Raw genomic sequence first — 46,707 nt, forward strand, 5'->3', positions numbered from 1 at the left:
CCGTCGGCGGTGTCACCCGGCTGCACTCCGCCGGCAGGACGCCGGGTCCACCGGCACTGTCCGCCGGTGCACCGTCGAGAAAGGCGTCGACCACGGTACGGGTCATCGGGGAGGGAGCGACGAATCCGGCCCTGAGGTCGGGCAGGGTGGCGTCCTCCACCTTCCGCTTACCGAACGGGGCAGGCACCGAAGGGGAGAACATGAGGTCCACGGCATCGCGGCTGCGCAGGTCCCCGGGGGAACCGACGTGGACGTAGGTGAAGACGTTGCCGGGGCGGCCGGAGGCGTCCTGACCGGCGGGGGAGGAAGCGAAGAAGACGCCGCGGGACTCCTGCGGCGCAGGAAGCCAGGCGAACCGGCGGAGGCGACGCGCGAGGTCGGACCGGTCGGGGAACGCGGACAGGGCCACCGGATCGGAGATCTGGGTGGGGATCAACGGGATGAGCTCATCGATGAGCCGCAGACCGACCTCGCCGGAGATCCGGCCCACCCCCCATCCGCCGGGATGTCCGTCGCGGGGGGCGAAGGAGGCGTAGCTGAAGGAACCGGTCACTGCAGGGACCTCCCTGCAGCCCGGCGGTCAGGCACCCGCAGTCGGGCGACGACCTCACTCTCGAGGATGACGGCCGGGGTACCGGTGGCCGACCAGGGCTGGCGGTTGTCGACGCCGGGCGCGGCGTCGTGGGCTGGCCCTGCGGTGTCCGGCGGTGTGGCAGGTCCGGTGCCGAAGGCGGCGGCGTCGAACCCGGAGGGGCCGGTGTACCGGTCGGCCGCGGTGCTCCCGGCGCCCTCAGCGGTCTCCGTGGCCGTGACCTGCGGGTCACGGGCGTCCGGGTCGATGAACAGACGTAGGTAGCCACCCGGGAGCAGACGGGTGTTGTCGATCTGCCAGACCGCCGGTCCTGCCTGTCCCGGACCGCGGTCCCGGGTGGGAAGCGCCCGCTGGTACAGGTCCGTGTCGTCCCGGGACCGCGTACGGGGGCTCGCGTCGGACTGTGCGCAGGGCACCGGGGATCCGTCGCCGATGTACAGCGGAAGACGGGCAGGGTTGTGGACCAGCCGGAAGTGCGGGGCGTTGGAGTCCGGGAAGTCCACCGACCAGACCGCGATCTGCGGCAGGCCGGAGTCCGGGAAGTCCAGGTCGTAGGAGTACTTCCGCAGGCCCGGATAGTCGACGACGGTCGGGGAGTCCGACTGCTTGTCCCGGCCCGCGTAGACAGCGACCGGAGTGAGTGTGACCCGTTCGCCGGTGCTCTCCAGATGCAGCCGGATGCCGCCCTGCCGGTCATAGGCGGCACGGTCCAGTTGATGATGGCCGGCGGCGGACCGGATGTCGATGAAGTCGGCACCGTCGGGCCAGTCGAGGGTGATGAGTTCGCCGGCGACCCGCTCGATGATCCGGTACTCCGTGATCGGGCTGACCCGCTGCAGGACGGTGCTCTCCCCGACCCAGGCACGGTCACCCACGACGTTCACCGGGGTGACGTACACCCGGTGCCAGCCGGTCGGCCACACCATCGTCCGGTCGACGTACTGACCGGGCGGGGCCGTTTCTTCGGTCATCCACTCCGTGGAACCGAGTGCGTCATCCTCGTCGAGGTACTCCCGGTCCACCTGGGCCATCGGAAGCTCCGGGTTCGGTGGCGTGGCGGTGAGGAAGATCTTCACCGACCCGGTCGGCGGGGCGAGCCACTCGATCCGGATGTGGTCTTCATGGTCGTCCTCCGTCCGGGTCACCGAGATCAGTTCCACCTGTTCGATCTCTGCGCTGACCTCCACCGACTGCACCGGCGTCGGGGCGCCGGACCGGGTCCGTCCCCGGAAGGTCACCACGGGTACCGCGGTGTAGTCGTAGGTCAGGCCACGGACCTCGACCCGGTGGGTGAAACCGGACTGGTCGACAGTCCCGTCGACCAGCTCGTTCTTCGGGACATTGAGCTTCCCGTAGTAGCCGGCCCGGGCCTGGTAGATCTGCACCTCGTTGTGCCCGCTCCGGGCCTCCCAGGTACCGCTGACGGTTCCGCCGGACTCCGCGAGCCGGATGTTGCGCGGCGGGAAGATCGCCACGTCCTCGCCCAGGAACAGCGGGGTCATCTCGAGCAGTTCATCCACGTCGGCCCCGGTGTACGCCCACACCTGGTAGTGCCGGAACCCGGTCTTCGGCGGACGGGTGTCCCGGAATGCGGTCCCGTGGGTGACCACCAGACGACTGCCGGCACCGGGGGCCTGCACGACCTCCTCGTCCGCGACGGTGACCCGGTAGAGGGTCGTCGCGTTCGGCGCGCCGGGCAGCGGCGGCCAGGTGATGAGAACGGTCTCCGTGGGGTCTGCGTTCTCCTCGACGGGTGCGGTGTATTCGTAGGTCACCCGGGGTGCGCCGGGGGAGACGAAACCCTCCGGCATGGAGTAGTCGTAGGTCGCGTCGCTGTCGGCGAAGAGTTCGTCGAAGTAGGGGTCGTGCTCGAAGTCCTTTTCGTCGATGACGACTCGGGCGAGGTTCTCGCCCTTCTTCTTCCGGAGCAGGTTTGCCAGGGGGGACGCCGCGGGCTGCGCTGCCGGGGTGGCCAGGGTGGACGAGGCTGCAGCCTGCCTCCGGCCCTTCCTGCCCGACTTCTTCTTCGGGGAACCGGCGGGCTTCCCGGGGCCGGGGTTCTTTCCGGCGGCAGGGGTCTCCGCCACTGCCGTGGCGGGTTCGGGGGCAGGTGCCGGTTCAGGTGCTTCACCACGGAACATGCCGGTCAGCGTGACGGCTGCGGCGTCCCGGTCCGGCTGCGCGGACGGCAGGAGACGGCGGACCTCCGATTCCGTCGGATCGGTGAGCGCGGCGATCTCCGCGAGGGTGCCCAGCGGGACCTCCGGGGTACCGGGGGCGGTGGGGTTGTTCTGAGTCCAGGTCATCGTGGGTTCTCCTAGAACAGGGAGTCCCAGTCCGGGTTGTCCAGGGGGGACACCGGGGGCCGGAACGCAGGCTGGTCGAACGGGGTGGTCACCGCGGTGCCGGAGACACCGACGTCGGCGGGAAGGTCGAAGTCCGGCAGCGCGGGCGCCGGACGTTCGGCGTCGCTGCTGCGGCCTGCCCCGAGGTTGTCCAGCCGGGTCACCCGCCCGAACTGGACGAGGGTCACCGAACGGGTCAGGGACTCCCGACCGGAGCCCGGCGTTGTACCCCGGTCACCGGACCGGTCGAGTAGGCACAGGTCGGGGTCCATGAGGCAGGCACCGTTGGTGACGGCGACCTCGGACAGGGCGTCCTGGAGGAAAGATCCGGACGCCGGGTTCTCCCCGGTCAGCGTCGAGAGGAAACGGTCCGTGGAGACGGTGACGGGGCGGCCGTCGATGGCGAACTCGACAGTGCTGACCCGGCGGGCCGGGTCACGGGTGAAATCGGTGGAGGAGATGACCTCCGACCAGTTCCGACGGGTGTGGTCCCGGTCCTCCATCTCCGGACCGACGGACCAGCGGGCGAGCCGGTCGAGCGGCGTCCCGGAGCCGTCACCGGCCTGCTCCGTCAGATACGACAGGGACTGGATGTGGTCGTTCTCCAGATGCTCCCGGCTGGCTGCGGCATCAGCCAGCAGCCGGTCGAGTGCCTCACCGGCCCAGTTCACCTGGAAGATCCGGGTGCGGACCGCGTTGACCAGCGGTCGGAAATCCTCCTCCGGGACAGCGGCCCGGCCGATCCCGGTGGACAGCGGCAGTCCGGCGGTGGGGACCGCCAGGACGGAGGGGGTGGTGGAGTCCCGGCCCAGCGGCCGGGAGATCGCACGGCCGAGCAGGGTTGACCAGCTCAGTAGCTGACGGTAGGCGCGGACCTGACGGTCGCAGTTGTCCACGGCGAGATCCACGTTCCTGGCGGCGGTGCGGGCGTTCTGATTGAGGAGGGTCATGTCCTGGGTGTGCTTCTCCAGTCCACGCCGTGCGGCCGAGAACACGGACATGTGGAATCCCAGGAGGACGACCGTCCCGAGGATCTCCCAGGCTGTGGCCCAGGGCCAGTCGAGACCGGTGAAGAAGGACGTCTGCCAGTCCTCCTTCAGCCGGATGACGACCGCGAGAACCATGATGACGGTGAGGGTGGCCCAGAGTGCACCGATGAACCGGGTCTTCCTCCGGTATGCGCGGAGCCGTGCCTCGGAGTCCCAGTCCTCGACCGCCTTCAGCGCAGCCAGGTTACGGTCGAGCCGGGCCGTCTGCGTCCGGACGTTCCCGCGGGACTCGGTGATCATCTTCTGCAGGCCTTCGGCGGTGTTCCAGGCGAAGCTGCGGGAGACGGTGGCCTTCCACTCGTCGAAGGACCGGCGTAGGGAACGGATGTCCCTGTTCCGGGTCTGGCCGGCGACGGCGGACAGACCGGTCTCGTAGTCGGCGGCCTTCTGCGGGTCGAACGGCGGGATGTCGGTGTCTTCGGGAGCCATCCGCAGCTGCTGGTTGAGCAGCGGGTCGAAACCGTGGAAGGAACCGTCGACATCGGGTACCGACTGCCATCCCTGCAGGACGATCTTGCGGTTGCCGTAGGCGTCCGCGGGGACGTCGAGGACGCCCTCCTGACGACGTGCACCGTCGACCAGGGTCAGTGCGACATCCCGGTAGCCGGTCCACATGTCGTTGAGCTGTGGTTCCTCGCCGATCCGGATACCCCGCTGCTGACGGTCCAGCCGGTGCCGGGTGGTGGCCTCGGAGATGATGCCGAGCGTGCCGCCCCGGCCGCCGGTGACTGTCGGGTCGGAGATGATCCGGACCGGGGAATCCTCACCGTAGAGGGACTTCTGGACGTTGCGGTCCATGGCGCCTCGGACACTGTTCCGGGCGGTGGCGAACCATCGCCCGGGGGATCCGATGCCGCGGACGACGTAGGTCCGGAGGAAGTCCGTGACCGCCCGGAACCACGACCGGTGTGACTGGGAGGGGACGGCCTCCGGGACCATCGGGGTGGCCAGGGAATCCCGGTACTTCTCGAGCAACCGGTACGCCATCTGCTGCGGGGTGAAGTCGTTCTCCCCGAGGTGATCGAACTGGCGTCCCTCACGAGTGACGGGCTGGGGCAGCTGGTCCCGGATGTCGGTGGCGGCACGGCGCAGCCGGTCCTCCACCTCGGAGGCGTCGACGGTGCGGTGGTACGCACGGACCATCCGGACGGAGAACTGGTCCCCGGTGGAGATCAGCGCACCGGTGTCGTCGAAGAGGGCACAGGCGTCGGACCCGGCCCACAGGCCGGTGAGACCGCAGAGTACCGGGGCGGTGACGGCGGCGGTCGCGGTCGGGTCACCGGTGCGCAGGACGGGGGACAGCGGGGCGTCGGGGGCCTCGGAGTCCTCCGGCGCGACGGCCACGGTGACGGTCCAGGAGAGGTCCGGTCGAGGGGGCCGTCCGTTGCGGGGAAGCCGGGGGACGAGGACGCGGACCTGGTGGGGGAGGCTGCCGGTGGACAGCCGGCTCACCATGCGGCTGATCCACCGGTCGGTCTGCCGCAGGTCCAGTCCGTCGCACCGGTCGTCCTCGACGTCGAGGGCGATGAGCAGCGGGGAACCGTGGACGGAGCGAAGGACGCGGTCGAGTCCGGTGTTCCGGGACCCCTCGGCGGAGATGTGCCGGACGGTGGAGCCGGCGGGGTCCAGGTACGGGTCGATCCAGCTGAAGCTGTCGGTGAGGCCGAGGACGGCGAGATCGGTGAGGGTACGACGGATCTGGTCGGCGACCGGTCCGTGACCGAAGAAGATGACGTCGGGGGTGTTGCCGGTCATCAGAAGAGATCACTTCCGAAGTCGGGCATGACCGGGGTGTCCGGGGCCGCCGGCTGCGGGGCGGCGGCGTTGGCGCCGGAGAACAGGTCGGTCACCGGGTGCTCCGCGAGGTGCAGAGCGGCGGCCAGGCGGTCCCGCAGATCGCGGGTCATGACGTCGACGTCCGCGGCGAGGTCCCGGTACAGCGGCATCTCAGAGGCGACGGCCCGGGAGGTCACCCGGGACAGGGTCTCGTCCTGGGCCCGGAACCCGGGCAGGCCGGCCCGGCCGGGCAGGAAGTAGGTGGCGTTCTTCGCCGCGTGGTCCAGCTGTGCCTGGAAGAGGGCGTGGCGGTCCCGGATCCCGGCACCGACCGGGTCCTGACCGGGACGCTCACCGGAGGTGAGGAAGTCGGCGATCCGGGCGGCGGCCGGGTGGTCGGTGGCGCCGCGGGTCGGGCTCTCCGGATGGTTGTCGTAGAGCTCGCGGAGCAGCCGGTAGGGGCGCAGCGAGCCGCCGAGCTGGCCGCGGGCGTCCCGTTCCTGGATATCGGCGTAGGCGATGAGCACGGACTCGATGACCGCCGGCATCCAGTCGATCTTTGCACGCATCTCCTGCGGCGGAGTGAGCAGCGGATGCGGGAAGGCCACCCATTCCCGGGCGGTGTCGTCCCAGATGTGGACGCGGGCCTCGGGGCTGCCCTCGTCCTGGATGTAGATCCGGCCGGTGAAGGTACCGATCAGCCAGCCGGCGACCATGGCCTGCCGCTCGGCCTGTGTGAGCGGGACGGTCGCCGCGACCGGGCGGGACCGGCGCAGGTTCCAGTAGCCGTCGAAGTTCGGCCGGGAGTCCCGGTCTTTGGCGATCGCCGGGAACAGGGAGCTGAAGACCACCGGGGAGTAGTTCGGGTAGGAGCCGAAGACGTCGATGTGCCGGACCTTGTCGCTCTGCGTCAGGGCGTCGTCGAAGGACTTGCCGGTCGAGTCGTCGAGGCCGGTCTTCTGGTTGAGAACGGAGTCCAGGACGTCGGAGGCGGCCTTGCCCTTGAGCGGGATCTCAGAGAAGTTGAAGTGGTATTCCATCGACTTGTTGTGCACCAGGCGGACCATCTCGTTGTCCACCGCGGCGAGCGGTCGGGCCTGGTCGATGGCGCGGCTGAAGGCGGACCGCAGGCGCTGGACGCGGACGTCGAAGGTCGAGTCGTTCGTCGTCTCGTCCTGGGTCATGTAGCTGCGCAGGTCGGTGTCGATGAACCGGGAGAAGTGGTACTCCGGGCGGCGGATCCACATCCGGGACCGCTCCAGCAGCTGGGCGGGGTGGATCTTCGCGGAGAAGGCACCGGGGCGGGGTTCGCGGTCGTCGCCGGACCCGCGGCCGGAGGAGAGGTGGGTGGAGACCCAGCCTGCCCGGTTGCCGACGAGACGTGCCGCCGGTGCGAGCGTGTCATTCGGGCAGACTGCGGAACCGCTGGACTGCCACCGGCCGAGGGTGATGTCCCGGGCGGCGAAGTGGGCGGCGGCCCGGGCATCCATGACCTCGGGGTGCTCGACCTGGACGTCCTGGACGAGATGGGTGACGTAGTCACGGGGGAACTGGTCGACGTCGGTGATGAGGATCTCGTTGGCGGAACCGCGGAACCGGTCGTTGACCGTCTCGTCCCGGTCCTTCGGCCAGGCCACGGGGTCGTCGGTGGCGGTGTCGGCGAGGTTGAGGCTCACGGACTTCGCCCGGGCGGAATGCTCGAGGTCGGCGTGGGCGTCCCGGAGTTCCCGGGAGAGCCGGCCCAGTGCGTCGTTGAGGAAGTCCTCTAGGACCGGGGCGAGGTAGTCGGCGACGCGGACGCAGAAGAACTGGTGGAACTGGGGACGGTACTTCTCGACGAGGGAGGTGAGGGTCTGACCGGAGTTGGTGACCGCACCGTTGCCGGCGAACTGCTCGAGCTGACTGTCTACTGTCGTGGGGACCGTCGTGAACCGCATACTGCGGGCACTGTCGGCCAGCGCCGCCATCGGGCTGATGAGGTTCTGGCGGATGTTCCCGGCCAGCTTGTCGACGACCTTCTCCACGAACGGGAGGCTGACGGAGGCCAAGTACTCCTCGCAGACGGCGGTGACCATGTCACAGAACCGGTCGGCGAAGTCCCGCACAGCGGCGTACGCGGTGTCGTCGAGCTGAGCACGGATCTCCGCCTCGGCCGCGGCGTCAGTCAGCCGCACCCGGACGGTGGCGCTCCAGTCGCCGGCCTTCTGGCCATCGGCCGCGGAAGGGAGACGCTGACGCAGCAGTCCGCAGGCGGTACCCACGGCAGGGTCGGCCGCGGACTGCAGCGCCCAGCCGATCCACTGACCGATGGAGGACTGGTCGATCGACTGGATACCGGTGAGACCGATCTTCCCGAGGACCTCCGGGTAGCGGTCATTGAGCTGCTTCTGCAGCTGCTCCTCGCCGGTGTCCTTGCTCTGCGGGTCGAGGTGGCCGTGAAGGATACGGTCGAAGGAGGTCCGGGCCATCCGCTGTGCGGAGTATTCGGCGTACCGGTCACGGCCCATCGACAACTGGGCGTAGCCCATGGATCCCCAGGGCAGGGCGTCCCAGCGCACCTGGTCGGGGTCCGCCCAACCGAGGTAGTCGCGGTTGGCGGCGAGTCCGCCGGAGTTCGCCAGGGAGTAGGAAACGAAGGAGTCCGCGGACTTCTCCGAGGAGACCATGGCGGCCAGGGCACGGCCCAGGCCACGGTAGATGGTGTTGGGGCTGCCGTCGCCGAATCGGGCTCCGGTTGCACCCATCCGACCGCCGACGGGGAAGAGGCGGGCGAAAGTGTTGGATGAGCTGGTGGCGTTGATGCCGAGGGCCTCGAAGAGGGCGGCGTCTGAGTCGGTGGCGGCACCGGTCTGGGTGGCGACGGCTTCGCCGAACATGGCGAGGGCGTTCGGCCAGGCACCGACCATGGAGTCCGCCGGGAGAGTCTCGAAGACCTCCGGGGTGAACATGAAGACGCCGGTGTTCTCCGGGCTGGCGTTCGGGATGGTCGACAGGATCCGGCAGACGTCGAGGAACATCGAGGCACCGGCACCGCCGGCCATCGAGGAGATGACGAAGATGACCGGTAGTGGTTCCGCCTCGTTCTCGGATGCCCGCCCGGTGACCCGGAAGTTCAGGTTGTTGAGCTCGTCGATGGTCCCGGACTCCTGCAGGACATCCATGGCGGACCGGAGTTCGTCGCGGATCCGGGTGATCGACTGGAGGGTGAGCATGCGGCCCAGGCCACGGTACTGGCCGGCGCCGGCGTGGACCGGAGTGTTGATCGACTCGGGGCGGCGCGGGGCCCAGGTGGCGATCTCGCCGAGCGCGCCGCGGGTACCGAGCGTGGTGGACAGACCGGCGTCAAAGGTCCGGTACTGGGTCTTGGAACCGATACCGACGTAGCGGCCGCCGTTGGCCTGGACGTTGCTGAGCCCGTCGGGGCCCTTCTCTGGGGCGACGGGGACGTCGATGCTGACGAACTGCCACGCCTTCGGCAGGGAGGTGATGGTCGGGTCGATGCCCCGGAGATAGGCCTTGAGCTGGTCGATCATGTAGGCCTGGGTCTTGGCGCCGGAACCGCCGCAACCGACGACGAGGAACTTCTTCACGTGCTCTCCTTAGAAGGCGTGGATGGCGCTGACAGCGCCGGGGATGCTGAGAATGGTGATGCTGGGGCGGGGTGGTCGGTGCGGGGTCAGCGACCGAAGGGGGACGACCCGCCGAACGGGGAAGAACCACCGAAGGGGTTGTCGTCGTCCGCAGGGGCGGAGGGGGAGCTGCCGAACGGGGACGGTCCGGAGGTGGAGCCGCCGAACGGTGAGGAGCCGGTGGAACCGCCGAAGGGCGACGGGGCGGTGGGGGCGCCGAACCCGGGGATCTGCTGCGGCTCCGTGGTGGTCTCCGCAGGGGCGTCCCCGGAGGAACGCTTCGCCGTGCGCTTCGTCCGGGACTTCTTCCCCTGGCCGGAGCCGGTGGGCGTGGACGGGGTCTCGACCGGCGTGTCCCCGAGCTGCCGCAGCATCTCCGGTGCCCGTGCCGTGATCTGGTCGACCAGACCGCTGACCGTCGACTCCACGGCCTGCTCGCTCACCGCGAGTACGATCTCGCCGGTGTACGGGTCTCCCTGGGTGCCGGCGACGATCCAGTGGTTGTGGACCGCCAGCGGCAGCAGAGCGGAGTTCCCGGACTGCTTCCCGTCGTCGGCGACCGAGGGCTCGTGGTTCTTCACCACGGCGGAAGCGGACTTCCAGGGGGCACCGAGCTTCCGCTCGACAAGGATCCCGGCGAGGGTGATCTTCCGGCCACCGTCGGCTGTCGACCGGGCACCGTCCATGATCTCGGAGTAGGTGATCCGGAAGTCTCCGCCGGTGTCGGTCCGCAGCAGCCTGCCGTTGTCGACCGTCACTGGCACGCGCACGGCACGCGCGGCCGCGGACGGGATCCGGCTGGTGAACAGCTTCATGATGTACAGCACCAGCAGCGGGATACCGAAGGCCAGGAGGATCGCGAGGATGACCGCGATGACGAGGACGCCGGTGTTCACCGGGGCGGTCATGGACCCTGACATCGGCAGGTCGACGTCGGATTCGGTGCCGCCGTCGTCGGAGACGAGGTGCACCTGCGGGGTGACGGACACCGGTCCGTCCGCGAAACTGCTGCTGCTCACCGTGACGGGGAGGACGCCCTGTTCTCCCTCGCCCAGTTCCAGCGCCGAGGCGGCGTCGGAGTGGGCGGAGGAGAGCGTCACGGAATCCACGCCGCCGGGCAGCGCGACGCCGGGGTCACCGGCGTTGAGGGTGACCGGGTCGAGCCAGACCTTGCCGGGACCGGTGACCGGGATGTCGACGGTGGTGTCCTTGTCATCGACACTGAGGTCGGTGGTGCCGAGGACCGGCATATCCACCGGGGAGACAGAGGCCCGGTAGCTGCTGGTGACCGGGGACAGGGCGGTGCCCTCACCGCCGCTCGGGTTCTTCGTGGTGATGTTCGTGGCGAAGACGAACTCGCCGGACTGCGGTTCGGTGATCCGGTCGAGCGGGACGGTGATCTCCGTGCCGGTGCCGGCCGGCTGTGGGTCGCCGAGAACGACCGGTTCCCCGTCGGAGGGGATGAAGGTCGCGGTCATCGTCGCGGTGCCGTCGAGTTTCTGCAGTTCACCGGAGGAGTTCACCAGAGTGGCGTGCAGTGGTTCGCTGGAACGCAGGGCGGGGGTTCCGCCTTCGGCGAACTCCTTGACCTGCATGGACAGGCCGGGGAGCAGGGTGATATTCACTTTGTACCGGTCGGCCGCGGCGGTGGGTGCGTCATAGCCGAAAGTCCAGTCGCCGGCCCAGTCCCCGTCGTCGCTCTTCACGAGGTCCGCGTTGACCATGCCGGGGACGAGTTCGTTGCCGCCCGGGGTGACGGTGATCTCGGCGTCCCCGAGGGAGAAGGTGCCGTTGTCGGCCGCGTCCGCGGTCAGTTCGTGCTTCTCGCCGTCAGGGGAGGTGAGGACGGGGACCACGGTGCCGTCGATGGTGCTTGTGGGTTGTGCGGAGAGCCGGACCGAGTCGATCGAGTTGTCGAGGACCAAGTGCTGGGGTTCGTTCATCGCCAGGGTGCCGCCGACGCTGTTCGACTTCGGGAGGAAGTCGGCGAAGGCGGCGATGAGCGCTGCGGCGTCTTGACCGGCGTTGAAGAAAGTGCCGTTGGCCGGGGTACCGGAGCAGTCCGTACCTTCGGCCAGGTCGGTGAGCAGCTCCTGCGGCTCCTGCGGGTTGTACTTCGGCAGCAGACCGACGGTGAACAGCCGGATGCCGGAGTTCCGCAGCATGGACAGGGTGCCTCCCGGCCGGCAGATGTCGGCGACGAGGTCGGGGGTATCTCCGGCGTCGCTGGTGATCATGCCGTCCGTGAAGAACAGGACGGCCTGGCAGTCGCTGGCCTTCCCGTCCCGGGTCGGTGCATCCGCGAACTCGCCGAGTGCACCGGAGAGGGCGTCGCCGTACTTCGTCCATCCGTCGCTGCTGCGGTCACTGATGCCGCTGAGTTGCCGGTCCAGACCGTAGGCGTCCTCCCGGACGTTGGTCCAGCCGCCGTAGGTCCCGCTGTCGGCCCGGTAGCCGTCGCCGAAGCCGGCGAGCTTGACGTTGATGTCCGCGTTGAGGTCCTCCGCATGCCTGCCCAGCAGTGTGACCAGGTTCTTCGCGGCGTCCTCCCGGATGTTCCGCGGGTCGGTGGCGGGGCCGCCCTCGGTCTCCTCCTTCAGGGACGCGGACTCGTCCATGATGACGAGGATGTCCGCGGACTTCGATCCGCTGAGGCAGGCGCCGAGGTCGTTGATGCTCTTCTGCCCGGTGGCGCTCAGCCCGGTGCCGGCGTCCGCAGGCTGTGCGGCGGCGGGGACGCCGAGGAAGGTGGTGCCGGCCAGCAGGGCTGCGGTGCTGAGGGCTGCGGCGAAACGTGTGGTGGTGCTCATGGTTCTCCTACGCTCCGACGGTCTTGCTGATCCACAGGGCGATCTCCACTGCGGTGATGAGGATGCCGATGACGGCGGCGATTCCGGCGGTCCGGAAGACCGTGGTCTGCCGGGGTGTCCCGATGTAGAGGTTCTCGGCCCGGCGCCGGTTGTCCTCTCCGGAGTGCAGTCCCAGCAGAATGACCGTCGCCAGACCGGCGAGGACCCAGCCGGCGATGGCGAGGATGTGGAAGGACCCGTCGGTCGGGGATCCCGTGAGCGGGGCGGCGATTCCGAGGATGATCCCGATGACGGCCGTCGTCAGGGCGAGGTTCACGTACACCCAGGGGCCGCTGACCGGTGAAGACATGGGGGCGTCGGCAGTTTCACCGTGCAGCGGGGCTGCGATGTTCGACGGTGCAGGACCGCCGGTTCCGAACGGGGAACTACCGGGAAAGGGACCGTCGAACGGTGACCTGCCGGAGTCGGCGCTGCTGTTGCTGAACGGATTAGTCACAGGGACCTCCTTGACCGGACGACAGAGATTACGCCGGCCGAGGCCTTCAGATCCGTACGTCTCAACGTGTTCTGATTCGCTGAGGAGGAAATGAGGACTGTGCTGATGCTGCTTTGTCGGTATGTGGGGTGATAGTCAGGTAAGTTTGGCTGACAATTTGAAGATAGCAGAGCCTGCGGAAAGCAACCACAGCGAATCGAACAGGATATCCCGTTGGGGGTACCGCCTCGTCAGAATCTGTGTATCCCGGGCGCTGTGTATACCTGGTTGATGCGGGTGATACTCCGACCTGTCCCTCTGAATTGGGGGGAGTGAACCAGTTGAACTTCCGGTCCGACCGCTGTCACCCGGCCGCGCCCCGCACACAGGGTTACGCTCGGAGAGGTACCAGTTCAGGTTCAGACCACCAGTTCCGGAGGACAGCACTGTGAGCCAGACGCCCACCACCGACCAGCCCATTCTCTACCCGGCCGCCCCGACCGGTGCCTATGCCACTCTGGCAGGGAAGGTCGCGAAACGGGTCTGTGACCGGGCTGCGGCGATGTGCGGGATCACGGTGGGGGAGAGGGAGGACGCCGACCTGGTGCTTCACCGCCCCGAGGACTTCTACCGGCGGCTCGGCGTCCAGGGGCTCGTCGGTTTCGGGGAGTCCTATGTCGCCGGGGACTGGGACGCCGCCGACCTGGCGGGGACGCTGACGAAACTGTGCCGGAAGATCACCGCGCTGCTTCCCGCCTGGCTGCAGAAGCTCGGTGGGCTGTACACCTCGCGGCGTCCTCTCCGGCAGAAGAACACGGTGGCCGGCGCGAAACGCAACATCAGCGCCCACTACGACCTCTCCAACGACTTCTTCGCGACCTTCCTCGACGAGGGCCTCAGCTACTCCTCGGCCCTGTTCGACAGGCACCCGGAGTACGATCTCGCCACCGCGCAGGACGCCAAGGTCGAGCGGGCGCTGGACTGCGCCGGGGTGGGTGAGGGCAGCCGCGTCCTCGAGATCGGTACCGGCTGGGGAGAGCTGTCGCTGCATGCGGCACGGCGCGGTGCGCAGGTCACCTCGGTGACGCTGTCGACCGAGCAGGCGGACCTGGCGCGCGAGCGTATCGCGGCCGAGGGGCTGTCCGACCTGGTGGATGTGCAGCTGCGCGACTACCGCGAGGCCACCGGCACCTATGACGCGATCGTCTCCATCGAGATGATCGAGGCCGTGGGTGCGGAGTACTGGGACGAGTACATGCAGGTCGTCCATGACCGGCTGGCCGACGGCGGGCGCGCGGTCATCCAGGCGATCACCATGGACCATGCTCAGATGCTCGCCACGAAGGACGCCGCGACGTGGATCACCACCTACATCTTCCCCGGTGGGGTGATCCCGAGCGTGCGGGCGCTCAATGAGTCGGCATCGCGTGCCGGGCTGTCACTCGGGACGCGGCGGAGTTTCGGCCACGACTACGCGAGGACGCTGGGGGAGTGGGATGCGGCATTCCTGGCCGCCGCCTCCGCCGGGGAGGTCGACGCTCTCGGCTTCGGCCCGGACTTCCAGCGGCTGTGGCATTTCTACCTGGCCTACTGCCAGGCCGGCTTCGCCTGCGGCTACATCGACGTGGGGCAGCTGGAGTACGTGCGGTAGGGGGCCGTTCGCCCGACCTACAGCCGGCCGAGGTCCCGCAGGACGTTGCGGACGTGTTCCTGCGCACCGGGCCCCTCGTAGGCGCCGACGATCTCGTCGACCGGCCCGCAGGCCTTGATCTCGCCGTGGTTGACCCACAGGGCCGAATCGCACAGCTGAGCCAGGAACTCATTGGAGTGGGAGGCGAAGACCAGGATGCCGGACTTCGCGACCAGGGCGGACAGCCGTTCACGGGCCTTGGCCATGAACGCGGCATCCACCGCGCCGATACCCTCGTCGAGCAGCAGGATCTCCGGCTCGATCGAGGTCACCACGCCCAGGGCCAGGCGCACACGCATGCCGGAGGAGTAGGTGCGCAACGGCATGGAGAGGTAGTCGCCCAGCTCGGAGAATTCGGCGATGTCGTCCATCTTCTTCTGCATGGACCGCTTCGACTCACCGAGGAAGAGTCCGCGGATGATGATGTTCTCCCACCCGGAGATCTCCGGGTCCATACCCACACCGAGGTCGAAGACCGGGGCGACGCGGCCCTTGACCACCGCGGAGCCCCGGGTCGGCTCGTAGATGCCGGAGAGTAGCCGCAGCAGGGTCGACTTGCCGGCACCGTTGTGACCGACCAGCCCGATCCGGTCGCCCTCCTTGAGGTGCAGGTTCACGTCGCGCAGTGCCTCGACGACGACGGTGTTGTCGGAGTTGCGGCCGATCGCACCGCCGGCGGCGCCGAGGAAGGCCTTCTTCAGGGAACGGGTCTTGGCGTCGAAGATCGGGAAGTCGACGCAGGCGTTGTAGGTGTCGATGGAAACCATGGGATAACTCCTGTACTCGATTAAACCCAGTAGCTGACGCGGGAGCGCCACTGGCGCATGAAGATCATGGCGAAGAGGGTGCCGAGGACAGTGAGGACGCAGACGATCAGCCAGGACCGCCATTCCACCGGCTCGTTGATCATCGGTCCACGGACGATGGCCATGTAGTGGTACAGCGGGTTGATCTCCGCGAGGTAGGCCTTGTTGCCGAGGTCACCGATACGGTCCTTCAGGGTGGAGTCCATCCACACGATCGGCGTCATGTAGAACAGCAGCTGCACCAGGGACTCCAGCAGCGGGGCGACATCCCGGAAGCGGGTCGCGATGATGCCGAAGAACATCGTCACCCACACACCGTTGGCGACGAGCAGGGCCAGGCCGGGTACGGCGAGGATGACCTCCCAGCCGACCGGGATCTGGAACACGGCCAGCAGGATCAGCCAGATCGCCAGGTTGTGCAGCAGGAAGAGGAACTGCTTCCACACCAGGCGGTAGACGTGCACGCTCAACGCACTGGGCAGCTGTTTGATCAGTCCTTCGTTGGCGATGAAGACCTGTGAGCCCTCGTTGATGCAGCCCGCGATGAATCCCCAGAGGATGAGGCCGACCGCGACGTGCGGCAGGAAGGTCTTGATGTCGATGTCGAAGAGCAGTGAGTACAGCAGGCCCAGGGCGGTGGCCATCACGCCGGTGGCGATGGTGATCCACAGTGGGCCCAGGACGGAGCGGCGGTAGCGCTGCTTGATGTCCTGCCAGCCCAGGGTGAGCCACAGTTCGCGCTGGGCGAAGCCGCGCTTGAGATCGTCCCAGGAGGCCCCGAAGGTCTGCGAGGTGGACGCCGGGATCCTGTCGTCGTCGACCCGGGCGACGTAGCGGTCGAACTCCGGGGTCAGCGCGACCGACGTGGCGGTGCTGCTCTCGTTCTCTGAATCTGACACCCGACAAAGGTACCCCGGGCGCCCTCCCCCGGGGCAAAGACGCGGCGGAGGCACAGTGGAGACACAGCAAAGGAACGGGAGAGACGCACACGAACGGGGACCTTTCCCGGTCCCTCCCTGGGGGTCGAACCGGGGCTTGCGGTGCTGTCAGCCCGGCGCTGTAGGATCGTGCAGACGAGTGACAGTCATAGATTAGAGGTGCGTACAGGCGTGTTCGATTCCGCGAGGGTCCGAGGGCTCTATGTCTCCCAGTCCGACGGGTGGACCTACCTCAACGGCGGAGCGCGTGCCCAGGTGCCGGAGAAGGTGAGCTCAGCGGTGACGCGGGCTTTCCGCACCGCGCCGCTGCAGGCGGACCCGGGTGCAGGCAACGGCACCCGCGGGGACGCCTACATCGACGCTGCCCGCGAGGCCGTCGCCGACCTGGTCGGCGGTACGCCGGAGTGTGTGGTTCTGGGCCCCAGCCGTGCCGTTCTGCTCAACACGCTGGCGGCGTCTGTCCCGGCGAAGCTGCGGATGGGGCGCGAGGTCGTGCTGTCCCGTGTCGACGACCCGGTGAGCAACGCTCCCTGGGAACTGGCCGCCGACCTCTACGGTGCGTCCCTGCGCTGGGCGGAGGCCGAGCTGACCACGGGTTCCCTGCCGACGTGGCAGTTCAGTGAGCTCATCGGCACGTCCACGTCCATCGTCGCGGTCGCCGCAGCGAATGAGCACATAGGCACGGTGACGGATGTCCGGGCGATCGCGGATCTGCTGCACGCGAAGTCCAACGGTTGGCTCGTGGTGGACGCGGCGTCCTACGCGCCCTACCGCTACATCGACATGGCCGAATGGGGTGCGGACGTCGTCGCCCTGGATCTCGCGCCGCTCGGTGGTCCGGAGGTCGGGGCGCTGGTGTTCCGTGACCCGGCGATGCTCGCCGAGCTCCGCCTGGCTGAGGTGAAGACCGGCCGGCACTCCACCCCTGACCTGCTGTCCCTGGCGAAGCGACGGGTCGCGGCCCTGGAGCGTGGCGGGCTGGCTCCCGGTCTGCTCGGCGCGGTCCCGGCGACCGTCGACTTCCTCGCCGGTCTCGACGAGGACGCCACGGGTGACCGTCATGAGCGGCTGCAGACGTCGCTGCCGGCGGCGGAGGCCTACATGCACACCCTGGCCCGTCACCTGGTCGACGGGCTGCGGGACTTCGGCGTGGTGCACGTCATCGGCGTGACCGGTGAGGACGACAGCTACGGTCAGGCCGGCAGTCACGGGGCCGCCGGGTCCTTCGGCGGCTTCGGCAGCGGCGACAGCAGTGGATACAACTCGGTGGACCGCGTACCCCGGGTGAGCTTCCTGGTGCCTGGCGTCCCGGCGTCCAGCGTGGTGGAGCGACTGCTCGACAACGGTGTGGTCGCCGAGGTCGTGGGTCTGGAAGACAGTGCCCTGTTCGACCAGATGGGGGTCGCGGAGATGGGCGGCGCGGTGTGCGTCGGCTTTGCACCGCACAACACCCGCTACGACGTGGATCAGCTGGTCCGTGTCGTCGGCGGGATGGTCTAGCCGAAGCGTCGCCACCGGCCGGCGGGGTACGGTGTGCGGGGCAGGTTTCGCCGGTGTGGGGGACAGGCCTGAAGACAGGAGAAGGTCATGACGGCGTCACAGCCACCGTTGGCAGCGGGAACCGGGGGACCAGCAGTTTCAGTGGATGATCTGTGGAGCGTCCGGGTGGGGGACATCATCGAACTGGCTGATGTCGACCGGCGGTCGGTCGTCGTCGCCGACCGGGCCATTCCGCTGGTCTACCGCTCCGACGCGCAGGACGCCCCCGATGTTTCCGGCCACCCCGTCACAGTTCCGGGACGCCAGATCAGCGACCACGACCGGAAACGTGTCGCTGGCCTTGTGGAGTACCTGCGGGTCCGCCCCGACAAGGTCCGGGTCGCGGTGCTGCGGCAGGCGGACTGGCCGGTGGCCGTGGTCCGTGACCGCGGACTGGTCTGCGGTGCCCTCGTCGTCGACCTGGCGGCGTCGCGGACATCAGCCCAGGCAGCGACTCAGTCGGCGGGGCCCACCACGACTCTGGCGGAACTGACCGTCACCCCGGTCGGCACGGAGGTCGAACTCCGGCAGCGCTACCGTGCCTTGGCGCAGCTCTGCGTCCTGCTCGACACCTTCCGCTCGAACGGCCGGGACCTCGTCGGACTCACCGAGGACGCGGTCCGGGTCGGTGAACGTGGACGGAATGTCGTCCTCACCGGTGCCGCCGATCTGGAGGTGGGGGCCCTGTTAGTCACCCTGCCCGAGGAGCACACCTTCCTCAACGACGCCTCAGCCTTCGCCGCGCTGGTCGTCCGGGTTCTGGTGGGACGCCGCGATGTCACCGTCGGTGACCTGGAGGATCTTCCCCCGGACGTCAGGACGCTGGTGCGTCACTCTCTGGAGGCTGCCGGCCCGTCCGGTGGCGGGATCCCGGACTTCCTCAGCTGGTGGTCCGTGTTGAAGACGGTGGCGACCGGTGTGATCCGGGGTCCCCGGCCGGTTCCACTTCCGGAACCGGTCCCGGTGGTTCCGGTGCAGGTGAAGCCTGCACCGCCCGCCCCGCACCGGGCGCCGGTCAGGGACATGCTGCCGGGGATCGTCACGGTGCTGGGGATGCTGCTGCTCCTGGTCGGTGCGCTGGGTCTGCTCGCCGGTGCCCCGGTCTGGGCGTGGGCACTTGCCGTCACAGGTGCTGTGGCAGCCGTCGGTGGTCTGGTCACCGGTGTCCGGGCGATGCGGCGACGGGAGGAGCGTCAGCTCACTCCGCCTTCTGCGCCCCCGTCTACTCCACCGCCAGCACGATCTTCCCGGTGATGTCCCCGGCGAGCAGTGCCTGGTGCGCGCCCGCGGCGTCCTGAACCGGGACGACGCGGTCGATGTGGTGGCGGATCGTCCCGTTCTCCAGCAGTGGCCAGACGTGCTCCACGGTCGCGGCGACGATGCGGGCCTTGTCTGCCCGGTCGCGGTACCGCAGTCCGGTCGCGGAGATGTTGCCCCGCTTGCTCAGCAGCTTGCCGATGTTCAGCTCGCCCTTCACACCGCCCTGCATGCCGATGATGACGATATGCCCGTCTTTCGCCAGGGCGGAGACGTTCTTGTCCAGGTATTTCGCGCCGATGATGTCGAGGATGACGTCCGCCCCACCCTCCTCCTTCACGGCCTCCACGAAGTCGTCCCCGCGGTAGTTGATGAGCACGTCGGCACCGTAGTTGCGGCACACCTCGAGCTTCTCCTCACTGCCGGCGGTCACCGCCACCTGCGCACCGAGGGCCCTCGCCACCTGGATGGCGAACAGACCCACGCCGCCGCCACCACCGTGGATGAGCACGAGGTCGTCCTTCTCGATCTCGGCGGTCATCATGAGGTTCGACCAGACCGTGCAGGCGACTTCGACGACGCTCGCGGTGTCCGTCAGGCTGTACCCGGAGGGCACGGGCAGCAGCTGACCTGCGGGGACGGCGACGTATTCGGCGTAGCCACCGCCGGAGAGCAGTGCGCCGACCTCGTCGCCGGCGTACCAGGGGGTGCCGTCCGGGCGGACGCAGCCGTTGGCGTCCTCGATGATGCCGGACGCCTCGAGTCCGATGATGTCGGTGTCTCCCTTCGGCGGCGGGTAGTGGCCCTGGGCCTGGAGGGTGTCGGCCCGGTTGACGCCGGCCGCGGTGATCCGAAGCAGGACCTCGCCGTCGGCGGGGGTCGGAGTGGGGGTGTCCTGCCAGGTCAGGGAGGTGGGGTCACTGGGGTCTGTCTGGATGATCGCCTTCATGCCTCTCCAGCGTAACTGCGCCTGCTCCGGGCGGGGTGGGAGTCTTTCCGCGGGGACGCGGTGCGCTACACTTGTCCCGCTGTGTCGGCGGCCCCTGCAGGACCGTCCGGCGCACGTGGAGATGTGGCAGAGCGGCCGAATGCACTGGTCTTGAAAACCAGCGACGAGAAATCGTCCGGGGGTTCAAATCCCCCCGTCTCCGCCGTTCAGCAAGAGAAATCTGCCACCCCTCAGGTCGCCGGATCGCCCGGAAAACGACCTGAAGGGTGGCAGATTCTGTATGTGACCGACGCGGGACTCCTACGCCACCACGTCGACGTAGTCGCCGACCTGCAGGGTGTTGAAGAAGGCCACGGCGTCGTCATGGTTCAGGTGGATGCACCCGTGGGACATCACAGCCGGGGATCCCTCGTGGAAGGCGATACCGATGTCGCCCGGATAAGCGGTTCCGGCCGAGAAGTACACCGAGTACGGCATCGGCGCATCCCAGGCGTTCGACCACTCGTCGATGATCTTGCGCGTCACCCTGGTCAGTCCGGCCGGGGTCTCGTAGCCCGCGCGTCCGGAGCTCATCGGCACCGGGCCGCGGGTGATCACGCCATCGGACTGCAGCCATGCGGTCTGGTTGGTGAGGTTGATGCAGGCCTTCGCCTGGGCGGAGCAGCCGGTCGACGGCCGCGGCGCAGGCTGAGGCGCGGGTGCCGGTGCAGGCGCCGGACTGACGCCCGGGATGTCCGGCAGGTATCCGAGGGCATCGGCGACGGCGCCGTTGACAGCGCTCTGCGCGTCGGAGAGTGCGTCCCCCGCCATGCCCTGGAGGTCGGACGAGGACGGCACTGACGGCATTGCCGGAGCGGGGCCGGTCTGGGCGTTCGCGGTCGGTGTGATGGCGAGCGAGCCGGCGACGAGGATGCCGAATGCGGTGAGAATCGTGCGCATGAACTTCATGATCGAAAACCTCCTGAGTCCCTTCCCAACCTACCTGCCGGCATGCACCCCCGCCCGGCAGTCGCGCCCGGCTATTCCAGCACGGTGATCCGCCGCAGTTCCGGCAGTTCCCTCACCTCGCCGCCGTCGAGTGCGATCCGCAGCGGTGCTCCGACGGTGCAGTCCAGCAGCCGTGCCCAGGTCAGGCGTTCGCGGTGCAGGTCCCGGCGACCGGTGGTGAACAACCAGGCGGTCCGGTCGAGCAGCAGTGAAGCGTCCTCCAGCTCCAGGAGGTACACGCCGTCCAGGGTCCGTCTGCGCAGCCCGTCGAGTGAGGTCACCGGGGCGTCCTCCCCGGGTGCGGCGATGACCCGGATCGAGGAGACGAGCCCCATCCGGTGCGCGATCCCCTCCGTGTCCGTGATGACCAGGGGAGCGGCGACGTGGCAGCTGCGCACCCCGGAATGCTCCCACACGACAGGCTGCGGCAGGTCATGCACGGCATCGGTGCGGGACGCCGGGATCTGCCGCACGGCCACCCGGTCCGCCCCCACGGTCACCAGCTGGGTGGCGACACCTGCGGAGTTCTCGGTCGTGACGAGGTAGCGTCCCGTCGGATCGTCGAGTCGGGCCGGTGTCTCCTCGGCCAGTCGGCGCAGTACGGCGAGCGTCTCCTCGTCGGTCGCGTTCCAGTCGGCGCCGTGGGTCTCGAGGAGTCCGAGGAGCCGGGTGAGGGTGAGGTCGGGGCGGGCTTCCCAGAGACGGGTGAGGGCGTCCGTCATCACCGGGATGCGTCGGGGATCTTTCACGCCGCCATCGTACGACCCGTGCCGGGGCCGCCCGAGGGGAAACCCCGGTGAAACTGTCGCGAAACTCCCCTGTAACACAATATCCATAGAATAAGACTCTCAGTATCACGAAGTGGGACACAACAGATAGTGGGGCATGGACACCGGTGGGGGCTAAGATACATACACAACTTCATGTGGAGACCGCACCCGCGTTCACCTCAGAGATGTGGCATCCGTCACATCATGGACCGTGCACCTGCGGGGGTGAGGAAACCCTGATTTTGCGGCCCCCGACGACGGCCGTATCTGTGAGGGAAACCCACCGGTCCGATGACGGTCCGCCGGCAGGGACGCACCACCAACGCGTCCCGCCCGGATCTCATGCCCCACCACGACTACCCGGAGGCTGACGACCCCATGACTGACGAACAGACGAGTTCCAACTACCCCGCACCGCAGGGCCTGTACCACCCTGCCTACGAGCACGACGCCTGTGGCGTCGCCTTCGTCGCGGACATCCACGGCCGAGCCACCCACGACATCGTGAAGAAGGGCATCCAGGCCCTGGTGAACCTCGACCACCGTGGTGCCGCCGGTGCGGAGAAGAACACCGGCGACGGCGCGGGCATCCTGCTGCAGGTCCCCGACCGGTTCCTGCGCGAGGAGATGGCCACCGAGGGCGTTGACCTGCCCGCCCCCGGCGCCTACGCCACCGGTATCGCCTTCCTCCCGGCGTCCCGCATGGCCGCCCTGGACGCCATGCGTGCCGTCGAGGACATCATCGCCGAGGAGCAGCTCGACCTGCTCGCCTGGCGCAAGGTGCCCGTCGACGACTCCTCCCTCGGTGCCATGGCCCGCGACGCCGAGCCGATCTTCTACCAGCTCTTCCTCGCCGGTAAAGACGGGGAAGGACGCCAGCTCGAAGGCATCGAGCTCGACCGTCGCGCCTGGTTCGTGCGTAAGCGTGCCGAGCGGGAACTCGGCTCCAAGGGCGCCGGCGCCGGCAACGGAGCGGACACCGTCTACTTCCCGTCGCTGTCCGCCCGCACCATCGTCTACAAGGGCATGCTGACCACCCCGCAGCTGCGGGAGTTCTACCTCGACCTGCAGGACGAGCGGATGGAGTCCGCCCTGGCGGTCGTCCACTCCCGGTTCTCCACGAACACCTTCCCCTCCTGGCCACTGGCCCACCCGTTCCGCCTGCTCGCCCACAACGGTGAGATCAACACCGTCCGCGGCAACGAGAACTGGATGCGGGCACGCGAGTCCCAGATCCGCAGCGAGATCATGGGCGACATCGACCGCGCCCTGCCGGTCTGCGACCCCGACGGCTCCGACACCGGACGCTTCGACGAGGCCCTGGAGCTGCTCCACCTCGCCGGACGCCCTCTCGCGCACGCCGTGATGATGATGGTCCCGCAGGCCTGGGAGCGGAACCCGCACATCGACCCGGACGTCAAGGCGTTCTACGAGTACCACTCCTCGATGATGGAGGCCTGGGACGGCCCCGCCGCCCTCGTCTTCACCGACGGCACCGTGCTCGGCTCCGTCCTCGACCGCAACGGTCTGCGTCCCGGACGCATCTGGGTCACGAAGGACGGCCTGGTCATCGGTGGTTCCGAGGCCGGCCTGCTGCCCGTCGACCCGGCCGACGTCATCGACCGACGCCGCATCGAGCCCGGCAAGATGTTCCTCGTGGACACGGCCCAGGGCCGGATCATCCCCGACGAGGAGATCAAGGCGATCATCGCCGACAAGCCCTACCGTCAGTGGGTCGACGACAACATCGTCCGCTTCTCCGACCTGCCCCCGGTGCACTACGAGCCGATGACGCACGAGCGCGTCGTGCTGCGTCAGCGCGTCTTCGGCTTCACCGAGGAGGATATCGACCTCTTCATCCAGCCGATGGCCGCCGCGGGCCACGAGCCGCTCGGCTCCATGGGCACCGACACCCCGGTCGCCGCCCTGTCCGACAGGCCGCGCATGCTCTTCGACTTCTTCGCCCAGCGCTTCGCGCAGGTCACCAACCCGCCGCTGGACTCCATCCGCGAGAAGATGGTCACCAGCCTGTTCACCCAGCTCGGTGCGCAGCTCGACATCACCTCCGAGGTACCGGAGGCCGCCCACCGCATCCAGCTGGGCAAGCCGCTGCTGCTGAACTCCACCCTGGCCACCCTGCGTGAGGCCGGTGAGCACGAGGGCTTCGGGGCCTTCCGCTCCGCCGTCATCTCCGGGCTCTACCCGGTCGCCCACGGTGGCCGCGGCATGCGTCAGGCCATCGAGCGGGTCCGCCGCGAGGTTTCCGCCGCCATCAACGACGGTGCGACGCTGATCATCCTCTCCGACCGGGAATCCAACGGCCGGCTCGCCCCGATCCCGTCCCTGTTGCTCGTCTCCGCCGTGCACCAGCACCTGGTCAAGGAGAAGACCCGCACCCGCGCATCGCTGATCGTCGAGGCCGGTGACGCCCGCGAGGTCCACCACTTCGCGATGATGCTCACCTTCGGCGCGGACGCGATCAATCCCTACATGGCGATGGAGACCATCGACGAGCTCGGCAAGGACGGACGCCTCGGCGGCCTCGACGTCGAGACCGCCTGCCGTAACTACATCGACGGATCCTGCGCCAGCGTGCAGAAGATCATGTCGAAGATGGGCATCGCGACCGTGGCGTCCTACCGCGGTGCGCAGCTCGCCGACGTCACCGGCCTGTCCCAGGCCTTCCTCGACGAGTACTTCACCGGTGCGGTCAGCCCGATCTCCGGTATCGGCCTCGACGAGATCGCCGACGACGTCGCCGTGCGCCACCGTTTCGCCTTCCTGCCCCGGCCGGAGGAGGCCGCCCACCGCGAACTCGAGATCGGCGGTGAGTACAAGTGGCGCCGCGAGGGTGAGTACCACCTGTTCAACCCGGAGACGATCTTCAAGCTCCAGCACGCCACCCGCACCGGCACCTACCGGATCTTCAAGGAGTACACGGAGAAGGTCGACAACCAGGCGAAGAACCTCGCCACCCTGCGTGGCCTCTTCGAGCTGCACTCCGACCGCCCGTCCATCCCGGTCGACGAGGTCGAACCGGTCAGCGAGATCGTCAAGCGGTTCTCCACCGGCGCGATGAGCTACGGCTCCATCTCCGCCGAGGCCCACGAGACCCTCGCCATCGCCATGAACCGGCTGCACGGCAAATCGAACTCCGGTGAGGGCGGCGAGGACCCGAAGCGCTTCGAGCCGGAGGCCGACGGTACCTGGCGCCGCTCCGCGATCAAGCAGGTCGCGTCCGGACGCTTCGGTGTGACCAGCCACTACCTCAACAACTGCACGGACATCCAGATCAAGATGGCCCAGGGTGCCAAGCCCGGTGAGGGCGGCCAGCTGCCGCCGCACAAGGTCTACCCCTGGATCGCCGAGGTGCGCGTCACGACCCCGGGCGTGGGACTGATCTCCCCGCCGCCGCACCACGACATCTACTCCATCGAGGACCTCGCCCAGCTCATCTACGACCTGAAGAGCGCGAACCCGGACGCCCGGATCCACGTGAAGCTCGTCGCCGAGCAGGGTGTGGGCACCGTCGCCGCCGGTGTCTCCAAGGCCCATGCGGACGTGGTACTCATCTCCGGTCACGACGGCGGTACCGGTGCGTCCCCGCTGAACTCACTCAAGCACGCCGGCGGTCCGTGGGAGCTCGGCCTCGCCGAGACCCAGCAGACCCTGCTGATGAACGGTCTGCGCGACCGCATCACCGTCCAGTGCGACGGCCAGCTCAAGACCGGCCGCGACGTCATCATCGCCGCGCTGCTCGGCGCCGAGGAGTTCGGTTTCGCGACCGCCCCGCTGGTCGTCGAGGGCTGCATCATGATGCGCGTCTGCCACCTGGACACCTGCCCGGTGGGCGTGGCCACCCAGAACCCGGAGCTGCGAAAGCGCTTCACCGGCCAGGCCGACCACGTGGTGAACTTCTTCACCTTCATCGCCCAGGAGGTCCGCGAGTACCTCGCCGAGCTCGGCTTCCGCACCGTGCAGGAGGCCGTCGGCCACGCCGAATGCCTGCGCAAGGGTGAGGTCGACCCGAAGCACAAGACCGCCGCGGCGCTGGATCTCGACCCGATCTTCGCGATCCCGGACAGCCCCTTCATGCACCAGGACCGCTACCGCACCAAGGCCCAGGAACACGGTCTGGAGAAGGCGCTGGACAACCGCATCCGCACGGACGCGGAGGAGACCATCCGCCGCGCCGCCGCCGGTGTCACCGGCGACGACGCCACCATCGACCTGGCCTACCCGATCTCCAACGTCGACCGCTCCGTCGGCACGATGACCGGATCGATGGTCAGCCGGATCGCCGGACGCGACGGCCTACCGGAGAACACCGTCAACCTGACCTTCACCGGCTCGGCCGGCAACTCCTTCGGCGCCTTCGTGCCCAAGGGCATGACGCTGACCCTGGTCGGCGACGCCAACGACTATGTCGGTAAGGGTCTGTCCGGCGGCACCATCGCCATCCGGCCGGACGCCCGCGACGGTGCGGTCGGCCCGCACCAGACCATCGCCGGCAACGTGCTCGGCTTCGGCGGCGTCTCCGGTGAGATGTTCATCGCAGGAAGCGTCGGCGAGCGGTTCTGCGTCCGCAACTCGGGCCTGACCGCCGTCGTCGAGGGCGTGGGCAACCACGGCTGTGAGTACATGACCGGTGGACGCGTCATCGTCCTCGGCCCGGTCGGCGAGAACTTCGGCGCCGGTATGTCCGGTGGCATCGCCTACCTGCTCGACACGGGCGAGGACGGTTACCGCGAGGAGGTCAAGGGCAGGGTCAACCCCGAGCTGGTGGACGTCGAGGACGTCACCGATGCCGAGGAGATCGACTGGCTCATCGAGACCATCAGCAAGCACCGGCGCCTCACGGGTTCGACCGTCAACGTCGACCCGGCCGCGCTCATCAAGGTCATGCCGCGGGACTACCGCCGCGTGACCCTCACCATCGAGGCCGCGCGTGCCGCCGGACTCGACGACGACGGCGTTGCCGCCGCGATCATGGAGGAAGTGAAGTAGCAATGGCTGATCCGCAGGGTTTTCTGAAGTTCCGCCGCGAAGAGGCGACCCACCGTCCCGTGCCGCTGCGTCTGCTCGACTGGCGCGAGGTCTACGACGAGTTCCCCGACGGCAAGGTGCAGACCCAGGCCGCCCGCTGCATGGACTGCGGCGTCCCGTTCTGCCATGACGGATGCCCGCTGGGCAACATCATCCCGGAGTGGAACGACCTGGTCCGTCAGGGTCGCTGGCGTGAGGCCTACGACCGGCTGCACGCCACCAACAACTTCCCCGAGTTCACCGGACGCGTCTGCCCTGCCCCCTGTGAGGGCGCCTGCGTCCTCGGTATCGGGGATGACCCGGTGTCCATCAAGTCCGTCGAGCTGCAGATCGTCGAGCACGCCTTCGCTCACGGCTGGGTGACGCCGGTGAAGGCGTCCTTCTCCACCGGTCAGTCCGTGGCCGTCGTCGGTTCCGGCCCCGCCGGTCTCGCCGCCGCCCAGCAGCTCACCCGTGCCGGCCATGACGTGACCGTCTTCGAGCGGGCCGACCGGATCGGTGGCCTGATGCGCTACGGCGTGCCGAACTACAAGCTCGAGAAGAAGTGGCTCGACCGTCGCATCGCGCAGATGGAGGCCGAGGGTACGACCTTCCGCACCAACACCTCGCCGTCTGCCGCTGACCTCGCCCGGTTCGACGCCGTCGTCCTGGCCCTGGGCTCCACCATCGGCCGTGACGTGCCGGTGCCGGGCCGCGACCTCGACGGCGTCCACCAGGCGATGGACTACCTGCCGCTGGCCACCAAGGTCCAGGAGGGCGACTTCGAGGTCTCCCCGATCGACGCGAAGGGCAAGAAGGTCGTCATCATCGGCGGCGGCGACACCGGCACCGACTGCTTCGGTACCGCGCTGCGCCAGGGTGCCGTGTCTGTGCACCAGTTCGACATCAACCCCGCCCCGACCAAGGACCGCCCGGCCGAGACCCCGTGGCCGACCTGGCCGCGGATCTGGCGGGTCGCCTCCGCGCACGAGGAGGGCGAGTACACCGTCACCGGCAACGAGTCCGCCGACGAGATCGAGGCCCTGGGTCTGGCGTCCCGCGTGGCCGGGGACGCCCTGGGCGAGCGCGACTTCAAGATCAACACCGTCGAGCTCACCGGTGAGAACGGGCACGTCACCGGCCTGAAGGCGGCGCGCTGTGAGCGCACCGACCACGGCCTGGCGAACATCGCCGGCTCCGAGATCGAGATGGACGCCGACCTGGTGCTCCTGGCCGTCGGTTTCGCCTCGGTCGACTCGAAGGGCATCGTCGACGAGCTCGGCCTGCGCATCGACGGCCGTAGCCGCGTGGTCCGGGACGATTCCTACCGCGCCCGTTGGATCGAGACCCCCGCCGTGCAGGACGCCGGCTTCGACGCCCCGGTCTTCGTCGCCGGTGATGCGGGTCGTGGTCAGTCGCTCATCGTGTGGGGTATCGCGGAGGGACGCGCCTGCGCCGCCGCCGTGGACCGCCAGCTCATGGGCGAGACCGCCCTGCCGACCCCGGTCGCTCCGACGGACGTGCCGCTGCGGGCGTAGCTTTTCGCCGGTCACTAGAATCCCTCAGGTGACCACCGGTGCCCTCCTCAGTATCCTCGTGGCGTGGCTCCTCGCCATCGCCTCCCCCGGCCCCGACCTCGTGCAGCTGCTGCGCGTCGGGGCCGTCCGCCGTAACGGCGTGGCCTGTGCCCTCGGCATCATGAGCGGCAACCTGCTGTGGATCGTGGCCTCCATGCTGGGCCTCTCCGCCCTGGTGGACAACGTCTCCGGCATCCTCACCGCCCTGTTCCTTGTGGGTGGCTGCGTCCTCGCATGGATGGGCCAGGGCGCGCTGCGCGGCGGTCTCGCCGCCCGGAAGCAGGACGCCGTGCTGTCCGACGCGGCGTCCTCCCTGCTCACCACCCAGATGACCACGGTCCAGTCATGGCGGCTGGGTCTCGTGACGAACCTGTCGAACCCGAAGGCGCTGGTGTTCTTCGGCGCGGTCTTCGCCGGCTTCGTGCCGCCGGACACCTCCTGGGCGATGCGTGCCGTGGTGCTGGTGATGATGATGGTGACCGGTGTGGCGTGGTTCGTCTTCGTGGCGGTCGCGGTGTCTGTCCCCGCGCTGTCGAAACGGCTGCAGGCGGCCGGGGCGTGGATCGACATCGTCGCCGGAACGGTCTTCCTTGTCCTTGCTGCGGTGCTGGTCATCGAGGGTATTGCACGACTGCTCTGACCTGCGCTGTAACACTCCGGTCACGATGTGCACTGTCAGTTAGTTAACGCGCGGCACTGGGCATAGGATGGTCCGCATGCACATTCAGGACGTCCCTGTCCGCGGTGACGACATCCGTCTCGGCCAGTTCATCAAGCTCGCGAACCTCGTTGAGTCCGGTGGCACCGCCAAGGAAGTTATCGCTGCAGGTCAGGTGGCGGTCAACGGTGAGGTCGACACCCGCCGTGGCCGCCATCTCCACGTCGGTGACGTGGTGAGCCTGCGTGACCCCGAGGCCGGTGACACCGGCACTGCAGCACGTGTCGCAGCTCCCGTGGACGACGAAGACGACTTCTTCGACGAAGCCACCGCTGACGACGATTTTGACCCGGAAAAGTGGAGGAACCTCTGATGCCCGCTCTCGTTGCCGAACCCGGCATGCCGATCTGGATTGATCTGGCGACGACGGACCTTGAGTCGGCGAAGGACTTCTACGCCGAAGTCCTCGGCTGGGAGTACGACGACCCGTGCGGTGGCTACACCATCGCCAAGAAGCAGGGGATGCCCGTCGCCGGCCTCGGCGAGGTCCCGGACGACAAGTCCTCCCTCTGGGGCATGCTGCTGTACACCCCGGACATCGACGCCGCCCACGAGGACGCCGTGAAGGCCGGTGCCACCTCGGTGCTCTCCCCGCGCGACGTGGGCAAGCGCGGCAAGATGGCTGTGCTGGTCGATCCCTCGGGTGCGACCGTCGGCCTGAAGCAGCCGAAGGAGAACGAGCCCTTCTTCGCCGCCGGTGAGCCGGGGACCCCGGTCTGGCACGAGCTGCTGGTCGGCGGCCATTTCGACGAGACCACCGAGTTCTACCATGAGCTTGCCGGCTGGGACATCCGCGTCCACAACAACACGGACCGTTTCCGCTACGCCACCGGCGAGTATGACGGCGCCCCGCTGGTCGGGTTGTGGGACACCTCCGAGCTTGACGAGAACCCCTCGATGTGGACCCTGTACCTGGGCTGCGTTGACGTGGATGCTGCAGCGAAGAAGGTCAAGGCCGCCGGTGGACGCCTGGTGCGTCAGCCCTGGGACTCGGAGTTGGGCCGGATGGTCACCATCGTCGACCCGACCGGTGCGCTGGTGAATCTCTGTGAGATCGCGGAGCCGGAGCCGGAGACCCTGGCTGACTGGCACGAGCCGGACCTGCTGGACCCGGAGAACATGCCCCAGGAGCTCAAGGACGCCATGGATGCCGCCCGTACCGCCGGTGAGACCGCTGCAGAGCAGATGAAGCGTGGCGCCGACTGCGAGTAGGCGCGCAGTCGCGCAGTAGCCGGGTACCCACCCGTCGTACGAGTAGCCGTCCGTCGGCTTACCCGGCGGCTCACCCGTCGTACACAGAAATCCCCACCATCTGAGGCCCGCCCGGAAAGCCGGACCGTACCTCAGGTAGTGGGGATTTCTCTGTCTGCGTTCTGTCTACGTTCCGCCTGGGCCTACTGGGCGGGGACGACCTCGGGTGCAGGGGCCTCCGCCTCGGGCAGGGGGACCTCAGCCGGGGCCTCGGCCGGAGCCTCAGCAGCGCCCTCGACCGGGGCGACCTTGTCAGCGCCGTCTACGCCGGCTGCGCCGTCGGCGATGAGCTGGGCGATGTAGTCCTGCGCACCGAAGGCGTTGAGCAGGTCCAGGACACCCTGGAGGGTGATCTTGCCGGAGCCGTCGCCGAGAACGCCGGACACCAGCTGCGAGATCTCGGACTCTGGCAGGGTGACGTCGGAGTCACGGGCCTCGGTGCCGGCGGAGGTGATCGCCTGGGAGGTCTCGGCGTCGAAGCCGGCATCGGTGGCGGAGCCGAACACGGCCTCCGGTCCGACCTCGCCGGCGACCAGACCGAGCAGGTTGACCAGCATGTCGGTGGTCAGGGGGATGTCGGGGATCGGGATGCCGAGTGCGGAGGCACCGTGCTCCACGGTGTTGGTCAGGCCGGCCTCGGCGACCGCGGCGTCCCGGATCGGGCGCAGTGCGTCGGAGGCGTTGCCCACGGCAGTGCCCGCGGAGGCGGAGCCGGCCAGGGCCTGCAGCTCGGCGTCGGAACCGTAGTAGGTGTTCAGGTCGACGTCGGTGATGACGCCGTCGACCTGGCCACTGCCGCTGTACTGCCAGAAGGTCGGGGCGTCCCAGCCGCCGGGGATCTCGTCGGGCAGCTGCTCGTTGTAGTACGCCAGCCACAGCGGGTACTCGGAGAACTCGGTGGTGTTGCCCATCGAGCCGATCCAGAAGGAGTAGTAGGTGTAGATGATCGGATCGCGACCGGTGAGGGTCTTGATCTCGTCGATCCAGTCACGCACCCAGTTCTGCAGCTGCTCCGGGCCCAGGCCGCCGGTCTCCTCGAGGTCGAGGGTCGGCGGGAGGGACGGGTTGACGCCGGTGGAGAGGACCGAGGCGTAGTAGCGGGCCTGGGAGCGGGCGTCGTACTCGGGCTTCGCGTAGTGGTAGCTGCCCGGGGTGACGCCGGCGGCGGAGGCCTTGGCGGAGTCCGAGGAGAAGTACGGGTTGGTGTAGCCGGTGCCCTCGGTCGCCTTGATGAAGGCGAAGGACTGGCCGGAGTCGGCGACAGTCTGCCAGTCGATGGCGGAGCCGCCCGGGTGCTGGTGGCCGGCGACGTCGATGCCGTCGAGGTCAGCCCAGGAGGGGGAGGGCAGGACGTCCGTGGCGACAAGCGCGGCGACGGTCGCTGCCGAGCCGAAGAGGACGGTGGCGGTGAGTCGGGCGGGAGTGGTGGTGCGCGCGTGGCGGCGCCAGGGAAGAGAACGCATGAGCCACACCATACACACAAATCACGCTAGTCACATCAGTAACATCGGCGTGTCGCGACCATCATCACACCAGGTCATTGAATGACAACAGTGTGATTTGTTTACCGGGGCGCAGTAAATGCCCTGCGCCCGGACAGGTCCGGGACATGAGAGAGCCCGGCCCACCGCAGTGAAGCGGTGGATCGGGCGGGGTGGAAAGTTTTTCCGGGGGGACTGACCTGATCAGACGGCGGCGGCGAGGGTGTTCGCTGCCCAGACCACGTCGATACCGGCGGCCTGGGCGGCGCCGAGGGCGGCACCCGGGTTGGCCAGTACCCAGTCGATGGTCTCGGCGGGGACGCCGTAGTTGAGGGCGGCGGCGTAGGTGGCCTCCGGGTTCGCGGTGAGGGTGGCGACGGTCTCCGGGCTGACACCGGCGGCCAGGGCCACAGCGGCGGCACCGGAGAGATCCTGGACCTTGGTGGTGGAGACGGCCGGGGCGGGGGCCTCGGGGGACGCGCCGGCGGAGGATGCGATGCCGATGCCGGCACCGGCGACTGCGAGGCCGGTCAGTCCGACCATGGAGGCGCGGACGATGCGGGAGGGGGAACGACGGGCGGACGGAGAACGGTGTGAACCGTGAGACTGGAGAGACATGGCAGCCATGCTATCGGTTCTTCCCGTCAGCGCAAGCCCGGTGTGCAGGGTGAATCTCCGCCCGGACCCCCGTGATGCAGCTACCAGTACCGGGATGCGGAAATCAGGGACCTGATTTCCGCACCCCGGTACTGGTGGCTTAGCTGCTGCACTCCCGGTACTAGTGCTGACGTGGATCCGGCCACCGGGGCGGGTGCTGGGGGTACTGCTGAGGCCCCTGCTGCGGGTGACGGGGCCGCTGCTGGGCCGACACCACCGGATAGCCGGGAAGGGGGGCAGCCGGCGGATAACCCGGATACCCCCGATACCCCGGATACCACGGATACTGCGGGTAGCCGGGCATACCGGGCACACCGGGCAACCCGGTCATCGGAACTCCAGCCACCGGACGCTTCCGGTAGACCGTGACCACCGGATACATCCCGGCGTCCGCGGCGGCACGGGCCTCCCGGTGGGAGTGCACCCAGATGGTCACCAGCACCGCCGTACCGCCGACCCACACCAGGGACATGCGGATCAGGCCGGCCGCGGTCGAGTCCTTCTCCCAGTCGGGGATGAGGTTCCACAGGGCATGCACCGCGAAACCGGCACCCCAGCCGCCGAGGACCCAGCCGACCCGCTGCACGCCGGTGAGGTCGGCCCGCAGCAGGGCGACACCGATCGCGTAGCCGACCAGCCCCGTGCACAGTGCATGCAGTAGCGGGCCGGCGACTAGGCGGATCAGCCACATCTCCAGCACGCCCTGCACATCCGAGACCGCGTGGGTCGGGGCGAGGGAGATCGCGTAGAGCGCATTCTCGAAGGCCTCGAAACCCACGCCGACCAGCACACCGGCGACGAGTCCGTGCCACGGGCGGTTCCACCAGGTGCGTCCGGCGAACATCAGCAGCACCACGCCGAGGGCCTTGGCGGTCTCCTCGGGCCAGGCACCGGCCAGCGACCAGGCGATCTGCGGCGTACCCCATCCGACGGCCAGCTCCGACAGGTGTTCCGAGGAGGTGAATCCGCCGAGCACCACACCGCCGGTCACGCCCCACAGGATGGCGGCGAGGGCGAGCAGGACCGGCGTCCCGCGGTAGAGCAGGGTGCGGGAGACGATGAACCAGACCACGGCGGCGAAGACCACGCCCAGGCCGAGGGCGAGGACTGTCGGTCCCGGCCCGGGGAAAAGCATTCCACCGAGAACGGTGAAGCCGGTGACCAGGGCACACAGGATCGTCACCACCAGCAGGGAGATGGTGAAGACGTCCCAGAAGAACTTCAGACGCGGACGCGCGGTCGGTGGATGGGCGTCGTGCCAGGCACGGGGCACGGACACGATCTCCCAGTCAGGACCGGACTGCGGTGTAGTCATCGCATCCTCCCCAGCAGGTCAGGAAGCGCAGCGGACACCTCGTGCGGCGAGGCGCCGCTGATCACGAGGGTGTACATCACGTCATTCGGTCCGGTGAAGGCCGCCGCCTGCGCGTAGATGCTGTAGCGGGCGACGCGGTCGTAGCGGGGGGACGCGTCGGACGCGTCGGACGCCGTGCCCGACACACCACGCGGCATGTAGTTCACGTCCTGGACGTCGCCGCCACCTCCGGGGCCGCCGAATCCACCGAAGCCGTCCTCCGGCGACCAGTCATTCCAGTCGTCGTCGGAACCGTCGTCGTAGTCGTAGACGAATGCATCACTGACCAGGACGTTCTTTACGGCGGACGCCAGATCAGGGTGGAACAGCGATGCCACGTCCTCGCGGGAGAAGTTCATCGGTTCCTGGTCATCGGACCAGGCGGCCCGGACCGCCCGGTCGGCAGAGCGGGCCAGGTCGGAGTCCGTGCCCGAGGCATCCACCCCGGCGGTGCCGACGAGGTCGACGAGCACGGAGCCGCAGTCGGCGTAGAGACTCGCGATGCCCGGCTGCATGCGCGGGGCACTGCAGGACGAGTCGAGGCCTGAGAGATCCGGGGACCAGTCACCCCAGGTCAGGACGGTGTCATTGGCGGCGTCCCCGAGCGTGTCGTAGTCACCGTCGACGACGTCGTGGTCGACGGGCAGTGCGAAAGGCACGCAGAGGACCAGCAGCGCCACGCCGAGGACACCGAACCACACCGAGGTGCGGCGGGTGCCGGTGGGCAGGATGCGGTACCGGCCCTCCGGATCGGGGTCCGGGTACGGCGTCGGGTCAGGTGCGGGCGGTACAGGCGGTACAGACGGCAAAGGTGGTTCAGGGGGAATGGCGGAGATCGGCACAGGGAAGTCTCGGTACAGGGAGGTCCAGGGAAGTCTCAGCCGTCACCAGATGGTGACGCGCTGGTCCTCGTCGAGCCACATACCGTCACCTGCGGAGACCCCGAAGGCCTCGTAGAACTCCGCCACATTCGAGACAACCACGTTGCAGCGGTACTCGCCGGGGGAGTGCGGGTCGATCGCCACGTACTGCGCCGCCATCTGCGGGCGGATCGCGGTCTGCCAGATCTGCGCCCAGCGCAGGAAGAACCGCTGCAGCACCGTGAACTCACCCTCGAGTCCCTCGACCGGAGCGGTCGGCGCGGTTTCCACGGTCAGCCCCTGCTCGCCGAGCCAGCGCTTCAGCGCGACCACGGCGATGCCGAGGCCACCGAGGTCACCGATGTTCTCGCCGAGGGTGAACTTCCCGTTGACGGTGTGCTCGGTCTGGCCGCGGTCGGCGAGACCCGTGGGCACCAGGCCGTCGTACTGGCCGACGAGCTTGTCGGTCAGGTCGGTGAACGCCTTCCGGTCCTCGTCGGTCCACCAGTCGTTGAGGTTGCCCTCGCCGTCGTACTTGGATCCCTGGTCGTCGAAACCGTGGCCGATCTCGTGCCCGATGACGGCGCCGATCGCCCCGAAGTTGCCGGCCATGTCCGCGTCCGGATCGAAGAACGGCGGACGCAGGATCGCCGCCGGGAAGGTGATGTCGTTGCGGACCGGGTTGTAGAAGGCGTTGACGGTCTGTGGGGTGGCGAACCACAGCTCCGGGTCGGAGGGCTTGCCGAGCTTGCCGACCTCGAACTCGTGGTTGAACTCGGTGATGCGCCGGTAGTTGTCCATCAGGTCGGCACCGGCGGGGCTGAACTCCACCGCCGAGAAATCACGCCAGACCTCCGGGTAGCCGATCCGGGCACGGAAGGTCGACAGCTTCTCCAGCGCCTTCTCACGGGTGGTGGGTGTCATCCACGCCAGGTCACTGATCCGCTCACGGTAGGCGGCGAGCAGGTGGTCGACGAGATCGACCATCTTCGCCTTGTACTCCGGAGGGAAGTGCTCCTCGACGAAGACGCGTCCGACATCCTCACCGATCGCACCATTGACCAGGCTCAGGGCGCGCTTCCAGCGGTCGCGCTGCTCGGTGGCACCGGAGAGCGTCCGACCGTAGAAATCGAAGGACGCCTCGGAGAACACCCGCGGCAGTTTGCCCGCACGTGCGGTGACGACGTGCCAGTAGGCCCAGAGCTTCCACTCGTCGAGATCGTGGGCGGAGTATCCCTCGCCCCCGGCCGCGCCGGGTACGAGGGTGGCGACGTGGTCCAGGTAGCTCGGCTGGGAGACGATCACCGAGGGAGAGTTCTCCTCGGTGATGCCCACGCCGTCGAGCCAGGCGGCGAAGGGGAAGCCGGTCGGCAGGTCCGCGTGGGTGGTGGGGTTGTAGGTCTTCTCCGCGTCGCGGCTGGCGACCGTGTCCCAGTGGCCCTTGGCCAGGTCGGTCTCGAAGGCGATGAGCGCCTCGGCGGCCTCTGCAGCCGAGTCGGCACCGGTGCCGGCGAACCGGCCCGGCCGCTCCTGGGCTTCGGTGAGTTCCAGGTAGCGGGCGACGAAGCCGCGGTAGGCCTCGCGGGTCTCCGCGTGCTGGTCCTCGCGGTAGTAGGCCTCGTCCGGCAGCCCCAGGCCGGTCTGCACCAGGTAGGGCACCTCGATGCCGGCGGTGTCACCGGAGCCCCCGGCGTCCTTCTCGGTCCAGAACCCGAGGACGCCGCCCACGCCGCTGCGGTCCAGCTGCGCCAGCACGTCGACGAGCTCCTCGAGGGAGGACGCCGCGCGCACCGGGTCGAGGTCCGCGTCGAGCACACCGAGACCGGCGGACTCGATGCCGTTGTCCCCGTCCTCGTCCATGAAGGAGGAGTACAGCGCGCCGATGCGGGTGTCCGGGTCAGCGGCCTCGACGATGGCCTTCACATCCAGTTCCGCGCGGTCGCGAAGGGCGTGGAAGGTGCCGTCGACGGCGCGGTCGGCGGGGATCTCGTGGGTCGCCAGCCAGGTGCCGTTGACGTGCCGGTAGAGGTCGTCGGCGGCCGTGGGGGTCGGCCGGGCGGCCTCGGTGATGTTCTCGGGGAGCTGGTTGGCGGCCTGGGGAGATTCAGTCATGCCCACCACTCTAAGGACGCCGCGGCGCCGGCGCTCCCGGAGGGGTGACCGAGTCTGTCAGCTCATGGTGAACTTCATCGGACCGTCGGACCACAGACCCGAGCGGGTGTGCTCCTCGGTGGTCAGCTCGGCCTCCTTCGGCAGCTCGCCGGTGGAGGACTCGAACGGGGTGAGCTGCATGAGGATGCCCCAGTCACGCTGCCAGTCATCCTGCAGGTAGGTCGGCATCTCCTCGCTGGTGGTGGTCATCTGGACCAGACCACCGGCGCCGCCGCCGTAGTAGTCCTGCACCGGGGAGTGGCCCTTCTCGGCGGAGTGGTCCGGGGCGATGCGGAAGGTCGGGACCTCGGCGACGCCGGCCCAGTGGTCGTAAGGGCGCTGGCACGGGAACTGCAGCGGGGTGGCCCAGTCGATGAGGGTGGGCTCGTCGGGTCCGACGACGTCGTTCATGCTGACGAGGGTCGGAACGCGCGGCGGGGTGACCGCCAGCCACTGGTCGGCGGTGACGTTCTTGTCCTTGGCGACGATACGGACGACGTCGGCGTCCTCCGGCAACCACTCCATCGGGACGCGCAGGTTGCGCCACTGCGGGGCGGTCTCGATGTCGAGCGGCACGATCGAGCCCATCGGCTCGAAGGCTCCGTCTTCGCTGTCCCCGGACCGCCCGGTGGACTTCCCGTACTCGATGGTCAGCTCCTGGCCGTACTGGAAGACACCGTTGAGGTCGTCATGGGCGACCTCGCCGGCGGCGGAGACCACGAGCAGCGGGGCGTCCTCGCGGCGCTCCGGCAGGGAGAACCAGGAGCTCGTGGTGTTCGCGACCTCCTGCAGTCCGTCGGTGTAGGAACCGACGACCGGGACGCGGGCGGGGTCGATGCCGAAGGGCAGCGTGGCGAAGGAGCCGTTGATGCCGGCCTCGGTCTGCAGACCACCGGCGGTGCCGTCGGTGGCGGCGTCCTCGTCGGAACTGCCGAAGGTGTTCCCGGCGGTGGCGGAGGTCGCCGGAGTACCGGTGCCGTCGTCGTCGCCGGAGTCCTGGATGCGGTCCGGGATGTTGTTCGAGGTGAAGCCCTGGGTGGAGTCGCCGACGAGGGAGTCCTTGAAGTCGGTGCCGTCGGCGGGTGTGAGGAAGGAGTCGTTCGTGTCGGACTCGACCCGGACGTCCGAGGCGGCGTTGCACTTGTCGCCGGTCAGGGACATGAGATTGCCCTTGCCCACCGAGTACGCCGGCCACTGGGAGATGAATCCCTTGCCCAGCGAGCCGAGGTTGAAGACGACGACCAGGGCGGTGAGCACCGCGATGGGGGCGGCGGCGACACCGCTGAGCTGGCGGGCACGGTCGCGCTCCCTGTCGTCCGCCTCGGCGACCTCTGCGGCGGTGGTGGCCTTCGCCTCGCGGATGTCGGCGAGGAAGCCGATGACCACACCGACGAGCATGATGATGACCGAGCCGACCATCATCACCGTGGAGATCTCGATGCCGGCGATCTGCACCGGCTTGTCGAACCACGGCACGCCGAAGCTGGACATGTACCACCAGCCGTTGGTGCCGGACAGTGAGAAGGCGAACAGCAGCAGGCAGGCGCCGATGAACAGGATCCGGTTCCGGGCCGAGCGCATCGCCATGGTGGACGCCGCGACGGCCGCCAGGGCGGCCAGACCGGCGGCGATGCCGGCGTACACGCCGAAGTGGTGGGTCCACTTGGTGGGCGTGAAGGTCATGAAGAACATCGTTCCGACGACCACCAGGGTCAGACGGACGGCCGGGCCGTTGGCGGTGCCGGGGACGCGGCGGTTCCGCAGCATCGAGGCGACCACCACGCCGAGGCAGAGCAGCATCATGAGGACGCTGAACCGGCGGGGGAAGGATCCGTCGACGGTCTGCTTGAGAAGCTCGGTGTAACGGTTCGGCTCGTCGTACCAGGACAGTGCCGGGCCGACCGCGCCGCGGACGCGGATGGACTCGATGACGGTCGAGAGGGTCTGGTCACCGAAGACGCAGATGAGCACGGCGGTGCCGGCAGCGAGGAAGGGGGCGATCTGCGCCAGGACCGCGCCGAAGATCTTCTTCTTCGGGGATCCCTTCGGGACACCCAGGGCGGGCAGCCGGCGGATGACGATGCGGATCAGGCCGGACAGGGCGGCGAGCAGTGCGGCGACGGCCATGAGGCCGGTCGGGCCGGCGGCCAGCGACAGGGAAGCGACGATGACACCGAAGGCGGCGGGCAGCAGTCGGCTCGTCGCGATGGCACGCTCCATGCAGACCCAGGTCAGCAGTGCGCCGAGGGCGATGACCGGCTCGGGGCGGGTGCCGTTGTTGAAGGTCATCCAGAAGACGAGGAAGACGGCGGCGGCGGTCCAGTGGGCGACCCTGCGGTTGTTCAGCGGGGCACCGAGGCGTGGCAGAACCTCGCGGGACAGCAGCATCCAGACGAGGAATCCGGCGAGCAGACCGGGCAGACGCATGAACGTCGAGGCGTCCGTGATGCGGCTCATCACGGCGAGCAGGTCGTAGTACGGGGCGCCGAAGGGGGATTCCGGTACACCGAACCAGCGGTAGTAGTTCGCCATGTAACCGGACTCGTGGCTGGCCCGGGCCATGGTGAGAAGGTAGCCGTCGTCGGAGGTGTTCGCTCCGATGAAGTACCAGATCAGCAGGATGCCGCCGACGACACCGTCGAGCCAGCGCGGTCGCCACCAGTTGGCCGGCAGGAAGCGGTGGTGGGTGCGGGTGCGGCCGTCGAGGCGGTCGATACGGTGCAGGGCGACCAGGGAGATGACGGCGAAGATGAGGCCGAGGACCGCGGCGGCGATCTTCATGGCCGAGGGGGAGGAGGTGAAGCGGGAGTCGATCGTGACGTCAACCTTCAGCCCGGCGTCCACGGCAGCCTGCGTGTTCTCCGGGGAGTCCGTCATCTCGGTGTAGATACCGGTGAGCATCGGACGCATGTCGTCGGGGGCGAGACCGGTGAGGACCGCGCCGTCGGAGGTCTCGAGGGCGGCGCCGGAGATGTCGGCGATGCCTGCGGCGTCGGTGGCGTCCGGGACCCAGGCGCGGGTGCCGTCGGCGCTCGAGGAGATCCGCAGCACCGCATCCGACGGGAGGTCGGCGAGGGTGGCGTTGTCGATCGACAGCAGGACCGAGTTGCGGTTGATGACGTCGAGGCCATTCGCCGTGGAGCGGACGAAGAGGCCGCGCAGGGTCTGGTCCTCGGAGTCCTCCGGGACGGTGGACAGGACCGTCGTCTGGTCGTTGTTGAGGTCACGGACCTCGGAGACCGGGATGGTGATGTCCAGGTCCTGTGCCTGATAGGAGACCAGCGGGGAGGTGACGCTGCGCAGGTCACCACCCTGCGGCCAGGAGTAGCTCGACTGGACCTGCTGCACCGGCAAAAGCGGAATCAGGCAGAACATCAGCAGGCCGAGAAGGCCCGACACGATGGCCGTGAGCTTCAACCGGGAGGTGTTCACCGGGGACGCCGGGGTGACCGGTGAGTCCTGTGGAGAGTGGGACGCGTCGGGGGCTGCTTCATCGACTCGTGACATAGGAGCACATGTTACGTCAGCACTGCAGTGCGTCCTAAGTGGTTGGTGCTATCGCATTACTCACGTACCGCCAGCACGAACGGTCCGATCTGACGCAGCGTCCACCCTTCGCTGAATGCGCTGGCATGGAAGCTGACCGGGCGGAACCGGACATTGGGGTCGTTGGGGTAGATGTCCTCGGAGATCCGGTAGGAGAAGGAGTCGATCTCACCGCTGCCGTCGTCCTCGAGCTGGCCGCGCAGCAGCAGGGCGTCCGGCGAACGCCAGCCCCGGTCGCGGTCCGCGGCGTCCATCGCCTCGCGCAGTTCGGCCGGGTCGTCGATCTGCGTCCACCGCTCGATCTCGGCATTGCGCTCCTCGTACTCACCCAACGGGTTGGCGTAGTGCGAGGAGATCGCCTGGAAGACCGGGTAGGATTTGTAGGCCACGAAGCTCTGTTCGTCGGTGAGGACGACGGTGTCCGCCGGATTGTCGCCGCGCAGTTCACGGATCGCGGCGTCCACCTCGCCGAAGTAGACCGTCGAGTCCGCCGGGAGCGTGTCGCCACGCTCGGCGTCGCCGTCGGTGTCGGTGTACGCCAGGTCGATCTCGTCACGCAGGTGCAGTGGCACGGATACGGCGTACACGGCGGTGGCGAACACCAGCAGGATGCCGAGCACCGCGGTGACCTGCGGCGCACGCTGCGGGGTGACGAGGGCGGGGTAGGCCTTCGCCACGCCCGAGCGGCGCAGCTGCTCCAGGGCGAGGACGCCGCCGGTGACGAGGAACAGGGAGATCGGCAGTTCCATGCGGAAGCCGAGCAGTGTCGTCCCGCGCAGCGGCATGATCATCGACAGCACCACCCAGGCGTAGGCCACGACCAGTCCGGAGAGCAGGCACTGCACGGTGCGGTCCCGGAAGTTCAGCACCATCCACACGATGCAGACCAGGGACAGGGCACCGACGACCGAGAACTCGAAGAACGGGGTCGGCAGTTCGGTGCCGATCTCCGGGAGGTAGTGCTGGGCGCGACCGGTGGAACCGTGGGAGGAGGTCAGCAGGGCGTAGAAGTAGGGACCCCAGCCGATCAGGGCGATGATGCCGGAGCCGACGCCCACGGTCACCAGGCGCAGCAGCGGCGGCCAGGGGGAGGTGCCGGCGTCGGTGCGGCGTCCCCGCCAGGCCTGCCAGGCGATGACGAGGGCGACGAGCGTGACGGACGCCGCGGAGATTCCGGTGTAGAGGGTGTAGAGGTTCGCCGAGAGGCCGAGGTAGATGATGAGCCCGGCGATGGCGGCACGGGAACCGCGCATCGCACGTCCCGCGATCGCCGCGGCGGCGGGCATGCCGAGGGCGACGACGGCACCGTAGGGCTCCTCGGGGGCGACGTAGAGGAGGGTGACGGTCGTCGCCGAGGCGATGATGGCGGCCAGCGGCAGGGAGCCGGTGATCCGGTGCCACACGGGTACCAGGACGGACGCCGCCACCGCGAGGGTGATCAGGGCCCAGGGCTGGAAGGCGGCCCAGCCGGAGAGACCGGCGAGCTTCGCGAACATCCCGCCGGTGAGGAACCAGAGGCGCGGGTAGAAGCTCGGCATGTCCGGGTAGGCCATGTCGCCGAAGCCGGGGTCCTCGGTCATCCGGGTGAGGAACTGGGTGCGGAACGCCTGGTCGACGCTGATGCCGCCGAGGTAGAGGCGGGTCGCTGCCAGGGGGATGCCGATCAGGGCGATGACCAGGGCGGCGGGGGCGAGCCAGCAGACGAGGGTGCTGAGGATGCTCTTCCACCGGGGTGTTTCTGTGCCCTTGGTGCCCTGGGTGCTTTGCTTCCGCGGGTGGAGCATCCGGTAGATCACCAGGCCGAGGACCGCGAGCACGAGGATCGCCCCGGCGCTGGCGAGCGCCTTGGTGACGTTCGAGTTGGAGAACGCGGGCAGGTGGGTGCGGGCCAGGACGATCCACGCCGCCAGCGTCATCAGCGCAGCGAGGACGCCGGCCCCGATGACCTGACCCACGAAGTTCAGGGCGCCGGGCCGGGGTGCGCCGGCCGGCGTGGTCGCCGGGGTGCTCTCCGTGGCACTGTCCGGGACGGTGTCCGTATCACTGCCCGGGGGATTCGACGCGCTGGTGGGGGCGGAGTCTGTCATGGTCGTGATTGTTCCACACCGGGCTGTGCCGCCGGGGTAGGGGCGCAGTCCGGCTCAGTACCTCAGTAGGTCAGTGACCCCGCGGGTTGCGCAGGATGCCCCGGATACCGGAGTGGAAACCGTCACGCAGGTGGATGCGCTGGTTCTCCGAGAGGGTGACCTCGTGGAGGGTCTGGCAGGCGAACTGCACGAGCGGCTGGTTGATGGCCTGGGGAAGGCCACCGCCGGAGAGGGTGTGGACGTCCTCGCGCTGGCCGGGGGTCGCGGCGTGCTCGTACCACCACACCGCGTACTGCTGGCCGACGTCGAACGGGCTCTGTTCCCCCGCGCTCTGCCAGACCTCGGTGGGCAGCGGCACATAGCGGCTGCGCACCCGACGCCGCGGCGCCATCATCGACGGATTGGGGCGGGCCGCCGGGGTGTCGTCGGCGCACTCCGGGGCACCACCCGGGGTCAGCGGGGCGGGTGCGGGCTGCTCCGCGTCAGGCGCCGCGCCCTGGGCTCCGGACGCTGCTTCAGCCGCCACCTCGGACGCCGCATCGGCCGCTGCTGCGGCCTCCGTCGCGGTCTCCGGGACCGGCTTGTCAGCGACCTCGGCGACCGGTTCCTTCACCGTGTCGCTCTGCTCTGCCTCTGCGACCTCGGTGTGCCCGGTGTTCTCAGTGCTCTCCACCGGCGCGGGTGCGGCCGGATGCCGCTTTCTCCTGCGCAGGTCAGGCACTACTGAGGTGCCGCTGAGGTCCTCGACGGGCTGGGCGTCCCCCAGGGGCTTGTACTGCGCCTGGCTCTCCGGTGCGGGTTCGGTGGTGGAGACCGGGGCATCCGGCACGTCCTCGGCGTCCTCGGCGTCCTCGTTCTCCCGGGTGGGGCAGAAGACGGCGGCAGGTAGCGGACCTTCGAGGATCTGCAGGCGCATGCAGTCGCGGAAGTCCTCGCGCGGGTCGAGGATGGTGGTGGAGTCGCAGGCGAAGCGCAGGTTGGAGGACATGGAGTCCCAGCCGAATCCGTAGAGGTGCACACGCACGCCGGCGTCCACGGCCTCCTCGACACCGGGGATCATGTCGGCGTCGCCGGAGACCAGGATGATATCGCTGCAGGTGCCGGTGAGGGAGGCCTTCACCATGTCGGCGACCAGGCGGGTGTCGACGGCCTTCTGGGTGCGCCGGTCGCCCCATTCGATGAGCTGGCCGGCGCGCAGCTGCACACCGGGCTCGGAGCGCAGTGCCCGCTGGTAGCGGTGGGGGCCGGAATCGGGGATGCCGTCATACCAGTTCTGCCGGTGCACCGGCTGGTCAAGCTGGTTGACGGCCATCCGTTGGATGACGCTGACCACCTCAGGGAGGTCTATCTCCAACTGTGATCTCGCCCCGGTCTCCCAGGAGTTGTAGAAGCTCGCCAGGAGGTAGGAGGTGTCCACGAAAACAAGGGTTCGCTCAAGCATGACTGTCAGTCCTCAATCACAGTTATCGGAAAATGTGTAGGCCCCAGTGTGCCCCAAGGGGGACAGGACAGGGGGAGCGCCGGTGCTCGGGACCCTTGTCACAGGCACCGGTCCCGGTTTAGGTTCGTTACTAGAGTAACTAACCAACTCACCATTACCAGGACGCAACGAGGACGCGCCGGGAAGGACGGGCATGGACGAGACCACCGCGCCGCTGTTCCGGCAGATCGCCGACCTTGTCGAGGACGCCGTCGTCGACGGTTCCCTCGCCGAGGGCGACCGTGCGCCGTCGACGAATGAACTGGCGTCCTTCCACTCCATCAATCCGGCGACCGCCCGCAAGGGCCTGCAGCTGCTGGTGGACCGCGGGATCCTCGCGAAACGCCGTGGCCTGGGCATGTTCGTCGAACCGGGGGCCCGTGACCGGGTTCTGCACCGCCGCCGCGAGGCCTTCGCCACCGACTACCTCACCCCCCTCATCGACGAGGCCCGCTCGCTCGGACTGACCCGTGCCGATCTCCACGACCTGGTCGAACGCACCGCAGAAAGCAGAGGACTGGAACCATGACCCTCACAACCATGACCGCTTTCCATCTCCACGACGTCACGAAGAAGTTCGGCCGCACCACCGCGCTGGACGCCGTCACCTGCGATATTCCGCTCGGCCATGTCCACGGACTCATCGGCCGCAACGGCGCCGGAAAGACAACACTGCTCCGGACACTCGCCGGGCAGATCCGGGTCAGCGGCACACTGACGCTCGGTGACGCATCCGGGGCGGCATCCCAGGTGTGGGACAACCCCGGCGTCCTCGACCATCTCGTCCTCGCCGGCGCGGACGTCCCCTACCCGTCCGACATGTCCGTCCGGACGCTCATGGACATTGCCGCCGCCCGGTGGACCACCTGGGACGAACCCTTCGCCACGGATCTGGTCGACCGCTTCGGCGTGGACCCGAAAGCCCGGTTCTCCACACTGTCCCGCGGACAGAAGACCCTGGCCAGCCTGGTGATCGGGCTGGGCCTTCCGCGCGCAGGTCACGCTGCTCGACGGGCCCTACCTGGGCCTCGACGTCCAGAACCGCGACCTCCTCTACAGCGTCCTGCTCGACGAGATCACCGACGACCCGACGCGCACCTGGATCATCTCCAACCACCACGTGGAGGACGCCGCCCTGCTCCTCGATTCCGTCATCGTCCTCGACGGCGGTCGGGTGACCGAGGTCTGCCCGGTCGATGACCTCACCCGCGGCACCGCAGTGGTCGAAGGGGCATCGGCGGCGGTGGCCTCCCTCCTGGAGGACGGGCAGTTTCCTGTTCTCCGGGAGGACGCCGCGGCCGGCCGGCGTCGCGTCACCCTGGCGACCTCCGTGGAGGACGCCGGCCTCGACGCCTGTGCTCGTGACCTGGGCCTCCGGCTCAGTGAACCGGATCTGGAGCACGCGGTGCTGGCGCGGGGAGGCGAGCGGTGATGACATCCATGAGGGAGAAAAACCTCCTGCCGTGGCGGACCCATCTGCGCATCTGCCGGAGCTCCGTGCTCTCGCACCGGATGTACCTGGTCTAGGCGCTGCTGTTCGCGGTGCTGGTCATCATCGTGGGGGAGTGAAGGTGTCTGGTTCCGTATCGCCGCAGTCTTTCTCGTGACATCGTTGCAGACCGGACTGATGACGGCAGCGGCACTGACCGGTGAGCAGCTCCGGGCTTTCGGACTTGTGGTGGCAGACCAACGACGGCACCGCATCACCCTGATCCTCATCACACTTGTCGTCTGCGTGATCTCGTTCAGGGTGGACGCTGTGGTGATCGCTCTCACGGGACGATTTCCCTGGTGGAGCCTCGGTGTAGCGGCACTGCTGTCACTCGCTGCGCTCGTCCTCCGGGTGATCCCGTCCGGAGCCAGTGGTGATGACAGGGATCTGAGCCAGTCGGTGCCGGGCCGCACGCTCACTGCAACTGCGGTCAGCAGTGGACTTCTCGTGGACGCGGTGCGCCGACAGTTCTTCCGGGTAGTGAAGACTGTTGCTGTGCTTGTACTGGTCCAGATGATGGTGCGCATCCTGCTCCCGGGGATCGCCGGGACCGTGATGTCCGCCCTGATGATGGTGCTCGGGATGACCGCTATCGCGACTGGGGCAGCGCTGTCGGGCACGCTGACCTCGGTGATGGTCTTCGGCGGGTCGCGGAAACAATGGTCACGGACTGTTCTGCGGGATGGTTCGCTACTCCCACTGGTCGGCCTGCTCGGGGCTGCCGTGGCGATGGGCATGGAGAAGGTGTTCGTCGATTGGCTGGGATGGGCGGATCCCAGCCTGCTGGGTCAGGCCGACGGGATCTCTGACGTGGTGTTCATCCTCCTGGCCGGGACGGCACGTGGAGTGATCGTGCTCCTGGTGGCTATGTTGTCCACGCTGGTCGACCGGGTCCTTCCCGGGTGGGCATCGATCATCGCGCTCATGGTCGGGGATGAGGCGGTTGTCGGACTGATGTACCTGGTGTGGCCCGCGGGAGCTGACGCCTGGGTCCGGGACTGGTGGGCGCTGACAGGAGGATTGACGGTCTGCGTGGTCGGTGGCATCGGGCTGCCGCCGATGCTGACCCAGCTGGTGTCGAGGTGCTCCATGCGGGAGTGCAACGACATGGCGGCCTGGTACGGATTCAGACGCAGGACGCTGTCCAGGCATGAACGTGGCTGTCACCTGCAGGTTTGTCGTGGTGGGGGCCGCTGTGTAGATTATGTCGAGTCAGCGCGACCGATACCGCCGGTCACACACCCGAGAGGGTGACGGACTGTAGCGGTGGACAACGGCGCTGGGAGATGTACGAGACATCAGGTAACAGATCGTTTACCTGGCGGACATCCTGGGTTTGCGCCTGCATGCCGGATGTTGTACAGTTTCGATCACAGCCGCTTCGGAGCTCGCCTGAACAAGGGTGAGTGATTCGTT

General features: G+C 68.4%; 31 protein-coding genes and 1 tRNA gene (1 of these 32 cut by a window edge). 13 read left to right on the forward strand and 19 right to left on the reverse strand.

From position 1 onward, the window contains the following. The 6 genes from CVA01_RS10870 to CVA01_RS10895 all read right to left on the reverse strand — a co-directional run. A protein-coding gene (locus CVA01_RS10870) for a GAP1-N2 domain-containing protein (RefSeq protein WP_141330696.1) crosses the window boundary here: on the reverse strand, nucleotides 1–553 show its start. 1,025 nt of this gene lie to the left of the window's left edge; the window shows 553 of its 1,578 coding nt (coding positions 1–553); its start codon is at nucleotides 551–553; its stop codon lies beyond the left edge, outside the window. After that, on the reverse strand, nucleotides 550–2,898 hold the full coding sequence (locus CVA01_RS10875) for a SaeA-related protein (protein ID WP_141330698.1): 2,349 nt from the start codon (nucleotides 2,896–2,898) through the stop codon (nucleotides 550–552). The genes CVA01_RS10870 and CVA01_RS10875 overlap by 4 nt, the downstream gene beginning before the upstream one ends. Before the next feature lie 11 nt (nucleotides 2,899–2,909). Further along, nucleotides 2,910–5,741, reverse strand: a complete 2,832-nt coding sequence (locus CVA01_RS10880) for a hypothetical protein (RefSeq protein ID WP_141330700.1) — start codon at nucleotides 5,739–5,741, stop codon at nucleotides 2,910–2,912. Beyond that, a complete protein-coding gene (locus CVA01_RS10885) occupies nucleotides 5,741–9,352 on the reverse strand; it encodes a tubulin-like doman-containing protein (protein WP_141330702.1) in 3,612 nt (1,203 codons plus the stop codon). The genes CVA01_RS10880 and CVA01_RS10885 overlap by 1 nt, the downstream gene beginning before the upstream one ends. Nucleotides 9,353–9,438: 86 nt before the next feature. Beyond that, nucleotides 9,439–12,201, reverse strand: coding sequence for a vWA domain-containing protein (locus tag CVA01_RS10890; protein ID WP_141330704.1), 2,763 nt, complete (start codon nucleotides 12,199–12,201; stop codon nucleotides 9,439–9,441). A 7-nt stretch (nucleotides 12,202–12,208) separates the two neighbouring features. After that, complete coding sequence (locus CVA01_RS10895; RefSeq protein WP_141330706.1) at nucleotides 12,209–12,550, reverse strand: hypothetical protein; 342 nt, start codon at nucleotides 12,548–12,550, stop codon at nucleotides 12,209–12,211. 574 nt (nucleotides 12,551–13,124) lie between these two features. On the opposite strand from CVA01_RS10895, the gene CVA01_RS10900 reads away from it, so the two are divergent. Then, nucleotides 13,125–14,327 carry an SAM-dependent methyltransferase gene (locus CVA01_RS10900; RefSeq protein WP_141330708.1) on the forward strand — a complete coding sequence of 401 codons (1,203 nt, stop codon included), beginning with the start codon at nucleotides 13,125–13,127 and terminating at the stop codon, nucleotides 14,325–14,327. Nucleotides 14,328–14,344: 17 nt separating this feature from the next. Here the strand turns inward: CVA01_RS10900 and wzt are convergent, their stop codons facing one another. Both wzt and wzm read right to left on the reverse strand, forming a co-directional pair. After that, nucleotides 14,345–15,133, reverse strand: a complete 789-nt coding sequence (gene wzt, locus CVA01_RS10905) for a galactan export ABC transporter ATP-binding subunit Wzt/RfbE (RefSeq protein ID WP_141330710.1) — start codon at nucleotides 15,131–15,133, stop codon at nucleotides 14,345–14,347. A gap of 20 nt (nucleotides 15,134–15,153) precedes the next feature. Beyond that, entirely contained in the window at nucleotides 15,154–16,026 is an 873-nt protein-coding gene (wzm, locus tag CVA01_RS10910; protein WP_141330752.1) for a galactan export ABC transporter permease subunit Wzm/RfbD, read from the reverse strand. Between the two features lie 255 nt (nucleotides 16,027–16,281). Here wzm and CVA01_RS10915 point away from each other — a divergent pair, with 255 nt between their 5' ends. After that, nucleotides 16,282–17,610, forward strand: a complete 1,329-nt coding sequence (locus CVA01_RS10915) for an aminotransferase class V-fold PLP-dependent enzyme (RefSeq protein ID WP_141330713.1) — start codon at nucleotides 16,282–16,284, stop codon at nucleotides 17,608–17,610. Between the two features lie 141 nt (nucleotides 17,611–17,751). Continuing rightward, a complete protein-coding gene (locus tag CVA01_RS10920; RefSeq protein ID WP_141330715.1) occupies nucleotides 17,752–18,903 on the forward strand; it encodes a hypothetical protein in 1,152 nt (383 codons plus the stop codon). Here the strand turns inward: CVA01_RS10920 and CVA01_RS10925 are convergent. Further along, nucleotides 18,872–19,855, reverse strand: coding sequence for an NAD(P)H-quinone oxidoreductase (locus tag CVA01_RS10925; protein WP_141330717.1), 984 nt, complete (start codon nucleotides 19,853–19,855; stop codon nucleotides 18,872–18,874). The two genes, CVA01_RS10920 and CVA01_RS10925, sit on opposite strands and share 32 nt — an antisense overlap. A 117-nt stretch (nucleotides 19,856–19,972) precedes the next feature. Here CVA01_RS10925 and CVA01_RS10930 point away from each other — a divergent pair. Then, nucleotides 19,973–20,057: transfer RNA gene (locus tag CVA01_RS10930), tRNA-Ser, on the forward strand. Nucleotides 20,058–20,155: 98 nt separating this feature from the next. On the opposite strand, the gene CVA01_RS10935 is transcribed toward CVA01_RS10930, so the two are convergent. Then, nucleotides 20,156–20,803, reverse strand: a complete 648-nt coding sequence (locus CVA01_RS10935; protein ID WP_141330719.1) for a L,D-transpeptidase — start codon at nucleotides 20,801–20,803, stop codon at nucleotides 20,156–20,158. A 71-nt stretch (nucleotides 20,804–20,874) separates the two neighbouring features. After that, nucleotides 20,875–21,591, reverse strand: a complete 717-nt coding sequence (locus CVA01_RS10940) for a hypothetical protein (protein ID WP_041630245.1) — start codon at nucleotides 21,589–21,591, stop codon at nucleotides 20,875–20,877. Between the two features lie 399 nt (nucleotides 21,592–21,990). Between CVA01_RS10940 and gltB the strand changes: the two genes are divergently transcribed. From gltB to CVA01_RS10965, 5 genes are all read left to right on the forward strand, one after another. After that, entirely contained in the window at nucleotides 21,991–26,619 is a 4,629-nt protein-coding gene (gene gltB, locus CVA01_RS10945) for a glutamate synthase large subunit (RefSeq protein WP_141330754.1), read from the forward strand. A gap of 2 nt (nucleotides 26,620–26,621) precedes the next feature. Next, a complete protein-coding gene (locus CVA01_RS10950; RefSeq protein ID WP_141330721.1) occupies nucleotides 26,622–28,175 on the forward strand; it encodes a glutamate synthase subunit beta in 1,554 nt (517 codons plus the stop codon). Nucleotides 28,176–28,203: 28 nt separating this feature from the next. Next, nucleotides 28,204–28,854: a LysE family translocator gene (locus CVA01_RS10955; protein ID WP_141330723.1), complete on the forward strand. Its 651-nt coding sequence runs from the start codon at nucleotides 28,204–28,206 to the stop codon at nucleotides 28,852–28,854. Nucleotides 28,855–28,930: 76 nt separating this feature from the next. Next, nucleotides 28,931–29,245, forward strand: a complete 315-nt coding sequence (locus tag CVA01_RS10960; protein WP_014011359.1) for an RNA-binding S4 domain-containing protein — start codon at nucleotides 28,931–28,933, stop codon at nucleotides 29,243–29,245. Further along, nucleotides 29,245–30,144 carry a VOC family protein gene (locus CVA01_RS10965; protein WP_141330725.1) on the forward strand — a complete coding sequence of 300 codons (900 nt, stop codon included), beginning with the start codon at nucleotides 29,245–29,247 and terminating at the stop codon, nucleotides 30,142–30,144. The genes CVA01_RS10960 and CVA01_RS10965 overlap by 1 nt, the downstream gene beginning before the upstream one ends. Nucleotides 30,145–30,326: 182 nt before the next feature. Here CVA01_RS10965 and CVA01_RS10970 read toward each other — a convergent pair whose 3' ends face one another. From CVA01_RS10970 to CVA01_RS11005, 8 genes are all read right to left on the reverse strand, one after another. After that, nucleotides 30,327–31,646, reverse strand: coding sequence for a glycoside hydrolase family 25 protein (locus tag CVA01_RS10970; protein WP_244938269.1), 1,320 nt, complete (start codon nucleotides 31,644–31,646; stop codon nucleotides 30,327–30,329). Between the two features lie 222 nt (nucleotides 31,647–31,868). Continuing rightward, on the reverse strand, nucleotides 31,869–32,282 hold the full coding sequence (locus CVA01_RS15490) for a hypothetical protein (RefSeq protein ID WP_141330730.1): 414 nt from the start codon (nucleotides 32,280–32,282) through the stop codon (nucleotides 31,869–31,871). A gap of 160 nt (nucleotides 32,283–32,442) precedes the next feature. Then, entirely contained in the window at nucleotides 32,443–33,636 is a 1,194-nt protein-coding gene (locus CVA01_RS10980; RefSeq protein ID WP_141330732.1) for a PrsW family intramembrane metalloprotease, read from the reverse strand. Continuing rightward, nucleotides 33,633–34,484, reverse strand: coding sequence for a hypothetical protein (locus CVA01_RS10985; RefSeq protein ID WP_141330734.1), 852 nt, complete (start codon nucleotides 34,482–34,484; stop codon nucleotides 33,633–33,635). The genes CVA01_RS10980 and CVA01_RS10985 overlap by 4 nt, the downstream gene beginning before the upstream one ends. Nucleotides 34,485–34,559: 75 nt before the next feature. Continuing rightward, nucleotides 34,560–36,647, reverse strand: coding sequence for a M13 family metallopeptidase (locus CVA01_RS10990; RefSeq protein ID WP_141330736.1), 2,088 nt, complete (start codon nucleotides 36,645–36,647; stop codon nucleotides 34,560–34,562). Between the two features lie 57 nt (nucleotides 36,648–36,704). After that, a complete protein-coding gene (locus CVA01_RS10995) occupies nucleotides 36,705–40,193 on the reverse strand; it encodes an arabinosyltransferase domain-containing protein (protein WP_174775636.1) in 3,489 nt (1,162 codons plus the stop codon). A gap of 56 nt (nucleotides 40,194–40,249) precedes the next feature. Beyond that, nucleotides 40,250–42,319 carry a galactan 5-O-arabinofuranosyltransferase gene (locus tag CVA01_RS11000; RefSeq protein WP_141330738.1) on the reverse strand — a complete coding sequence of 690 codons (2,070 nt, stop codon included), beginning with the start codon at nucleotides 42,317–42,319 and terminating at the stop codon, nucleotides 40,250–40,252. A 70-nt stretch (nucleotides 42,320–42,389) separates the two neighbouring features. Then, entirely contained in the window at nucleotides 42,390–43,760 is a 1,371-nt protein-coding gene (locus tag CVA01_RS11005) for an NYN domain-containing protein (protein ID WP_141330740.1), read from the reverse strand. Between the two features lie 193 nt (nucleotides 43,761–43,953). Here CVA01_RS11005 and CVA01_RS11010 point away from each other — a divergent pair, with 193 nt between their 5' ends. The 4 genes from CVA01_RS11010 to CVA01_RS11020 all read left to right on the forward strand — a co-directional run bounded on the left by CVA01_RS11010 (nucleotide 43,954) and on the right by CVA01_RS11020 (nucleotide 46,545). Then, nucleotides 43,954–44,328 carry a GntR family transcriptional regulator gene (locus tag CVA01_RS11010; protein WP_014011348.1) on the forward strand — a complete coding sequence of 125 codons (375 nt, stop codon included), beginning with the start codon at nucleotides 43,954–43,956 and terminating at the stop codon, nucleotides 44,326–44,328. Continuing rightward, entirely contained in the window at nucleotides 44,325–44,999 is a 675-nt protein-coding gene (locus CVA01_RS11015; RefSeq protein WP_218024577.1) for an ATP-binding cassette domain-containing protein, read from the forward strand. The genes CVA01_RS11010 and CVA01_RS11015 overlap by 4 nt, the downstream gene beginning before the upstream one ends. Next, a complete protein-coding gene (locus CVA01_RS15090) occupies nucleotides 44,920–45,231 on the forward strand; it encodes a hypothetical protein (protein WP_014011346.1) in 312 nt (103 codons plus the stop codon). Before CVA01_RS11015 ends, CVA01_RS15090 begins: the two co-directional genes overlap by 80 nt. A 195-nt stretch (nucleotides 45,232–45,426) precedes the next feature. Next, complete coding sequence (locus tag CVA01_RS11020) at nucleotides 45,427–46,545, forward strand: hypothetical protein (RefSeq protein ID WP_141330742.1); 1,119 nt, start codon at nucleotides 45,427–45,429, stop codon at nucleotides 46,543–46,545. The last annotated feature ends 162 nt before the right edge of the window (nucleotides 46,546–46,707 follow it).

Origin of the sequence: Corynebacterium variabile (genome assembly GCF_006539825.1) — a bacterium.
GTDB classification, from domain to species: domain Bacteria; phylum Actinomycetota; class Actinomycetes; order Mycobacteriales; family Mycobacteriaceae; genus Corynebacterium; species Corynebacterium variabile.

Excerpts from the sequence above, each read along its gene's own strand:
- CVA01_RS10935 (WP_141330719.1), bottom strand. The coding sequence starts at position 20,803 with ATGAAGTTCATGCGCACGATTCTCACCGCATTCGGCATCCTCGTCGCC.
- CVA01_RS10980 (WP_141330732.1), bottom strand. The coding sequence starts at position 33,636 with ATGACTACACCGCAGTCCGGTCCTGACTGGGAGATCGTGTCCGTGCCC.
- CVA01_RS10990 (WP_141330736.1), bottom strand. The coding sequence starts at position 36,647 with ATGACTGAATCTCCCCAGGCCGCCAACCAGCTCCCCGAGAACATCACC.
- CVA01_RS10875 (WP_141330698.1), bottom strand. The coding sequence starts at position 2,898 with ATGACCTGGACTCAGAACAACCCCACCGCCCCCGGTACCCCGGAGGTC.
- CVA01_RS10895 (WP_141330706.1), bottom strand. The coding sequence starts at position 12,550 with ATGTCTTCACCGGTCAGCGGCCCCTGGGTGTACGTGAACCTCGCCCTG.
- CVA01_RS15490 (WP_141330730.1), bottom strand. The coding sequence starts at position 32,282 with ATGTCTCTCCAGTCTCACGGTTCACACCGTTCTCCGTCCGCCCGTCGT.
- CVA01_RS10960 (WP_014011359.1), top strand. The coding sequence starts at position 28,931 with ATGCACATTCAGGACGTCCCTGTCCGCGGTGACGACATCCGTCTCGGC.
- CVA01_RS10970 (WP_244938269.1), bottom strand. The coding sequence starts at position 31,646 with ATGCGTTCTCTTCCCTGGCGCCGCCACGCGCGCACCACCACTCCCGCC.
- CVA01_RS10890 (WP_141330704.1), bottom strand. The coding sequence starts at position 12,201 with ATGAGCACCACCACACGTTTCGCCGCAGCCCTCAGCACCGCAGCCCTG.
- CVA01_RS10880 (WP_141330700.1), bottom strand. The coding sequence starts at position 5,741 with ATGACCGGCAACACCCCCGACGTCATCTTCTTCGGTCACGGACCGGTC.
- CVA01_RS10950 (WP_141330721.1), top strand. The coding sequence starts at position 26,622 with ATGGCTGATCCGCAGGGTTTTCTGAAGTTCCGCCGCGAAGAGGCGACC.
- CVA01_RS11005 (WP_141330740.1), bottom strand. The coding sequence starts at position 43,760 with ATGCTTGAGCGAACCCTTGTTTTCGTGGACACCTCCTACCTCCTGGCG.
- gltB (WP_141330754.1), top strand. The coding sequence starts at position 21,991 with ATGACTGACGAACAGACGAGTTCCAACTACCCCGCACCGCAGGGCCTG.
- CVA01_RS11020 (WP_141330742.1), top strand. The coding sequence starts at position 45,427 with ATGACGGCAGCGGCACTGACCGGTGAGCAGCTCCGGGCTTTCGGACTT.
- CVA01_RS11015 (WP_218024577.1), top strand. The coding sequence starts at position 44,325 with ATGACCCTCACAACCATGACCGCTTTCCATCTCCACGACGTCACGAAG.
- wzt (WP_141330710.1), bottom strand. The coding sequence starts at position 15,133 with ATGGTTTCCATCGACACCTACAACGCCTGCGTCGACTTCCCGATCTTC.
- CVA01_RS10925 (WP_141330717.1), bottom strand. The coding sequence starts at position 19,855 with ATGAAGGCGATCATCCAGACAGACCCCAGTGACCCCACCTCCCTGACC.
- CVA01_RS10995 (WP_174775636.1), bottom strand. The coding sequence starts at position 40,193 with ATGTCACGAGTCGATGAAGCAGCCCCCGACGCGTCCCACTCTCCACAG.
- CVA01_RS10965 (WP_141330725.1), top strand. The coding sequence starts at position 29,245 with ATGCCCGCTCTCGTTGCCGAACCCGGCATGCCGATCTGGATTGATCTG.
- CVA01_RS11000 (WP_141330738.1), bottom strand. The coding sequence starts at position 42,319 with ATGACAGACTCCGCCCCCACCAGCGCGTCGAATCCCCCGGGCAGTGAT.
- CVA01_RS11010 (WP_014011348.1), top strand. The coding sequence starts at position 43,954 with ATGGACGAGACCACCGCGCCGCTGTTCCGGCAGATCGCCGACCTTGTC.